At 63.3% G+C, this 57,671-nt stretch carries 49 protein-coding genes and 1 tRNA gene (2 of these 50 only partly in view); 31 read left to right on the top strand and 19 right to left on the bottom strand.

What is annotated here, in order from left to right; genetic code table 11:
* The 3 genes from F9K20_RS06380 to F9K20_RS06390 all read left to right on the top strand — a co-directional run.
* A protein-coding gene (locus F9K20_RS06380; RefSeq protein ID WP_290998763.1) for a Maf-like protein crosses the window boundary here: on the top strand, nt 1–446 show its 3' portion. Its footprint begins 298 nt before the window's first position; 446 of the gene's 744 nt are visible here — the last part of the coding sequence; its start codon lies off the left edge, out of view; the stop codon is at nt 444–446.
* A 20-nt stretch (nt 447–466) separates the two neighbouring features.
* Nucleotides 467–709, top strand: a complete 243-nt coding sequence (locus F9K20_RS06385; protein ID WP_290998766.1) for a DNA gyrase inhibitor YacG — start codon at nt 467–469, stop codon at nt 707–709.
* Between the two features lie 116 nt (nt 710–825).
* Nucleotides 826–901: transfer RNA gene (locus F9K20_RS06390), tRNA-Phe, on the top strand.
* Between the two features lie 550 nt (nt 902–1,451).
* On the opposite strand, the gene F9K20_RS06395 is transcribed toward F9K20_RS06390, so the two are convergent.
* Nucleotides 1,452–3,206, bottom strand: a complete 1,755-nt coding sequence (locus F9K20_RS06395) for an APC family permease (RefSeq protein ID WP_290998769.1) — start codon at nt 3,204–3,206, stop codon at nt 1,452–1,454.
* 233 nt (nt 3,207–3,439) lie between these two features.
* Between F9K20_RS06395 and F9K20_RS06400 the strand changes: the two genes are divergently transcribed.
* A complete protein-coding gene (locus F9K20_RS06400) occupies nt 3,440–4,111 on the top strand; it encodes a helix-turn-helix domain-containing protein (protein ID WP_290998771.1) in 672 nt (223 codons plus the stop codon).
* A gap of 55 nt (nt 4,112–4,166) precedes the next feature.
* Here F9K20_RS06400 and F9K20_RS06405 read toward each other — a convergent pair whose 3' ends face one another.
* From F9K20_RS06405 to glnT, 4 genes are read right to left on the bottom strand one after another with little or no spacing between them, the layout of a single operon-like run.
* Complete coding sequence (locus F9K20_RS06405; protein ID WP_290998774.1) at nt 4,167–5,504, bottom strand: FMN-binding glutamate synthase family protein; 1,338 nt, start codon at nt 5,502–5,504, stop codon at nt 4,167–4,169.
* Nucleotides 5,504–6,193: a protein glxC gene (locus tag F9K20_RS06410; protein WP_290998776.1), complete on the bottom strand. Its 690-nt coding sequence runs from the start codon at nt 6,191–6,193 to the stop codon at nt 5,504–5,506. Before F9K20_RS06410 ends, F9K20_RS06405 begins: the two co-directional genes overlap by 1 nt.
* Complete coding sequence (locus F9K20_RS06415) at nt 6,193–7,089, bottom strand: glutamine amidotransferase family protein (protein ID WP_290998779.1); 897 nt, start codon at nt 7,087–7,089, stop codon at nt 6,193–6,195. The genes F9K20_RS06410 and F9K20_RS06415 overlap by 1 nt, the downstream gene beginning before the upstream one ends.
* 31 nt (nt 7,090–7,120) lie before the next feature.
* The gene (gene glnT / locus F9K20_RS06420; protein ID WP_290998782.1) at nt 7,121–8,518 is read right to left on the bottom strand and encodes a type III glutamate--ammonia ligase; all 1,398 of its coding nucleotides are present in this window, start codon (nt 8,516–8,518) and stop codon (nt 7,121–7,123) included.
* 137 nt (nt 8,519–8,655) lie between these two features.
* On the opposite strand from glnT, the gene F9K20_RS06425 reads away from it, so the two are divergent.
* From F9K20_RS06425 to F9K20_RS06450, 6 genes are all read left to right on the top strand, one after another.
* Entirely contained in the window at nt 8,656–9,993 is a 1,338-nt protein-coding gene (locus tag F9K20_RS06425) for an FAD-binding oxidoreductase (protein WP_290998785.1), read from the top strand.
* Between the two features lie 22 nt (nt 9,994–10,015).
* Nucleotides 10,016–10,402, top strand: a complete 387-nt coding sequence (locus tag F9K20_RS06430; RefSeq protein ID WP_290998788.1) for a Rid family hydrolase — start codon at nt 10,016–10,018, stop codon at nt 10,400–10,402.
* 1,019 nt (nt 10,403–11,421) lie between these two features.
* Nucleotides 11,422–14,970: a S8 family serine peptidase gene (locus F9K20_RS06435; protein WP_290998791.1), complete on the top strand. Its 3,549-nt coding sequence runs from the start codon at nt 11,422–11,424 to the stop codon at nt 14,968–14,970.
* Nucleotides 14,971–14,991: 21 nt separating this feature from the next.
* The gene (locus F9K20_RS06440; protein ID WP_290998794.1) at nt 14,992–16,569 is read left to right on the top strand and encodes an MBL fold metallo-hydrolase; all 1,578 of its coding nucleotides are present in this window, start codon (nt 14,992–14,994) and stop codon (nt 16,567–16,569) included.
* Nucleotides 16,570–16,608: 39 nt separating this feature from the next.
* Entirely contained in the window at nt 16,609–17,424 is an 816-nt protein-coding gene (locus F9K20_RS06445; protein ID WP_290998797.1) for an SH3 domain-containing protein, read from the top strand.
* Entirely contained in the window at nt 17,417–18,316 is a 900-nt protein-coding gene (locus tag F9K20_RS06450) for a hypothetical protein (protein ID WP_290998800.1), read from the top strand. Before F9K20_RS06445 ends, F9K20_RS06450 begins: the two co-directional genes overlap by 8 nt.
* Before the next feature lie 234 nt (nt 18,317–18,550).
* On the opposite strand, the gene F9K20_RS06455 is transcribed toward F9K20_RS06450, so the two are convergent.
* The 6 genes from F9K20_RS06455 to nirK form a co-directional block, all read right to left on the bottom strand.
* Complete coding sequence (locus F9K20_RS06455; RefSeq protein ID WP_290998803.1) at nt 18,551–18,712, bottom strand: aa3-type cytochrome c oxidase subunit IV; 162 nt, start codon at nt 18,710–18,712, stop codon at nt 18,551–18,553.
* Nucleotides 18,713–18,851: 139 nt separating this feature from the next.
* Nucleotides 18,852–19,370 (bottom strand): hemerythrin domain-containing protein, encoded by a 519-nt coding sequence (locus F9K20_RS06460; protein ID WP_290998805.1) that lies wholly within the window; start codon nt 19,368–19,370, stop codon nt 18,852–18,854.
* Nucleotides 19,360–20,430: a 4Fe-4S binding protein gene (locus F9K20_RS06465; protein WP_290998808.1), complete on the bottom strand. Its 1,071-nt coding sequence runs from the start codon at nt 20,428–20,430 to the stop codon at nt 19,360–19,362. The genes F9K20_RS06460 and F9K20_RS06465 overlap by 11 nt, the downstream gene beginning before the upstream one ends.
* 580 nt (nt 20,431–21,010) lie before the next feature.
* The gene (locus F9K20_RS21250) at nt 21,011–21,286 is read right to left on the bottom strand and encodes a DUF6455 family protein (protein WP_367115787.1); all 276 of its coding nucleotides are present in this window, start codon (nt 21,284–21,286) and stop codon (nt 21,011–21,013) included.
* A 191-nt stretch (nt 21,287–21,477) separates the two neighbouring features.
* Entirely contained in the window at nt 21,478–22,374 is an 897-nt protein-coding gene (locus F9K20_RS06470) for an SUMF1/EgtB/PvdO family nonheme iron enzyme (protein ID WP_290998811.1), read from the bottom strand.
* Between the two features lie 74 nt (nt 22,375–22,448).
* Nucleotides 22,449–23,543 (bottom strand): copper-containing nitrite reductase, encoded by a 1,095-nt coding sequence (gene nirK / locus F9K20_RS06475; protein WP_290998814.1) that lies wholly within the window; start codon nt 23,541–23,543, stop codon nt 22,449–22,451.
* Nucleotides 23,544–24,181: 638 nt separating this feature from the next.
* Between nirK and F9K20_RS06480 the strand changes: the two genes are divergently transcribed.
* The 8 genes from F9K20_RS06480 to F9K20_RS06515 all read left to right on the top strand — a co-directional run bounded on the left by F9K20_RS06480 (nt 24,182) and on the right by F9K20_RS06515 (nt 32,277).
* Nucleotides 24,182–25,114, top strand: a complete 933-nt coding sequence (locus tag F9K20_RS06480) for a heme o synthase (RefSeq protein WP_290998818.1) — start codon at nt 24,182–24,184, stop codon at nt 25,112–25,114.
* Between the two features lie 58 nt (nt 25,115–25,172).
* Nucleotides 25,173–26,618, top strand: coding sequence for a cbb3-type cytochrome c oxidase subunit I (locus F9K20_RS06485; RefSeq protein WP_290998821.1), 1,446 nt, complete (start codon nt 25,173–25,175; stop codon nt 26,616–26,618).
* A gap of 226 nt (nt 26,619–26,844) precedes the next feature.
* Nucleotides 26,845–27,018 (top strand): hypothetical protein, encoded by a 174-nt coding sequence (locus F9K20_RS06490; RefSeq protein WP_290998824.1) that lies wholly within the window; start codon nt 26,845–26,847, stop codon nt 27,016–27,018.
* Nucleotides 27,019–27,028: 10 nt separating this feature from the next.
* Nucleotides 27,029–27,610, top strand: coding sequence for a hypothetical protein (locus F9K20_RS06495; RefSeq protein WP_290998825.1), 582 nt, complete (start codon nt 27,029–27,031; stop codon nt 27,608–27,610).
* Between the two features lie 12 nt (nt 27,611–27,622).
* The gene (locus F9K20_RS06500; RefSeq protein ID WP_290998829.1) at nt 27,623–29,359 is read left to right on the top strand and encodes a cbb3-type cytochrome c oxidase subunit I; all 1,737 of its coding nucleotides are present in this window, start codon (nt 27,623–27,625) and stop codon (nt 29,357–29,359) included.
* A gap of 35 nt (nt 29,360–29,394) precedes the next feature.
* Nucleotides 29,395–30,192 (top strand): SCO family protein, encoded by a 798-nt coding sequence (locus tag F9K20_RS06505; RefSeq protein ID WP_290998832.1) that lies wholly within the window; start codon nt 29,395–29,397, stop codon nt 30,190–30,192.
* The gene (locus F9K20_RS06510; protein ID WP_290998835.1) at nt 30,189–31,781 is read left to right on the top strand and encodes a cytochrome b N-terminal domain-containing protein; all 1,593 of its coding nucleotides are present in this window, start codon (nt 30,189–30,191) and stop codon (nt 31,779–31,781) included. Before F9K20_RS06505 ends, F9K20_RS06510 begins: the two co-directional genes overlap by 4 nt.
* Entirely contained in the window at nt 31,774–32,277 is a 504-nt protein-coding gene (locus F9K20_RS06515; RefSeq protein WP_290998839.1) for a hypothetical protein, read from the top strand. The genes F9K20_RS06510 and F9K20_RS06515 overlap by 8 nt, the downstream gene beginning before the upstream one ends.
* 89 nt (nt 32,278–32,366) lie before the next feature.
* On the opposite strand, the gene F9K20_RS06520 is transcribed toward F9K20_RS06515, so the two are convergent.
* Nucleotides 32,367–33,794, bottom strand: a complete 1,428-nt coding sequence (locus tag F9K20_RS06520) for a phenylacetate--CoA ligase family protein (RefSeq protein ID WP_290998842.1) — start codon at nt 33,792–33,794, stop codon at nt 32,367–32,369.
* Between the two features lie 333 nt (nt 33,795–34,127).
* On the opposite strand from F9K20_RS06520, the gene F9K20_RS06525 reads away from it, so the two are divergent.
* The 7 genes from F9K20_RS06525 (at nt 34,128) to F9K20_RS06555 (ending at nt 41,286) form a co-directional block, all read left to right on the top strand.
* Nucleotides 34,128–34,481, top strand: a complete 354-nt coding sequence (locus F9K20_RS06525; protein WP_290998845.1) for a hypothetical protein — start codon at nt 34,128–34,130, stop codon at nt 34,479–34,481.
* Between the two features lie 41 nt (nt 34,482–34,522).
* Nucleotides 34,523–35,479, top strand: a complete 957-nt coding sequence (locus F9K20_RS06530; protein ID WP_290998848.1) for a calcium/sodium antiporter — start codon at nt 34,523–34,525, stop codon at nt 35,477–35,479.
* A gap of 136 nt (nt 35,480–35,615) precedes the next feature.
* Nucleotides 35,616–38,171, top strand: coding sequence for an EAL domain-containing protein (locus tag F9K20_RS06535; RefSeq protein WP_290998851.1), 2,556 nt, complete (start codon nt 35,616–35,618; stop codon nt 38,169–38,171).
* A 118-nt stretch (nt 38,172–38,289) separates the two neighbouring features.
* Nucleotides 38,290–39,348, top strand: a complete 1,059-nt coding sequence (gene cobT, locus F9K20_RS06540; RefSeq protein WP_290998854.1) for a nicotinate-nucleotide--dimethylbenzimidazole phosphoribosyltransferase — start codon at nt 38,290–38,292, stop codon at nt 39,346–39,348.
* Nucleotides 39,345–39,944, top strand: a complete 600-nt coding sequence (locus tag F9K20_RS06545; RefSeq protein WP_290998857.1) for a histidine phosphatase family protein — start codon at nt 39,345–39,347, stop codon at nt 39,942–39,944. Before cobT ends, F9K20_RS06545 begins: the two co-directional genes overlap by 4 nt.
* On the top strand, nt 39,941–40,678 hold the full coding sequence (gene cobS, locus F9K20_RS06550; protein WP_290998860.1) for an adenosylcobinamide-GDP ribazoletransferase: 738 nt from the start codon (nt 39,941–39,943) through the stop codon (nt 40,676–40,678). Before F9K20_RS06545 ends, cobS begins: the two co-directional genes overlap by 4 nt.
* Before the next feature lie 59 nt (nt 40,679–40,737).
* Nucleotides 40,738–41,286 (top strand): hypothetical protein, encoded by a 549-nt coding sequence (locus tag F9K20_RS06555; RefSeq protein ID WP_290998863.1) that lies wholly within the window; start codon nt 40,738–40,740, stop codon nt 41,284–41,286.
* A gap of 9 nt (nt 41,287–41,295) precedes the next feature.
* Here the strand turns inward: F9K20_RS06555 and cobU are convergent, their stop codons facing one another.
* Entirely contained in the window at nt 41,296–41,811 is a 516-nt protein-coding gene (gene cobU, locus F9K20_RS06560; protein WP_290998866.1) for a bifunctional adenosylcobinamide kinase/adenosylcobinamide-phosphate guanylyltransferase, read from the bottom strand.
* 136 nt (nt 41,812–41,947) lie between these two features.
* Here cobU and F9K20_RS06565 point away from each other — a divergent pair, with 136 nt between their 5' ends.
* The 3 genes from F9K20_RS06565 to mgtA all read left to right on the top strand — a co-directional run bounded on the left by F9K20_RS06565 (nt 41,948) and on the right by mgtA (nt 46,540).
* Nucleotides 41,948–43,255, top strand: coding sequence for a cobyrinate a,c-diamide synthase (locus F9K20_RS06565; protein WP_290998869.1), 1,308 nt, complete (start codon nt 41,948–41,950; stop codon nt 43,253–43,255).
* A complete protein-coding gene (bluB, locus tag F9K20_RS06570; RefSeq protein ID WP_290998872.1) occupies nt 43,252–43,908 on the top strand; it encodes a 5,6-dimethylbenzimidazole synthase in 657 nt (218 codons plus the stop codon). Before F9K20_RS06565 ends, bluB begins: the two co-directional genes overlap by 4 nt.
* 73 nt (nt 43,909–43,981) lie before the next feature.
* The gene (gene mgtA, locus F9K20_RS06575; protein WP_290998874.1) at nt 43,982–46,540 is read left to right on the top strand and encodes a magnesium-translocating P-type ATPase; all 2,559 of its coding nucleotides are present in this window, start codon (nt 43,982–43,984) and stop codon (nt 46,538–46,540) included.
* A 4-nt stretch (nt 46,541–46,544) separates the two neighbouring features.
* Here the strand turns inward: mgtA and F9K20_RS06580 are convergent, their stop codons facing one another.
* The 5 genes from F9K20_RS06580 to F9K20_RS06600 form a co-directional block, all read right to left on the bottom strand.
* Nucleotides 46,545–49,703 carry an efflux RND transporter permease subunit gene (locus tag F9K20_RS06580; RefSeq protein ID WP_290998877.1) on the bottom strand — a complete coding sequence of 1,053 codons (3,159 nt, stop codon included), beginning with the start codon at nt 49,701–49,703 and terminating at the stop codon, nt 46,545–46,547.
* 15 nt (nt 49,704–49,718) lie between these two features.
* Nucleotides 49,719–50,996, bottom strand: coding sequence for an efflux RND transporter periplasmic adaptor subunit (locus F9K20_RS06585; protein WP_290998879.1), 1,278 nt, complete (start codon nt 50,994–50,996; stop codon nt 49,719–49,721).
* A gap of 216 nt (nt 50,997–51,212) precedes the next feature.
* Nucleotides 51,213–51,620 (bottom strand): DoxX family protein, encoded by a 408-nt coding sequence (locus tag F9K20_RS06590; RefSeq protein WP_290998882.1) that lies wholly within the window; start codon nt 51,618–51,620, stop codon nt 51,213–51,215.
* A gap of 89 nt (nt 51,621–51,709) precedes the next feature.
* On the bottom strand, nt 51,710–52,348 hold the full coding sequence (locus tag F9K20_RS06595; RefSeq protein WP_290998884.1) for a DUF1109 domain-containing protein: 639 nt from the start codon (nt 52,346–52,348) through the stop codon (nt 51,710–51,712).
* Nucleotides 52,345–52,905 carry a sigma-70 family RNA polymerase sigma factor gene (locus tag F9K20_RS06600; RefSeq protein WP_290998887.1) on the bottom strand — a complete coding sequence of 187 codons (561 nt, stop codon included), beginning with the start codon at nt 52,903–52,905 and terminating at the stop codon, nt 52,345–52,347. Before F9K20_RS06600 ends, F9K20_RS06595 begins: the two co-directional genes overlap by 4 nt.
* 249 nt (nt 52,906–53,154) lie before the next feature.
* On the opposite strand from F9K20_RS06600, the gene F9K20_RS06605 reads away from it, so the two are divergent.
* From F9K20_RS06605 to F9K20_RS06615, 3 genes are read left to right on the top strand one after another with little or no spacing between them, the layout of a single operon-like run.
* Nucleotides 53,155–53,427: a hypothetical protein gene (locus tag F9K20_RS06605; protein WP_290998890.1), complete on the top strand. Its 273-nt coding sequence runs from the start codon at nt 53,155–53,157 to the stop codon at nt 53,425–53,427.
* Between the two features lie 45 nt (nt 53,428–53,472).
* Entirely contained in the window at nt 53,473–54,375 is a 903-nt protein-coding gene (locus tag F9K20_RS06610; protein WP_290998893.1) for a DUF692 domain-containing protein, read from the top strand.
* 26 nt (nt 54,376–54,401) lie between these two features.
* Nucleotides 54,402–55,187, top strand: a complete 786-nt coding sequence (locus F9K20_RS06615; protein ID WP_290998896.1) for a DNA-binding domain-containing protein — start codon at nt 54,402–54,404, stop codon at nt 55,185–55,187.
* Nucleotides 55,188–55,192: 5 nt separating this feature from the next.
* Here the strand turns inward: F9K20_RS06615 and F9K20_RS06620 are convergent, their stop codons facing one another.
* Nucleotides 55,193–57,671: the 3' portion of an efflux RND transporter permease subunit gene (locus F9K20_RS06620; RefSeq protein WP_290998899.1), read on the bottom strand. It continues 662 nt past the right edge of the window; 2,479 of the gene's 3,141 nt are visible here — the last part of the coding sequence; its start codon lies off the right edge, out of view — the gene reads right to left on this strand; its stop codon occupies nt 55,193–55,195.

Raw genomic sequence — 57,671 nt, forward strand, 5'->3', positions numbered from 1 at the left:
CCAACGACAAGGACATTGCCTCGGCCTATGTGCTCGCCGCCGACACAGTGGTCGCCGTTGGCCGCCGCATTCTGATGAAGCCGTCCAACATCGAGGAGGCGGCCAACTGTCTGCAGCTCCTGTCGGGGCGGGCGCATCGCGTGCTGACCAGCATCTGCCTGATCACGCCCGACGACCGCGTGCGGCACAAGATCGTCGACACGCGCGTGCGCTTCAAGCACCTTACACGCGAGGAGATCGAAGCCTATATCGCCTCCAGGGAGTGGCGCGGGAAGGCCGGCGGCTACGCCATCCAAGGCCTCGCCGGATGCTTCGTGCAGAAGATTGTCGGCTCCTACACCAGCGTCGTCGGCCTGCCGCTCACCGAGGTGGTGACGCTGCTGGTCGGCGAGGGCTTCCCGATCCACTTCGCCTGGGTGCGTGCCGCCGAGCTCGACCCGACCTGATCGTCAAGCGTTGAACTTCGATGGCGACAAAAGATCCATCAGCTGCGGGATATGGCCGCTGCCCCATTTGCGGCGCCAAGGCGGAGATGGCCTACCGGCCGTTCTGCTCGGCGCGGTGCCGCGACGTCGATCTGGCGCGCTGGCTGGGGGGCGGCTACGCCATCCCCGGCGGGCAGGCGGCGGCGGACGAGGACGGTGAGGAGGCGGCACATCGCACGCGCGGCGAGGATCGGCGCCAAGACGATGACGATGAACTCGCCTAGGCACGGATTTGCCATGCCTCTGCAGGTTCTTCCTGCGACGGGCGAAGCGCTGGACAGGCGGCCGGACGCTCACTATAACGGCCGGGCTTTGGCGCCCGGGACTGTCGCCGAAGTAAGCCCAGGTAGCTCAGTTGGTAGAGCACGTGACTGAAAATCACGGTGTCGGTGGTTCAATTCCGCCCCTGGGCACCAGTCTCAAAATGTCATTGTAGATCAGATGCTTATGTAGTTGGGTGGAATATCTTTGTGATCCCCACGGCACACTCACTCTTTTCGGCGCCAAGCGCAAAGTCCTATAACGACGCGACTTTCGGCAGACATCATCACCGCTGGCGCGCTGTCCAGAACCGGAATCACACCACCAGCTGGCAGAAACTTCGCTGATGAGCCGACACCGAATGTTCGGCCTGACTCCCGGGCCGCGCATCGGCGCCTTGCGATCATGCTTGACACCGACCGCACGTCGGCGCCCACGCTGGCGGATCAATGTCGATAGCGCGGTGACCCTTGCGGGTGCACGCAAAGCATCGGACGAACTCGCCATCGCTTTCGTCCCGGCAGGGACGTCTTGTTCCCGCCGTCGGGCAGCCGGTCCATCCCATTGGGAGGAGTTTCGCCTAGGGAAGCTCAAGGAAGGTAAGCGAACGGCCGCCACGGCTTTGCCGGCACAATTCCCTGCTGTTGCGCGCATCGCTAATCGGGGCGGCCCCGGGAAATGGGACCGCCCATTTCCGGCTCCATACTAGGTCGGCGGGAGCTGGAAGTAATAGTTCGAGGCGATTACGACCGCGGCTGCGAGAAGCAGCGTGAGGTAGGGCAGGAATCCTGCCTTTCGCGCTCCGAGGTCCTGGCTCTTCAGATTGAGGTCGAGCAGCATGTGGTCGGGGAACCTGCCGCGATCCTGCACATAATGGCGGAACAGGAATACGGGGATGATCAGCGCCGCGAAGGCGAGGCCATACCAGAGCGCGTTCGGGTTGCCCCATACCTTGGCGCCGGCGCCCATGAGCACGAGGTTCACGAAGCCAAGGAACACGTTGAAGGCAACGAGCCAGTTTGGCGCCTTGTAGGGGCGCGGAATCTGCGGGCTGTCGATGCGGTGTATCCAAGTCGCCTGCAGATTGAGGAAGATGAAGATCATGTAGCCGACGTTGGAGATCGACAAGATCAGGTAGTAGGCAGTCGCATCCGAAGCGGCAAAGGTCAGCAGCCCGAGATTGAAGACCAGGTCGGTCCACATCGCCCGCGTCGGCGCGCCGTGCTCGTTGACGTGGCCAAGGTACTTCGGCAGCCAGCCGTCTACGCCGCCCTGGTAGAGCGTGCGCGAAGAGCCCGCCATGGCCATCATGATGGCGAGGATGAGGGCGAGGATCATCATCATCTCCAACAGATGGAGGATGACGCTGTTGCCGCCGCCGACCATGTCGCCCATGGCAGCCGCAACGCCCGTTCCGTCGACGATGCCCGGCTGGGTCATGCCCTCGAGGCCGAGGTGGCCCTGGAAGGCAGTCGCGACCAGCGCATAGAGGACGACGCACAGAGCGCCGGCGGCGATGATCGATTTCTTCGTATCGGTGCTTGGGTTGGGGAACTCGCGCGTGTAGCAGACGGCCGTCTCGAAGGCGTAAGTCGACCAGCCGGCGATGAAGAGCGCGCCGAGGAAGTACGTCCAGCCGTAGTTGTTCCATTCGCCGTTGGGCGGGACGAGCGGCGTGAAGTTCTGATAGTTCACGCCGCCGTTGAAGAACGGCACGACGCCGACGATGAGCATCGGAACGACGACGAGCAGGCCGATCCACATTTGGATGCGCGCCGTACCAAGGATGCCGCGGTGCTGGATCGCGAAGGCCGCCAGCATGAGAATGGCGCCGATAAAGAATGTTGCGCCGACTTCGATTTTCGCCAGCCCGAACAGGTTAAACTCCACAAGCTTGAAGGAGCGAATTGCAGGCGTTGCTGCATCGGTCGCTGACGCTAGTGCGATCTTCAAAGCTTCTTCGCTTGATTTGCCAGCTAGGGCAGCAGCGTTTGCTGCGTCATGCAGCCAAGCAACGACCTGAGGCGAGTCGGTGGTGAATACCGGCAGCGGCGCAATGGCATTCAGGATGTAGCCCGCTGCGATGGCGCAGCCGAGAGAAAGAACGGGCGTCCAGGCGAACCAATTGCACCACACGGACAGGGGGGCGATAATCTTGCTGTACCGCAGCCAAGCCGCGGCTCCGTAGACAGCCGCGCCACCCGATTTGTTGGAGAAGAGACCGGCGATCTCCGCGTAGCTGTAGGCTTGAAAGAAGCCCATGACGACGGAGATGGTCCATACCAGGAACGCGAGCTTGCCTGCAGTCGCGCCCATGCCACCGATCGAGATGAGCACCAATGCCGGAACGCCGCTGGCGATCCAAAAAGCGCCCTTCCAATCGATGGCCCGGTGCAGGCATCCTGGTTCACTCTGCGCTGCCGCGCCGTCTATTCCACGTTGATCAACTGCTAACGTCATAAGGCGTTCTCCCATCCCGTTGGGCACCTATACGTGCCTCTAGCCACGGTAGGCATCTTCCCTCGGCGTTGCATTAGACGCAACTTATTTGCATGTGATGCATTGCAACAAATTTGCATTTAGCGCAATAGACTTTCGTATGGGTTGCGTCTGAGAATGTCGCGCCGACAACCCCATTTGCGATCCGCCGGATGAGCCGGTAATCAGTTACGTGAGAAAGCGGGGGCGACCAGATGACGAAGCCAGGAAGGAAATCCGCAGGGCGCGTTAAGTCGGCGCCTTCCGAGCGGCGCAGAGCGGCCACTGTCGAGCGCCAGGTCAAGAACGAGCTGGCCAATCTGCCCCTCGAGGCGCGCATCGGTGCTGCCATCAAGCGCCGCCGCCTCGAAGCCAACCTCACCCTTTCAGACCTGAGTACCGGTGCCGGCCTATCGAGCGCGATGCTCAGCCGCATCGAGAACGGCATGGCAACGGCAAGCCTCGACGCGCTGGAACGCATTGCCGGCGCCGTAGGCGTCAATCTCTCCGATCTGTTCCGCGAATCAGAATCCCGCCAGGGGAGCGCTCAGCTCGTGAGGAAGACCGAGCAGATGGAAGTGGTTCGCGTCGGGACGAAGTACGGCCACACCTATCGCCTGCTTTCATACGACCGAGGGCCGCGCAAGCTCTTTGAGCCGTTCTTTATCGAAATGGACAAGAAAAGTGAGTCCTATCCGCGCTTTGCGCATCCAGGTACTGAGTTTATCTACATGCTGCAAGGCCGCATGGAGTATCGGTTCGGCGATCAGACCTATCTCATCGAACCCGGCGATGCCTTCACCTTTTCCGGTAATGTGACTCACGGGCCGGAGAGGCTGCTCGATGAGCGTATCCGGTTCTTGGCGATCATCATCTATGCGGAATGACGCTCCCAAAAAAAGGGGCCGGAGGACCCAACCTCCGGCCAGTTAGGGGATCACGTCAGAAGGTATTCGCGCCTGGAACCCAGTTTGTTCCCGCCAATGGCACTCTCGCCATTGCCGCAGCTTCTATCGTCAGGGCTGTGAGGTCCTCGGGCTCGAGATTGTGCAGATGGTTCTTGCCGCAGGCGCGCGCCAGCGTCTGCGCCTCGAGGGTCATGACCTTGAGGAAGTTAGCGAGGCGCCGCCCAGCGGTGACCGGATCGAGGCGCCGGGTGAGCTCGGTCGTCTGCGTCGTGATGCCGGCAGGGTCCCTGCCCTCGTGCCAGTCGTCATAGGCGCCGGTCGTCGAGCCCAGCTTCTGATACTCGGCTTCCCATTTCGGATCGTTGTCACCGAGGGCGACGAGCGCGGCGGTACCGATCGCCACCGCATCGGCGCCGAGCGCCAGCGCCTTGGCGACGTCGGCACCGTTGCGGATGCCGCCCGAAACAATGAGCTGCACCTTCCGATGCATGCCGAGATCCTGTAGCGCCTCGACCGCCGGGCGGATCGCCGAGAGCAGCGGAATCCCGACGTGCTCGATGAACACCTCCTGCGTTGCTGCGGTACCTCCTTGCATGCCGTCGAGCACGACCACGTCGGCGCCAGACTTCACGGAAAGCGCAACGTCGTAATAGGGACGGCTGGCGCCCACCTTGAGGTAGATTGGCTTCTCCCAGTCGGTCATCTCGCGCAGCTCGTTGATCTTGATCTCGAGGTCGTCGGCGCCGGTCCAGTCCGGATGCCGGCAGGCGGAGCGCTGATCGATGCCCTTGGGGAGCTGGCGCATCTCGGCCACGCGATCGGAGATCTTCTGGCCGAGCAGCATGCCGCCACCGCCGGGCTTGGCGCCCTGGCCGACGACGATTTCGATCGCGTCGGCCTTGCGCAGGTCGTCCGGATTCATGCCGTAGCGCGACGGCAGGTATTGGTAGACGAGAAACTTCGATTGGCCGCGCTCTTCGGGCGTCATGCCGCCATCGCCGGTGGTGGTGGACGTTCCGGCGAGAGAGGCGCCGCGTCCCAATGCCTCTTTGGCATTGGCCGACAGCGAGCCGAAGCTCATGCCGGCGATGGTGATGGGAATGGACAGCTTCAGCGGCTTCTTGGCGAAGCGCGTGCCGAGTGTCACGTCGGTTCCGCACCTCTCGCGATAGCCCTCGAGCGGATAGCGCGACATCGAGGCGCCGAGCAGCAACAGATCGTCGAAGTTCGGCAGACGCCGCTTCGAGCCGCCGCCGCGAATGTCGTAGATGCCGGTCGTCGCTGCGCGGCGGATCTCCGAAAGGCTGTAGTCGTCGAACGTCGCGGATTTGCGTGGGGCAGTCGGGAGCCAGCCCTTCTCATGCTGTGTCATTAGTATGCTCCCGCGTTGTCGATGTTGAAATTATAGAGTTTGCGCGCCGAGCCGTAGCGGCGGAACTCGGACACATCCACTTTGCCGGCTTCGCCGGCAGCTTTGAGCAGCTCGATGAGCTCGGCTTTGTGCTCGTCGCTAAGCTCCTTCTCGATGCAGTCGGCGCCGAGCGAGGCAACGGGGCCGCGCACATAGAGGTGTGCCTCATACAGCGAATCCCCGAGCGCATCGCCGGCCTCTCCGAACACGACAAGGCGGCCGTTCTGCCCCATGAAAGCAGAGAGGTGGCCGATATCGCCTTTGACGACGATATCGATGCCTTTCATCGAGATGCCACAACGTGCGGAGGCATTGCCCTCGACAATCAACAGGCCGCCGCGGCCAGTGGCGCCGGCGCTCTGGCTCGCATCGCCTTTGACGTGGATGCGGCCGGACATCATGTTCTCGCCGACGCCCTGGCCGGCGCTGCCATCGATGACGATGTTGGCCTGCTTGTTCATGCCGCCGCAGAAGTAACCGACGTTACCATCAATGCTGATAGTGACGGGTGCGTCGACACCGACGGCGATCGAGTGCTCACCGTTGGGATTGGCGATGCTCCACAGCGTCTCGTTGGTGTCGGGCTGCAGCTTGTGCAGTGCTGCGTTGAGTTCGCGCACAGGAGTGCTTACGAGGTCGAAGGCGGGCATTATACGTGCTCCCAGAAATAGACGGTGGCGGGCTTCGGCTCCCAAACGCGGGCGCTCTTGATGTCGGGGAGGCACGTGAGGCTCTTGTATTCGGAGGAGAACGCGACGTAGCGGTCCGTCTCAGCCATCACCGCCGGTTTGCAGGCGATCGGATCGCGGAGCACGCCGAACCCTGATTCTGTCCCGACGACGAAGGTGAAGAAGCCGTCGAGATCATCGAGACTCGACTTGAGTGCCTGGCCGAGAGTCTGCCCCTGCCGCATGCGGTGCGTCAGGTAGCCCGCGGCAACCTCGGAATCGTTCTCAGTCCTTATTTTCGCGCCTTCGCGCGTCAGCTCCCGGCGCAGCGAGGCGTGATTGGAGAGCGAGCCGTTGTGGACGAGGCACTGGTCAGCACCGGTCGAGAACGGGTGCGCTCCGTTGGTCGTCACCGCCGACTCCGTCGCCATGCGGGTGTGCGAGATGCCATGTGTGCCGGACATTGTGGCGATGCCGAACGCTTTCGCCACGTCGTCCGGATAGCCGACCTCCTTATAGATCTCAAGCCGCTGTCCTTCGCTGACGACGCCGGTCTCGGGAAAGTTTGCCGAGAGCCACTCGATGGCGCGCGCAACGTCGTCGGGCTTCAACGTGATGACGGCGTGCGATAGTCGTACCGCTGAGGACGCTTTGGGGTCGATCGCCGCGACAAGCCTTTCAGCGACGTTCCTGATGAAGGCTTCCGAAGGCCCGGCGATGGTGAGCTTCGATTTGCCCTCCTCGCCGGCGCCATAGATTGCGAAGCCCGCCGAATCCGGTCCGCGGCTGCAGAGCGTAGAGGTCATCTTCGCCAACAACTCGCCGAGCTGGGGCTGCAATGTGGGGTCCTTGATGAAGAGACCCGCAATTCCGCACATCTTTGTTGTTCTCCCCTTTGGGTGCTTTTTTCTAGAAGAAGGCCAGGTAGCGCTTGGTCTCCCAATCTGAAACGTGCCGGTGGTAGTCCAGCCACTCCTCCCGCTTCAGCGTCACGAACTCGTCGATGAAGTCCTCGCCGAGCGCCGACTTGAAGAGATCGCTGCGTTCCAGGTGCGAGATCGCCTCGCTGAGCGACTGCGGAAGGATGTCGACGTTGTGGGTGGCGATCTCAGCCGAACTGAGAGCGTAGAAGTTGACGTTCTGGGGCGGGCCCGGATCGAGCTTGCGGTCGATGCCATCGAGACCGGCGGCGATGAGCGCGGCTTGTCCGAGGTAGGGATTCATGCCGGAATCGCCGACGCGCAACTCGATGCGTCCGTATGGGATGCGCACCATGGCGGTGCGGTTGTTGTCGCCGTAGGCAATGAACACCGGCGCCCACGTCGTGCCGGACGCGGTGCGTCCGATGACGAGGCGCTTGTAGGAGTTTACCGACGGCGCCAGCAGCGCGGTGAGCGCCTTGGCGTGAGCGAGGATGCCTGCGGTGAAGTGGTACGCGAGCTGCGACAGGCCCATGCCGCGGCGGTCGCTCGCATCATAGAAGAGGTTCTTGCCGGCGCTGTCGGCAATCGAGCAGTGGATGTGCATGCCGTTACCGGTCATCGAGCTCTTCGGCTTCGGCATGAACGAGCAGATCGCGCCCAGCTCGTGGGCGATCTCGGCGGCGGCCATCTTGAAGAGGATGACATTGTCCGCGGACGTCATTGCATCGGCGTACTTGAAGTTGATCTCGTATTGGCCGTTCGCGTCCTCGTGGTCGATCTGGTAGACGTCGATGCCGAGCGCCTGCAAAGACTCCGTCAGTCGTTCGAGGAACGTGCGTGCGCGGGAAAGGCCGCGGTAGTCGTATGCCGGCTTCTGCAGGCAGTCGCTGTCGTCGAGCGGGCAGACAGAGCCATCGGTCGTGCGCTGAAGCAGGCTGAACTCGGGCTCGATGCCGGTATTGAGGGTCCAGCCCCGCGCCGCAAGACGCTCGACCTGGGCCATTAGGATGTTGCGCGTATCGATTGGGTGCGCCTTGCCGTTGACGGTGCCGGTGCCCATGACGCGCGCGTATCCCGGCGTCCAAGGCAGTAGCTTGAGCGTTTCGAGATCGCCGACCAGCATGTACTCGGCTTCATGTGGCGCCAAGCGCAGGCCGAACACGCCACCGCCCGCAAACCCGGCACCGTCGGTCAGGACATCCTCGAGATGATCCACGGGTACGGACTTGCTTTTTGCTACGCCGTAGATGTCCACGAATTGCGCCAGCACATAGCGAACGTGGTTTTGGGCGAGAAACTGCTTTGCCTTCGGGAGGTCGAGCGCCTCCGGTGTCGCGAGCTGGCCTGGCGATTTTCGCCACGACCAATGGTCGGTGTGGATCATGGGGCTTCCTCATCGAAGAGCGTCGGCGTCTTTGGTGCGCCGTGTGTTGCATGCTGTACATCAAGCTTGCACAGGATGCAAATAATTTGTATCTTGTGCAATAGACCAAGAGAACTGCCGAGGCAGCGAAGGCGCAAATGGGGGAAACGATCAGTGCATCTCAGCTCGCTGCGGGCGGCTTCCGCGGCGACACGGGCCTCAAATTTCATCCCTATTGGTGGGAGGCGGCATCGCGTCCCGTCGACAGCACCCCGGTGCCGAAGAAGTGCGACGTGGCAATCGTCGGCTCGGGCTTCACGGGGCTCTCAGCGGCCAACACGCTGCTCGACAGCGGTAGCGGCGCCGTCGTTTTCGACCGCGATGTGCCTGGCTTCGGCGCTAGCACGCGCAACGGAGGTCAGATCGGCAGCGGCAATCAGAAGTTCCGCGTCAAGACGCTGATCGCGCTGCGCGGCGAGAAGAAAGCTATCGCGCTGATCCGCGAAGGCACGCAGATGCTCGCGCACATCGACGAGCTCGTCGCCGCGGAGAAGATCGACTGCGATTTCCGCCGCTGCGGCCGGTTCCGCGGCGCCATCCGGCCGGAGCACTACGAGGCCATGGCGCGCGACATGGAGGACCTCAAGGCCATCGCCGGCGTGGAGAGTTTCATGGTTCCGCGCTCCGAGCAGGCTTCCGAGATCGGCTCGGAGATCTTCCACGGGGGCTCGGTCCTGCCGCAGGATGCTTCGCTCCACCCCGGCCGGTATCACGCAGGGCTGTTGGCGTGCGTCAATGCGAAGGGCGGTCGCGTTATCGGCAATGCCGCTGTGCTGGAGATCACGCCCGAGTCCAAGGGCTTCCGGGTGCGCACGGCCCGCGGCGAGACGCACGCGCTAAATGTCATCATCGCCACCAACGGTTATACGGACGGCCTCGTCCCGGAACTCAATCGCAGGATCGTCTCGATCGGTTCCGGGCTCATAGCCACCGGCGAGATCCCGGAGGCGACGCTTGACCGGCTGCTCCCGAAGCGGCGCGTCTACGGCAACACCAACCGCGTCTTCTACTATTTCCGCGCCGCGCCCGGCGCGCGCCGCATCATCTGGGGCGGCCGGGTCGGCCGTGTTGCTGCCGCGAACTCGCCGCGCGCCTACTGCCATCTCGCCGACGACATGCTGCGCGTGTTCCCGGATATCGCCGATGTTCCCGTCACGCACGCGTGGAGCGGCCTCATCGGCTACACTTACGACGAGGTCCCGCACCTGGGGCGCTCGGCGGCAGGCCTTTATTACGCGCTCGGCTATTGCGGCACCGGCGTGTCGCGGGCCACGTACTTCGGACACAAGATCGCGCTGCAGCTCCTCGGCAAGAAGGAAGGACGCACGGCGTTCGACGATCTGACGTTCCCCGCCTTTCCTGCGCATACGATCGCCAAGCGCGCCGTACCGGCCGTCGAGACCTGGTACCGCTTCCGCGACGCCACGAACCTCTGAAAAGAAACGGGAGAATGAGGAAATGTCGAAGACAATCACGCGCAAGAATATCTCGTCGTGCGGCGTTTACGAGGACATCTTCGGCTACTCCCGCGCAGTGCGAGTGGGCGACGATATTCACGTGTCGGGAACGTGCGCGCCCGCCACGCATGACAAGAGCGATGCTTACGAGCAGGCGCGGGCGGCTTTGTCGATCATCGAGAAGGCGATCGCCGATGCCGGCGGCGCACTGCGCAACGTCGTGCGCACGGTCGTCTACCTCCGCGAAATATCTGACGCAGATCTCGTGGCGCGCGCGCATCGCGAGGTCTTTCACGATGTGCGGCCCGCGAGCACACTCGTCCAGGTGACATCGATGCTCCGGCCTTGGCAAAAGGTCGAGATCGAAGCCTACGTAAAGCTTCCATAGCCAATCGCCCGGACCCTCAATTGTGCCGGCTCGCCTTGCCCCGACAGAAACAGTCGCCTCTGTGCCGGAGGATGAAGATTTCATCGGATTGTTTGCCGACTATTATGCAAGCCATCATGTATTTGCGGCTGACGGGGAGGGTGCCGTCGCGATAGAGCGGTTGCTCCGCGGGGGCGGTCCCCTCAACGGTCGAAAGACGATTCTTTACGCCGATACGGGCAACCCCATGCATCAACACAGGTTGCGCCTAACGGCCCTTCGAGGCACAGAACTGATTGTCTTCACTTCCATCGCAATGCTGTTGCATTGGATGAACTCGTTCGACCTGCGATCGAGCGGCCCCGTCCGGCTCTATGCCGCTGGATCAAGGACCCTCATCAGGTTGAGTGTGGAGCTTGCCGCTAACGCAGGCCTCCTCCAAGAAAGCATCTTGACGGAGCTCTGCAATCCGATTGAGCGCGTCGAATGCAGCACGTGCGGGACCGTGACTACGACGGTCTATCCTGCCCTGCTTCTGTGCTCCTGCTGCGGTATCGAACTGCGCATCTCATCCTATTATTCCGTTCCTTCTGGCACGTATCTGGGACTGCCTTATCACACAAACGAGCGGTCATAGCAGGGCAACCTTTTATCCAACCCTGCCGTCCATGCTCTGCCGACGGTCTGCTCCAATTTTCCGTTCCGGGCGTCGAGCACATTTGCCTCGCTCACGTTGCGCTCGCGGGCGCTTTGAGCGCCAAGGTTGGACATCAATCGCTAGAGGCGCCACCGGCTTATCGGCGCACGTGCTTGATCGAAACGGTGCGGTTGTGAGTTGGCAAACGAAGTGAGTCCGTTCGCTCATATTCTCTTGGTTTTAGTTCCGCAATTGCGTAGCATGCCCACGGCATTTCCTATTCCTACTTATTGCCATGACTTCTTCGCGTCGCTTTCTTGTCAAGGTCAGGGGGAGCGCTGAGCGTCCTCCTAGCGATCGTTGGGCTATCGCCGCTGCACCAGCATCATCGCGCAGATACATCATGGATGCGCCGACCCTGGATGTTCCAGGATTGGCCGCGCACGCCCGTACGGTCGACCGCTGGTACGCCATCGAGCTCAAGGATGACGCAACTCACGAGAACGCGTGGGACGATGCGCATGTCTTTTTTCGGCGTGCCGCGCAGGGTATGGCTGACGAACGTTTGCTGACAATCGAGCCTGATATCGAGCAGCGTTGGTACCCGCAGCGGCCAAGCAGCCCCACGGACCGAGAGCTCGCGGCGGCCGAGAAGCCGGCATGCACGTTCGAGCCCGCTGACCCATCTCTGCCGGGCGGCAAGACGTTCGCATGGCACCTCGATAAGGACTTCACCCGCCTCGCAGAGGCACGCGGCAAGGTCACAGCCGCTGAGGCGAGGCGGATCAAGATTGCCCATCTCGATACCGGCTTCGATCCCGATCACGTCACGTGTCCGGAGCACATGCTCGCCGCAGAGCAGCGGAATTTTGTCCCCGATGATGGTCAGGCGCCGTCAGATGCCCGCGATCCCGGAAGCCGCGGAATACTGCGCAATCCCGGCCACGGACCCGCGACCCTGGCCCTCCTCGCCGGCAACAAGGTTTCGTCTGACCCCCACTACGTGGGATGGCAGACGAACAACCTCGGGGGGGCGCCGCTGGCACAGGTTGTTCCAATCCGCGTTGCTACCTCGGTCGTGCATTTCTGGACGAGTACCGTGGCCGAAGGCTTCGCATATGCACACGCCATCGGCGCAGACGTGCTCTCCATGAGCATGGGTGGCCTTCCATCCGCGCTCTGGGCCGATGCCGTCAACAAAGCCTACGAGTCCGGCATGGTCATGGTCTGCGCTGCCGGCAATAACTACTCCGGATTTCCAACGCGTGAGATCGTCTGGCCTGCGCGTTTCGAGCGCGTCATCGCCGCTTGCGGTGTCATGGCCAACATGCGCCCCTACTACAATCTTCCACTCGGCGTGATGCAGGGCAACTACGGCCCACCGGGGAAGATGCATACCGCAATGGCCGCATTTACCCCCAACACCACATGGGCCAGGCTCGGCTGCAAGAAGCTTATCGATATGGATGGCGCCGGAACCTCCTCGGCAACACCGCAGATCGCGGCCGCGGCCGCCCTCTGGCTCGCCAAGAACGGTGACCAGTTTCCCGGTCGGACTTGGCAGCGCGCCGAAGCCGCCCGCGTAGCTCTGTTTGCCAGCGCCCGAAAGAGCATGCCGCATGTCTCGAGCCACGATGTGGAGGAGATGCTTGGACGCGGGATTCTGGATGCCGCAGAGGCGCTGGAGCAGGTCCCGAAGGCGACGGACCTCAAGCGCGTGCCGCCGGACAGCGCAGACTTCACTCTCCTCAGGGCATTGCCAGGCTTCGGTGCCGCGAGGCCGTCTCCGGCCGAGCGGCTTCTTGAAATCGAGCTTGGCCAACTTGTCAGCCGATCGCGCACGCTGCAAGAACTTGTCGCCGAGATCCGCGGCGGCACGAATGCCGACGACCGGAGCCTGCGCCAGATTGCTGAAGCGCTTGTCGACGGGCAGATGGCGAGCGCTGCCCTGCGCCGAGCAATCACCCACCGCTATGCGATCGGCCATACGCCCGCCGTCAGCCTGGACAAGGCAGGGCCGAAGCCCCGCGCCGAGACCCCCTCGGGGTCTCGCATGATGCGCCGTAACCTGCGCGCTTTACCGGCCTATCGCCGGCTGCGCATGTTCGCGATCGACCCAAGCTACAGCACCAGGCTCGATACTGCCTTCCTCAATGAGGTCGTTGCAAAGGTGCCCTGGGAGGCGAGCGCGGCGCTGAGCAGCTCCCTCAAGCCTGGACCCGTCGGGGAATACGTCGAGGTGGTTGACATCGATCCCCCAAGTGCATGCGTGTACGAGCCCATCGATCTCGACGATCCACTGCTCTTGGCATCGGACGGCTTGGCTCCCTCAGAAGGGAATCCGCAATTCCATCAGCAGATGGTGTACGCGGTCGCGATGACCACGATCTCGCATTTCGAGCGCGCCCTCGGGCGGCGTGCACTCTGGGCGCCGCGCCAAATTCCATATGGTGAGGGCAATGGAGGCTACGAGCGAGTCTACGTCCCGAGGCTCCGCATCTATCCGCATGCGCTGAGACAGGACAACGCATACTACAGCCCCGACAAGATCGCTCTGCTTTTCGGCTATTTTCCCGCAACCGTCGGCGATGCCGGCTCGAGCCTGCCGGGCGGGATGGTGTTCACCTGCCTGTCGCACGACATCATCGCCCACGAGACCACGCATGCGCTGCTTGATGGCCTGCATCGGCGATTCGCCGAGCGCACCAATCCGGACATGCCGGCCTTTCACGAGGCGTTTTCAGATATCGTCGCCCTCTTCCAGCATTTCACCTTCCCCGAGATCGTGCGCTACGCTGTGATCCGGCATCGCGGGGACTTGGCGATCAGCGACATCCTGGCGGAGATTGGTAAGCAGTTCGGAGACGCATCGGGACGCTATGGCGCCCTGCGGAACGCCATCGGACCGCGCACTCAGGAGTTCAGCTACTCAGAGACGATGGAGGCTCATGACCGCGGTGCCATTCTGGTAGCCGCCGTCTTCGACGCTTTCGTCGCCATCTATAAACGCCGGACCGACAAGCTGCTGCGGGTCGCAGGCTACACGTCCTGGTCGGCCGGGGACACCTCGATCCGTACCGACAGGCCTTTCCCCTCGGAACTCGTCGACCTCCTGGCCGAGGAGGCTTCGAAAACCGCAAGCCATGTCTTACGGATCTGCATCCGCGCGCTTGACTACTGTCCGCCCGTGGACCTCGATTTCGGCGACTATCTGCGCGCGCTCGTAACGTGCGATGCCGACCTCGTCCCCGATGATCCACTTGGCTACCGGCTCGCCTTCCTGGAGGCGTTCCGCAATCGCGGTATCTTCCCGAGGAAAATCCGTACTCTCTCTCTCGAAAGCCTGAACTGGCGCGAACCGGAGCAGCAGATCCGGGGTCTTGGAGAGATCGTGCGGCGCCTAGATCTCGACTGGAACCTCGATCAGGACCGCAGGCTGGCTTACGAAGCCTCCCGCAACAACGCCGTGCGCTTGCATCGCTGGCTGACCGACAGGTGGCTCAGCAAGGAGCTAACGGACGACGATCTGAGGACGCTCGGCATCGATCCCGAGCATACACGGCCGGATAAGAGGACCGGGCGGCCGAGCCCGCGGTTCGAGGTCCATTCTATCCGTCCGGCACACCGCGCGACGCCGGATGGCCGCTTCCGGACCGAGGTGGTTGCTGTGCTCACACAGAGTCGCGTCGAGCCGCTGTACCGCCAGGGCGAGGGTACCGCCGACGCTGACCAGAGGTTCCGCTTCCGCGGTGGCGCGACGCTGATCATCGACGCCGAGCCCGGCAACGAGCGCATTCGCTACAGCATCTTGAAGCCGCTCTGGAACAAAGATCGCCTCGCCAAAACGCGGGCCTACCTCGCAGGAGAGCCGGAGTTTGGTCTGAGAGCCACCTACGGGCTCGCGGACCGCGCCCTCGTCGAGCCGTTTGCTCTGCTGCACAGCCGGATATGAAAAGGCAGAAAAGGGGGAGGCATGGCCGCACGCATACGCAAAGCGCCCCGCAAGACGCCGAGGCCGAAGAATCCCGATGCGCGCAGCGCGATGCCCCACAACCGGCGAAGGACGCGGCGGGGTGCGGCCGAGCGCGGAGTCCGCATACGCATGTACCGGCAGGGTCTCGGCGACTGCTTCCTCCTCAGGTTTCCGAAACGCGACGGCTCCGATTTCAAGATGCTGATCGACTGTGGCGTCATCCTCGGTAGTGATGTCCAGCGCCTCCGGGCGTGCGTCACCGATCTCGCCAAGACGACGAACGGCGAAATCGACCTGCTCGTCATCACGCACGAGCACTGGGATCACCTCTCCGCGTTCCTGGACGCAAAAAACGAAATGGCCGGCATCGTCTTCCGTGACGTCTGGCTGGCATGGACCGAGGACCCTGCAGATCCAGTGGCCCGCGAGATCAGAGCGGAATTCGAGGCCCATAAGCGGCTCTTGTTTGGCCTCAACGATGCAACATCGGAGCGTCTCGCGTCGCTGAGCCCAGGCGCGCGAGCCATCCATCCGCTTGCGCCGCTCTCAGACCTTCTCGGGTTCTTCGGCGCGGCTTCGGGCAAGACGCGCGATGCACTCTCGGAAGCCCGCAGCCGTGGCAGCGTGACGTACCGGAAACCGGGCGACCCGCCGTGGACTACTCCGGATCTCCCCGGCATCAGGATCTACACGCTGGGTCCGCCGCGTGACCCGAAGGCAATCAAAAAGACGAATGCCGCAAAGGAGCAGTACGAGATCGCACCCGGTGCAGAGATGATCCGCTCCTTCTTCGCAGCGGCTAGTGTCAATGACGCCACAGCTGACCCGAGCGGCGGTATTGCCGGCCTCTTTCGCGCTGCCAGCATGCGCGCCGATGAGGGAGGCAGGCTGGCTGACGTCCAGGCACTGGATCAGCCCTTTGACCTTACCTATCAGCGTGCCTTGGACGAAATCGAGGCCGAGCGCAAAACGGATCGCAGTAGGTGGTCTTCGACACTCCGCTTTCTCGATCGCTATTACTGGGGCCCGGATCCCGACAGCGGTCGGCCTGATCAGGACTGGCGGCGCATTGACGATGACTGGCTGGGTCTCGGCACCGAGTTGGCGCTTGCGCTCGATAACGCAACCAACAACACCAGCCTTGTGCTCGCTATCGAGCTTGTCGAGAGCGGGCGGGTGCTGCTGTTTCCCGCCGACGCCCAAGCCGGCAATTGGCTTTCATGGAATGACCTCGCATGGAGCGTGGACGGCAAATCCGTTACCGCCACTGATCTGCTGCGGCGCACGGTCTTCTACAAGGTCGGGCACCATGGAAGTCACAACGCGACCATGAAGTCCCAGGGCCTCGAGCTGATGGAGAGCACGGATCTGGTCGCCTTCATTCCCGTCGACGAGGTGATGGCCAAAAAACGGGGCTGGAACAGGATGCCTTTGCCAGCGCTCGTTGATGTCCTCCGCGAAAAGACAGCGAACAGAGTGCTGAGGTCGGACGACCCGAAACAGACGAGCTACGCCGCATTCCGCGGACGACTCGAGGTCGACGACCTCTTCTACGAGTACGCGGTTCCCGAGCAATGAGATTAACCGACCACGGATAGCGCTGGGGAGGAGTGCAAAATGCCGAATGCCGACGCCATCAGATGGTTCAAAGGGGAATTTCAGCGCCGCATCGAAAGCGCCATTGCCGGTACTCCCTTCAGTCTTGATATGCTGACGGCTGTCGCCTGCCAGGAAACCGGCTACATCTGGGATGTGCTCCGTAAGCAGAACCTGAGCAAGAACCGCTTGCTTGGGCTCTGCGTCGGCGACACGTTGGACGAGGACAGGGGCCGCAGGGCCTTTCCTAGGACGAAGGCTGCCTTGCTGGCCAAGCCCCGCGGACTGGAGATGTTCAACATCGCGCGTCAGGCCTTGATCGACATGGCGCAGTACATCCCAAGCTACAGGGCCGCGGCACGGCAATCCAACAAGTTCTGCCACGGCTTCGGCATCTTTCAGTACGACCTGCAGTTCTTCCTCAACGAGCCGGACTACTTCCTTGAGAAGCGCTATGCGGATTTCGACGCCTGCGCTGCAAAGGCGGTGGAAGAACTCAGTGCGGCGATGAAGCACATCGGATGGCAGAACAAGGCGTCATTGACCGACATGGAGATGGTCGGCGTCGCCATTGCTTACAACACCGGCACCTACCGTCCGAGCAGAGGCCTAAAGCAAGGACACTTCGACGGCCGTAAGTACTACGGCGAAAACTTTTTCGAGTTCCTCCGCCTCTCGAAGACGGTGCCCTCGCCGGGGGCGGCGCCCGCGATTGCGGCGGCAGGGCGAGGATTTGCCGCACTACCACCCCCCGCTGCCGGTGTCCTCGAAAGGGCACCTCTACAGGGTCGACGTGCGAGAGAGCACGCTACGCGTGCGCTCGGAGCCGTTGATTGACCCGAAGGACACAAGCGCGAACGTCATTGGCGAGCTGCCCGATGGACACGTGCTGCGAGCAGTGAGCCCGAAGAAGGTCAAGGGCTTCCTTGAAATCGAGACAAGCTTGCTCGGAGCCCACTATCGCGGCTTCGTGCTCAGCAAGTATGTAAAACCAGCGGGGCGCGGCGCCATGGCGACCGCCGCGCCTGGCGTAAAAGCGCCGACGCCGCAGATTCCGGCCGTGTACATGCCGCGGCGCCCCGGCACGGTCACGAAGCGCACGCAGATCGCAGGCGCACATTCGCTCAACGAGCCGCAGCAGCCCAGCCGGAAGGGCGAAACGCCGGACGAACTCCGCGCCGAGCTCGCCAACATCATCAGCTACCTTGCCGTCGATAACCCTCGGCACGAGCGCTACACGCCTCGAAGCGACCTGACTTTCTGCAACATCTATGCGCACGACTATTGCTACCTTGCAGGCGTCTACTTGCCGCGCGTCTGGTGGACGCCACGAGCCATCGAAGCCCTCGCTCGCGGCGAGAATATTGCGCCGCTCTACGGCGACACTATCGACGAGCAGCGAGCCAACGATCTCTTTCGGTGGCTGCGCGACTTCGGGCTACGTTTCGGATGGCGCCGGTCCGCGACGCTGAGCGAGCTGCAAACCGAAGCTAATCAGGGCGCTATCGGTCTTATCGTGGCGCGCAGAAAACAGGATGGCCGGTCGGGCCACATCGTGGCAGTTGTGCCCGAGACGGAAGAGCACCGCGCCAAGCGCGACCGCTCAGGCGAGGTGGTGGCGCCGCTGCAAAGCCAGGCTGGTGCCGTCAACTTCCGCTATGGCGCGTCGCGTCGCGAATGGTGGAGGGGAGCCCAATTCGCTGACAACGCCTTCTGGCTGCACGCTTAGGAGCGTCCAAGCCACTCTCGCGTCCCATCTTTCCGGCCAGATGTTCGCGACAGCAATTGCCGAAATGCTGAGCCAAACCGCATTCCGTGTCGACCAAGATCCTGCAACACGGCATTTGCATGAGAATGTCGAGCTAGCCGTTGCCGCTGATTGCAGTGAGTCCTTCGTCGGCTCGCGGTGCGCGCGGTCCTACGGTCTCTGAGACGAGTTGAGGATGACTACTCGGTGCTCGCCCTACAAAAGGAAGAAAGCGAGGAGCAGCAGGACGGTAGCCACCCCTGCGATTACGAGCTGTACGCCGCGAACGAACTTACGGTAATCCCGCAGGTGTTCTGCATAGTCGTCCTCGGCTGCAATTTCTCCTTCCGCGAGCCGCACGCGCTGCACTTTGGCCATTGAACCTCCGTCGATCCGATGCTTGGTGCGATGGTGGCAAAGATCAATCGGTGTGCTTTGATTTTGGTCGATAGCGTCGCTGTCTATTAGTTCACGACCCAGGGCGCCATCGCGACGAACGCGGCCGACGTCGCGGAGATCATCGCACAGCGTCCACCTTAATTTTGACGAATGGGCGCTTGCGCACCTGGGTTGCCCACTGTACTAGGCCAAGGCCTTCACGCTTGCACACATCGCGCCGATCCAGGATTCTCTGCAGCTGCCTGTCGGGGAGCAGTTCCGTCATAATTGACAGGCCTTCGCAGTCGCTTACGTGGGGCAGGATGGTGCGGGCGGCTTCAGTTGCCCCACGCGTTTCCGCTTCGCTTAATTTCCCTTTGTCCGCCAATTCGACCAGTGCGTTTACCGTGCCGATGGCACAGTCATGGTCGAGTAGCATTTTCTCGATGTAGTCCTCGCCCAAGACTTCAACCAGTGACGGGTAGAGAGCTTCCTCCTCGTAACGAAAATGCGGGCCAGTCAATCGCGCCGCCTTGCCGATCATCGCCGTAATCCGTGCCTTGTTGTGGGCCCTGAACGCTTCGATAAGCGCGAGCAGAGCGTCGCGAATCTCACGGTGCTCCTCGCGGAAGGCTATGGCGAATTCGTCAGTCAACATCCGACGGCCCTCTCAGCATTGGCTGGTTTCCACCCTTCTGCCACTGAGACAGAGGAGGTTGAAATAGCCGCCCTTGTTTCTGCTCGCGTCTCCTGATCAGCGGAGGGCAGACATGGTCGTCCCAATAGTTCAGCTGGCATCGCAGGCAATCAATGCACTCATTGGCGTTGATCGCACCGAGCGGATCGATAGCCTCAACCGTGCAACTCTCAGCACAGAGCTGGCATTCACGTCCGCACTGCTTTCGCCGCCGTTGCCAGTCGAACATGCGGGAGCGCGTTGGGATCGCGAGCGCGGCCCCCAGGACGCACAGATAGCGACAATAGAAGCGCCCGATGAAGAGGCTAGCGCCAAGAAGAACAGCAGCGAAAAGTACAAACGGCCATTCACGTACGAAGCGCAATAGAACGACGGTCTTGAACGGTTCGACCTCCAAGAGCTGCTCTGCAAGAACCATGTTGCCAAGCGATACTCCAAGAATCCCGAGAAATAGGACGTACTTCAAGCCTGAGAGACGCTCGTGCCACCCATAGGGCGGGCTGATCTGACGGATGCCGATCCGTCGAGCCGCTCTGTTGAGAAGCTCCTGGGCCGCGCCGAAGGGGCAGAGCCAACCACAATAGGCGCCGCGTCCCCACAGCAAGACCAACACCACCGTCGCACTCCAAAGTATGAAGATAAGTGGTTCTTCGAGGAAGAACACCCAGCTGAACCCGGTGGTCAGGGCATGGGTGAAAGTGAAAACGTGAACGGCCGAAAGTTGAGCTTTCGCGTAGAGGCCGAGCCAACCAATGCTAAAGAGGAGAAATCCCGTGCGCAGCCAGGTCAGCTGTGTGCGCCGCCTCACGAACCAATTCTGGCAAAAGAAAATAGAGAGGAGCAGGACGAGAGACAGCGTAAGGATTGCGACATCGAGCTTGCCCGACTTCCAGGTTTCTACCCACGACTGCTCGCCACCCAGACTCATGCCGGTTGGATCAATGCGGCCCCCATAGCCAGCCCAAGCGTAAGCGACGGCGAGCACTAGGCCCGCGGTCGCAACAATGGTGCGCAGCGACAACCTCAACCCACGCGTAGTTCTGCGAGGCCCTGCGCGCTTACATCCAGCAGTAGACAATTTCCCTCGGCCCTTCCGCACCGACGGGGTTGTGAAGCGGACGTGTGGTCTCCGATTTACCATGCTGCTGGAGAGCGGTCCTTAGGCTGTCGCTCCGAAGTTGCAGTCGTACCGCTGGGCCGGTTCTGGATTCCGCTGCGGGGGATGCGCAGCCCCCGACGCGGAAGCTGGTTCGGGGCAACTGGACCAGCATTCACGATAGACCCCGCCATTCGGCGCGAAGCCCATCAATGTTAGTATGGCGACAAAATACGATGTTGAGCTCATTACTGTGCTCTGCTGCTTAGCGTGGGCGTTGAACTTGGAACACGCGTCACAGCTAGCTGATGTGACCGCGGGGGTTCCATGGCCGGTTCATTTGACCGTCTTGTCGTCCTGCGGAGGGCGTCGCAATTATCATCCAAAGGTCGGCACTCGCGCATGCGCCCTTGCGGGCAGGCCTCCGCGAAATCATCCAGGTCGCCCTCAAACCGGGCCTCGTGCGACACCAAACTGATCCAAGAGATCCCGCGTGCCGGCATCATCAGTGTCGCGCAGCTGTGAATTCCTGAAAAAGGGTGGCGTTGGGGCAAAAGCGGGGCGGACACACCACTCGTCTTGCCGCACCCAACCACACATCGCATTCGCGGCTAGCGGTGCAATTCAGACATACGGTGCGGGCCCTGGCAAAAGCTTCGCCGCGGTCTCTGCGTGCCGCTGCTGCTTCGTCTACTCCCAGGACCCGCATCATGCGCTCCATGAGCTCGGCCTGACGCTCAACTTGCGCAACCATTGGCCAGCGCTCAGCGGGAGCATGCATTGAACACCTAGTATATCAGGGGCACAAAAAGCTTATTGAGAGCGCACTCGACCGTCATTGATTTTGGTTAAGCGAGCTCTCCCAGCGGCGGGCCCCAGAGCGAACACCGCAGTTGGCCGGCGCCCATTCGCCCAATCGCATCGGCCCGAGCACGCCAGGCACAGCCACTGACGGAGATTGGCGACGTCCGCTCATTGCGTGCCGGCGCGCCACCACGTCTTCAACGCGGCAAAGCTGAACCGGCGGGGATCATCGCGCACGAGACGGAAACCGAGACTGTCCGGCGGCGTGCCGACCGAACAGCCCCCGCCTTTCGCGTCCCTGACGAAAGATATCATGTAAGCCCGATGACGCCCTTCAACGACACGAACGCCGCAGTTCTCTGTTTTCTCCTTCTCAACGGCACCGGTCTCCGTAATCCTTGCGCGAACATGGCAGCTGCTCGTCCATTCCCAGACATTGCCCGACAGGTCCGATATCCCGTGTTCATTCTCACCATAAAACCCCGGCGGTTTTGGTTCGGGGTCCGCCTCGACACCACGCTCAGTGTTGCGCCGGTATTCCGCGATCCACCGCTTTGACGGATCATTTCCATCGCTACCGATGCCGAGCGCATCATCATAAAAACGGCTTCCCGCCGCATACGCCCATTCCTCGTCGCTCGGCAGCCTCCAGACCTGACCTGTCTTTTTGGAGAGCCAGCTCGCGTAGCTCTGGGCATCTTCAAAACTCATTCCCGTTACGGCCACGCGGTTATCGGTCGCTTGGCCTGTGTCTCCTGGCTCGCAGGCTCCGGCATCGACGCAGCGCGCATAATCCGCAACGCTGACCTGGTACTTCATTACGTGGAGCGGGTCTGTGAAGCCGATATCGATCAGTGGCGCATCAACGGGAATACCATTTCTCAGATATTCGCCGGACGCACGATAGCCCATTGATCCGGGCGCGATCGCCATCGTCTCAGGCGCGGCGACCTTGGGACCCGCTGCGCCTTGTCGCGCCATCCAGCCAATCAGCCCAAAGGAAAAAAGAGCGACAGCAATTGCTGAGGCCGAATGAAGAACGGAACTCTTGTGTCCGCAGAGCATTACAGTGTCCGCTGAGACCAGAGCGGCCTATGTGCCGACGGGGCGCAGCATGCTTCGATGAACCAGCGCGCCCGTCAGTCGGTAGCAATCGGTGCTGGCGGGGCGACCTGTTTAATCAAGTCGTCGTTCCACTTGCCTTCCACCTGAATATGTGCCGCTGCTCCCAGGTTTACGGCCTCAATGAGGTTGTGGTTGAGATAGGCATAGAGGCCAGGCTGCCGGAATGTGTAGAGCGCCGCTCCCGCAGAGCCACCGCGAATGAACCATGTCTCGAGATCTACCGCAGGAGGATTCGCGAAACTGCCTTCTTCCCAGACATAGTCGCCGTGCCCGCCGATGAGGTGGGGCCGGCTATCGCGGTTCGCTTGAGAGTGCACGATCAGCACGGTCTCTCCGACCCTGGCCTTCAACGCGTTTTTCCCTGTCAGAGATCCGACTCGGCCATTGAACACTACGTGCGTCGGGATCAGTCCGTTCATGACCTTCACCATGTCCTGATAGGCGTCACCGGCGGACGGATAAGTTCTGTATTTGCCGTTTGCGTCGCGTGGAATGTAGAAGTCGTTCTCACCGACGTAGAAGACCTTGTCATATTTCAAGGACTTGCCATTTGCGTCGCGCAGGCCGTCGCGGGGAAGCACCATGATCGCGCCGCTCATGCCAGAAACGACATGCCAGGGTGTCATCGGTCCGCCAGGCGCGCAGTGATAGACAAATGTTCCGGCGCGAGTTGCTTTGAAGCGCAGCTTCGTCTGTTCGCCGGGGCTGACTAGTGTGAGCGCCGCGCCGCCCAGCGCGCCCGTCGCAGCATGAAAATCCGTGCTATGCGCCATGGAGTTTGTGGCGGGATTGATGAGCGTCAGTTCGACATAGTCATCCTGATGCACAACCATGAGCGGGGCGGGAATCGAGCCATCGTAGGTCATGGCGTGAAGCATCGTTCCCTCGTCGTCAATGACGATGGGTTCTTCCTTTATCGTCAGAGTGAATTCCATCACCTTCGGACCAGAGGTCGTCGCCTGTTCATGCGCATGCACGAACGGTGGGGCGACTAGCGTCACCTTTTCGCGTGAAAGGGCATCGACGTTTTCATCCGCCGCTGACGCAGGGCCGGCAATCAGAAAAGCGGAAATTGCTGCACCCGCTAGTGCTTTGAATGCCGTCGGCATGCATTTCTCTCCCTCGGCCAGCTGTTCTCATTCTTGGTTATCCGTCTCGGCTCAGCGTGCGATCGACGCGCCGGGTGGACCGAATACGTGCAGGGATGCGGGCGGTATCGCACCGGGTGCCGGCTAGGCGGGCTGCGTCGCCAGCTGCATCGTCGTTGTTCGAAATTGGCAGCGACGAGCTCCACCGAGCTTCATAGTGCTCAGCCAACCGGGCGACAGGTGCGAAGGACTCCGTCGACTTCACGGCCGCCTCCTCGAGCGGGTATCGCTCGAGAAACTCGTCTCATGTGCCCAATCGAGAAACAGCGCTTATGTGCGAAAGGCAATGGCGCATTTAGACCCACCGTATTTGATTTGGCGCAAGCGGCGAGGTTCTGGTCGAAGTCACACACTTAACCGTGGTTAGGGAGAATCCCGCCCTTTCGAAGTACTGAGAGGGCGGCAACCGAGAGCCCATTTGAGGAAGCGCGATAAGGAGGAGGGAGGCTCCCATTGCTGATTTTGGTGCGGGAGCCCAGGGGCTGAGGCGCCAAGCGCATTCGGCAGCCAGTCTTCGACAACGACCTGCGCCTGCTTAGTGGAACGAGCCGATTGCGCATATCAGCTCGTCAGGATCTGGTTCGCCTTCGGAGGATGCGATGGCGTGGATCGGTTCCCGCTTTGGTGGCGTCGAACGGGAGAGGAGCGTCGACACCTGTCCCCACCGGACGGGCATTAGCGATTATCTGGTCCTGCTCAAGCCGCGGGTGATGACCCTCGTCGTGTTCACGGGCGCTGCGGGGCTGGCTGCAGCTCCGGGCGCTGCGGACCCGGCGACCGTGCTGGTGGTCTTACTTGCCATGGCTGCCGGATCCGGCGGCTGCGGCGCCCTCAACATGTGGTACGACGCGGATATCGACGCGCTCATGGGGCGCACGCTGGACCGGCCCATACCGAGCGGCCGTGTGTCGGGCGGAGAAGCCCTGTTCATCGGTACCGTGCTGTCAGCCGGCTCGATCATCGCGCTCTACGTCCTGATCAACAGCCTTTCGGCTGCTCTCCTCGCCTTCACCATCGGCTTCTATGTCCTCGTCTACACGATGGGCCTTAAGCGGCGCACGCCGCAGAACATCGTGATCGGAGGGCTCGCCGGTGGGCTGCCCCCCGTGATCGGCTGGGCGGCCGCCGCTGGTTCGATTGACCATCGGGCGCTCGTCCTTTGCCTCATCATCCTGTTGTGGACACCGCCCCACTTCTGGGCGCTCGCGATCGCCCGCGCGTCCGACTACGAGAAAGCCCGGGTTCCCATGATGCCCGTGGTCGCAGGCGCCGCAGCGACCGCGCGGCAGATCTTCGCCTACGCCATCCTCCTGGTCGCTGTGTCCTTCCTACCTGCAGTCCTGGGCATGGCTGGGCCGATCTATGCCATTGCGGTTTCCGGTCTCAACGGCGTGCTTGTGTGGCGTGTCGCTGATCTGTGGCGGGTCACGAGCGCCAGTGCGCCAGCCTCACGCGCGGCGCTGCGCCTGTTCGCATTTTCGATCCTCTATCTCTTCGCGCTCTTCGCGGCCGTCATCGTGGATGCGCGATGAGGGACGACGCATGAGCAAATTGCGCGTGACCCAATCAGCACATCAAGCGGATCTATCCTTGGGCCACGCGCCCCATGCCGGGCTGGGGCACGTCTCCTACGGCGGGAGCACCGAACGCCGCGAGCTGGCCGCGCTTCATGCAGAACTGCGCTTTTGGGCGCTGTTGGCCGCGGGCTCGCTCGCCATTGCCGGAGCGTTCGGGTTTCTGCTTGCCGTCTCCCGCGTTCCGGGCAGCGAGACGATTGTCCACTGGCCGATGGAATTCTTCTCCAAAGGTCTCGTCATCCACGTGATCTTCTCGCTCGTCGTCTGGTTCCTGGCGATGTTCGCGTTGCTAACGTCGTTTGCCACGATCGAGATCGCGCCCGGCATGCCGCGTTGGGCGCCGGCCGGGCGCCTGGGCCTCGTCTTAGTTGCAATGTCCTTCCCCATGCTCTTCGTCCCGGCCTTCGGGGAAGAGACCGTGGCCACGCTCAATAACTATGTTCCAGCGATCATCCATCCGAGCTACTACCTCGGCCTCGTATCCCTCGCTGTCGGCATTCTGCTTCCGGTTCTTCGCCTTTTCGCCAACGTCGCTTTCTTCACGGGCCGGCTCGAGGGGCTCGTGGCATCGATGACCGCCGCCGGCGTCGTCTACTGCGTGGCGCTCGGCGCGTTCATCGCAAGCCTCTACGTCTCGTGGGGCGAGGACCCCTCGCGCATAATGCACGAGCACTTGTTTTGGGGCGGTGGTCACCTCCTTCAATTCCTAAACTGCCTGTTGATGCTGACGGGCTGGTACGTGCTTGCGCGCGACCTGTTCGGGCGGGATGTTATAGACCCAGATGCGTTCCGCCTCTCCGTGGCGCTGGTCGGGCTCTTCGCGCTGCTCGCAGTACCGTTCTATTTCGTGTTCGACCCGTTCTCTGCCGAGCAAACGGAGGCCTTCCGCCGGCTGCAGTTCCTACTCGCGTTTCCAAGTCTGCTTATTGCGGTCCACGGACTGCTGGGCGTAGTCCGCCATGCCCAAGTGAGATCACTTCCATGGCGTGATCCGGGCTTCATGGCCCTCGTTCTGTCACCGGTCGCCTTTGGTGTCGGAGGGATCATGGGGCTGCTGATCACCGGCTCCGACACGCGCACACCGGCGCATTATCACGGCGTGATCGCCGGGGTGAACCTTGCTTGCATGGGCTTGATGCTCACCTACTGTCTGCCGAGATTGGATCGCCCCGTTTCTAGTGGCACAGGGCTCAGGCTCCAAATCACCCTGTTTGGACTGGGACAGCTCTTGGGCTCGATTGGATTATTCCTGGCGGGGGGCTACGGAGCACCGCGCAAGACGCCGAGCGGCGTGGTCGAGCTCGCCAACGGCGCCGTGATTGGCATGACCCTGCATGGGATAGGTGCGCTCCTGGCCATCATCGGCGGCGTGATGTTCGTGGCCACGGTGCTCACGGCGCTACTACTGCGCGGTGCCGCAACAAGACGTGGCCTATCCGGATCGCGCCCGGTGCAATGAGCTTAATCACGGGATTGCAATGCGTTACCCGAGTGCGCTGTTGCACCTTGTGCCGCTCGGTCCACCGCATCATGCGCGCTTCCGACTTCTCGGGCCCGATCTGTCGATGAGCGGTGGAGAGCCCTGATGCCAACTGCGGCGGTTAACATCGATCAAGTCGAGTGAGCGTCCAACGTGGGATACTAAGTCCGAAACGAAAAAAAGATGAGGGATAAGGGAGGAGTCTGTGGCTGAGACACATCCCGCCGGTGACACGGGCGCCGGGCCGGAGCGCATACCTATCATGCAACAGATCCTCGACAACCCGTTCCTCCTGTTGTTCATCGGCGTGACAATTCCCACGGTGCTCTATCTGGTCTGGGGAGTGATCGAGCTCACGCAGATTCCCATCGCACGGTAGAGGGGCCGTCATGGCTATTCATCCGCCCGAGGCAAAGGTGTGGTGGAAGGAGCACGTCGCACTCAGCGAGCTCCTCTGGATCTGGCTGGCTTTCCTCTGGGGCGTCATCATGTTCTTCATGATGGTGTACTGGCACCTCGAGGGACGACAGAACATTTCGACTGAGGCGTATCGTATTGACCCGCAAGTCTATGAGAAGCGTGTCGATGAGTTCGTAAAGGAGTTCAAGGTACGCGATGAGGGCGATACGGGAATTCCGGTCGTTCGCCCGCTGCCCGGTAATGACGCCTATATGCTGGCGCGGATTTGGAGTTGGTGGCCGATCCTCGAGCTGGTGAAGGGGCAAACGTATCGGCTGCATCTATCGTCGATCGATCTTCAGCATGGCTTTTCGGTGCAGCCGGTCAACATCAACATTCAAGTCCATCCGGGCATCGAGCACGTCATTACGCTTACGCCGACCGAGGCTGGGGAGTTCACCGTCGTCTGCAACGAGTTCTGTGGGCTTGGCCATCACACGATGGTCGGCCGCATCTACGTCGTAGAGCCGGGGCAAGCAACTCCAGAGCCGGGAGCGGCCCAGACCAGGTAGCGAGGTTCGACCATGGCATTGGCTGCTACAGAAACCGGCATCATCGGCGGGATCGCTGCGAAGTTCCGCACATGTCCCGTCACCGGTCTGAAGATTGATCTCGCCGCCCAGCGGCTGATCAAGGCCAATGCTGTTGCCGCCGTCATCTTCCTCGCTATCGGGGGGCTACTCGGTCTTCTCGTCGCGCTGACGCGCTGGCCCGCAGTTCACCTGCTATCAGCCGACTGGTTCTATCTGGTGCTGACGGCGCACGGAATCAACGTGCTCTTTCTTTGGATCATCTTCTTCGAGATTGCCGTCCTTTATTTCGCTTCGGCCGTCTTGCTGAATTGCCGCCTGGCGACGCCGCGCCTCGCTTGGCTCGCCTTCGTAATGATGATTGTAGGCGGATTGCTAACGGACGTGGCGGTCTTTCAGGGTGACTCGACCGTCATGATGACAAGCTATCCGCCGATGGAAGCCGACCCCAACTTCTATCTCGGCCTGATCCTTTTCGCGGTTGGCGCTCTCGTTGCATGCTTCATCTTTCTCGGCACGCTAGTCGTCGCGAAGGACGAGCGCACCTACGAAGGCTCGATTCCCCTCGTCACCTTTGGTGCACTCACCGCATGCATCATTGCCATCTTCACGCTCGCCAGCGGTGCAATCATTCTGGTCCCGACCTGGCTCTGGTCGCTCGGCTACATCACCCACATCGATACAGTGATGTACCGGGTTGTCTGGTGGTCCATGGGGCACGCGTCCCAACAGATCAACGTCTCGGCCCAAGTGGCTGTCTGGTATGCTGTTGCAGCGATCACCGTCGGCGCTCTGCCGCTGTCGGAGAAGGTCAGCCGCACGGCCTTTTTCCTCTACATCCTTTTTCTACAGCTCGCGGCCGCGCACCACATGCTGGTTGACCCGGGCTTGAGCCCGGAATGGAAGATCTTCAACACGTCGTATGCGATGTACCTCGCGGTGCTTGGCAGTCTGATCCACGGCATGACGGTGCCGGGCGCGATCGAGGCCGCGCAGCGCAAGAATGGCTACACCAAGGGCGTATTCGAATGGCTGCGCAAGGCCCCGTGGGGAAATCCTGCTTTCGCGGGCATGTTCTTGTCGCTCGTGATGTTCGGCGTTCTTGGCGGCATTACGGGTGTGGTGATGGGCACGCTGCAGCTCAACATCATGATGCACAATACGCTTTATGTTCCAGGCCACTTCCACGGAACGGTCGTCGCGGGCACGACGCTGGCCTTTATGGCGATCACGTACCTGCTGCTTCCGCTCATTTTCCAGCGCGAGGTGATCTGGCCGCGACTCGCCAAGCTCCAGCCCTATCTCTTTGGCATCGGCGTCCTCGGCATCTGTCTTTTCATGATGGGCGCAGGGACGCTCGGTGTCGCCCGTCGCCATTGGGACATCACTTTCACCGACGCGCCGCTCCACTTCGACTATCCAGGCGCGGCGTTCCTGATGATGGGTCTTAACGGCATCTCGGCCATTCTGGCGACGATCGGCGGCATGCTGTTCGTCCTAATCGTCGTGGGCAGCGTGCTGTTTGGTAAGAGGGTCGACGCGCAAAACGCGGTCTCCGCCCTGGGCCCAGTCACCACGCGGCAAGTGGGGGATGAGATCGCCACCTATGGCAGCGCCGGCACATGGCGCCTGCCGGGGACCTTCGTCTTGATCGCGGTCTTCTTTGCGGCGTTCGCCCTCTACTACTTCGTCAACTGGAAGTACCTCTCAGAGCTGTGGCTGCTGCGGTAAAGGCCGAAGCCGGCCCCAAGCAAGGGGTGAGGCTCATGAGCCGATGCCTGACATTCCTGGTCGCCGTGCTGCTGATCTCGCCCGTTGCCGCCGGTGAGCGGGTGAGCCAGGCTGACGCGCTCACACTGTCACAGGCTGCGGTGGGAGTGCGGCTGCCCGATTTGAGTTTCGTCGACACGGAAGGGCGGCGCGTGCGCCTCTCCGATTATCAAGGGCGTCCTTTGTTGATCAGCATGCTCTATACGGGCTGCACGAGCATCTGCCCGACCCTGATCGATAGTCTCCGCCCATCGGTGGCGGCCGCCCAAGAAGCGTTGGGGGAGGACAGCTTCCACGTCGTGACCATTGGGTTCGATAGCGGAAACGATACGCCCGCCCGGTTGAGGTCGTTTGCCCGGCTGCATGAGGCGGAATTGCCCAACTGGTCGTTTCTTGCTGGCGACCAGGAAACACTTGATCGGCTGGCAGAAGCGGTGGGATTCACGTTCTTTGCTGCTGCGGGAACCTTCGAGCACATGGCCCAAGTCAGCGTCGTCGATCAGCAGGGCCAGCTCTATCAGCAGGTCTACGGCGGCACATTTCCGCCGCCCGCCATCGTCGAGCCGCTCAAGGACTTGGTTCTCGGCCGGCGCCATCCGCTGGCTTCGCTCGAGGGAATCGCGGATCGCATTCGGCTGTTCTGCACCATCTATAACCCGCGGACCGGCCGCTACTACTTCAACTACTCACTCATAATAGGCCTCGTCATCGGAGCGGGGTCTCTGGTTCTCATCTTGACAGTGCTCTTGCGCGAGCAGCGCCGCACCTTGGCGCAGGCGAGGCGAGAGCCATGATCAATACGCTGCGCCGCTCCGTTCGGGCGGTCTTCGACGGGGGCGAAGCACTCCTCGCCAAGGTTTTTCCGTCCCAGTGGAACCCGCTTCTGAACCTCAGCGCGCTCAGCTTTCTGTTCTACTGGGTGATCACTGCGAGCGGGATATACCTCTACATCTTCTTCGACACCGGCGTGGAACAAGCTTATCGGTCAGTCGAGTACATCACCCAAGAGCAGTGGTATGCGGCCGGCATAATGCGGAGCATGCACAGGTATGCGTCGGATGGCCTCGTTCTCACCATGCTGTTGCATGTGTTGCGCGAGTTCGGTCTTGACCGGTATCGCGGGGTGCGATGGTTCAGTTGGGTGACGGGTATCCCGGTCGCGATGCTCGTCTTCGTGGCTGGCATCAGCGGCTACTGGCTAGTCTGGGACAAGCTGGCCCAGTACGTGGCGATCGTTTCGACCGAGTGGCTCGACCAGCTTCGCATCTTCGGGGCGCCCATTGCCAGGAACTTCCTGTCGCCCGAAATGCTGGACAGTCGCTTCTTCACGCTGATGATGTTCATCCACATCGCGGTGCCGCTGATTGCGTTGCTGATCCTGTGGCTTCATCTGCAGCGCATAGCCAAGCCGCGGATCAATCCTCCGCGTGGTCTCGCCTTCGGAACCTTCGCCTCGCTCCTCGTCCTTTGCCTTGTGCACCCGGCCGTGAGCCAAGGCCCTGCCAATCTCTCCGAGGTGCCCAGTCCCGTCGGGCTCGATTGGTTCTACCTCCCTGCCTTTCCCCTGCTCGAGACGATGCCTGGTCCGGTGACCTGGGGCGCCGCCGCGGCCATATTGATCATGGTGGTTGCCCTACCCTGGCTGCCGCCCTTGAGGAAGCCGAAGGCGGCCGTCGTCGATCCTGCCAACTGCAATGGCTGCCGCCGCTGTTACAATGACTGTCCCTACACTGCCATTGCGATGGGTCAGCGGAGCGATGACATGCCATTCGCAGCCCAAGCGGTCGTCGACCCGAGCCTGTGCGTGGCGTGCGGAATCTGTGCCGGTGCCTGCCCGAGAGCAACGCCCTTCCGCAAGCGCACTGAGCTCCGTCCCGGAATCGATCTGCCAGAATTGACGACGGCCGGCGTCCGCAGCGCCGTCGAACGGGCGGCTGCCACGCTCCAGGGCAAGGGGCGCATCATCGTGTTCGGCTGCACATCAGGGGTGCCGCTCGACGGGCTACCCCCGGGTACTGCCGCGTCGGTGCCGCTCAACTGCATCGGCCAACTGGCGCCGTCGTTCATCGACTATGTGCTGAGCATGGGCTTGGCAGACGGCGTTGTGCTAACCGGGTGCACGGAATGTGGCTGCCGCGCGCGGTTCGGTATCGAGTGGACGGAACGCCGACTTGCACGGGAGCGGCACCCATATTTGCGCAACGGGGTGCCGCTCGAGCGAACCCGCACGGCATGGGTGGGACGGCGCGGACGCAAGAAGCTCTTGGCCCTCATCGGCCGGTTCTCCGATGAGCTTGCTGCGATGCCGCCCAGCGAGCCGGCATACGAGCCGATACGTCGGCCCCCGCGCACGGTGCAGGAGAAAGACACAGTCGATGCTTAAGGCGCAGCAATTCATTGGCCAGGCGCTTTTCTACGCCCTCGTAGCGTGCACCATCGGCTACCTCTCGAGCCGGCCGTTCTATGCAGGGTTCCCGCAGGATGCGGCCCAGATCAAGCTGAGCTTCAGTCATGGCGCGGCCCACCGGGAGGCGTGCCGCAAACTGAGCTATCAGGAGATCATCAAGCTGAAGGGGAGTGAGCGCCGTCCCAGTACGTGTGCGCGTCAGCGCATGTCGGTCCGCGCGCAGCTCCTGCTTGATGGGCGCACGATCTATGACGCCGTCCTGCAGCCGACCGGACTTTGGGGCGACGGCCCTGCGCGCACGTATCAAAAGTTCGTTGTGCCCGCCGGCCGCCACACGGTCGAAGCGCGCATGCGCGACAGTGGCCGCGAGCAAGGCTTCGATTATGAGAATCGGACGATGCCCGATCTCAGGCCCGGGCAGAGTCTCGCCATTGATTTCAGAGCCGACAGCGGCGGGTTCACCTTTCGATGAGATCAACGCCCTCGGCCGCAGTGCACAAAGCAGTTGCCGCAGCAGCGTCCTGAGCACCGCCGCGCGTCTTAACCAGTATAGAGCTGTTATCACATTGGCTGCGTGTCCAGTGCGACCGGCGGCGCGCCGAATAAATTTCTCACCCTGGCAACCTTGCCCGAAGGTCCTTTCGCAATTTGCGGGACAATCTCGATGTCCACGCGAACGACGTCCGCCAGGCCTTCGGACTTGAGCGAACGGAACACGAGCTCACGCATCCTGTCGGCGGACAGGACCTTGCTGGGCTGGGGCGCAGCCCGCAGCACGAACGTGTTAAATCCGGTCTGCAGGACTTGGTGCTCGGCGACCTCTAGGTAGTGGTGCATCGCTACGAGGAAGATGTAGGATGGCAGCTCGCGATAGCGGCCGCCAACCTCAATCCAGAGTTTGTCCTTGCTTCGACCTTCGACCGACTTTATGTGCGGCAGGCAGCTGCCGCAGGCGCATGGCGTCGGGCTCATCGTCACTATGTCGTCGACTTCGTAGCGAATGAAAGGCTGCACGCGGTTATAGAGGTTCGTCAGGAGCACCTTGCTGCCCGCCACCCCATCGGGCACGGGACGCATCTTCTCATCGACAACCTCCAAGATCGCCAGGTCGGCATTCAGGTGCGAGCCGGAATAGTGGGGACAGCCAGAGCTTAAGGCCAGGCATTCACCCATTGCGTATTCGTCCGTGACGTGCACGCCGAACACCGTCTCGAGCCATGCTGCTGACGATGCGGGCAACGGTTCGCTGATGTTGGTGATCTGCTTCAGACATCCGGTCTGGCGCAGGCGCAGTCGCCCCGCACTCTCTTCCCGTGCGAGAGCTTCGAGCGAGCTCGTGTAGCCGGTAATGAACTCAGGTTGAAAGGCATTGAGCCGGACAACGTTCTCTTCCATCGGATCGAATACCGACAGGTGTAGGACCTTGAAGAAGGGTTTGGCTGCGGCCGGCAGGTAGCCGAACGCCGCTCCGCTCGGGTAGAACCCCGGCTGCTGAGTGATTACGGCCATGCGTGCGGGATTCCACAGACGATCGACATGGGGCAGCCAACGGCTTTGCACGGCTGTACCACGCGCGAACTGCACGGCAAACGTGAGCATCAAAGCCTTCTTATCCTGCACGATCAATGCCGGCTGGCCCTGGCTGCCCGAGGTGTGACAGATGCCGTACCGGCCGAGGTACAGCCTGCCGAGATTGCCGGGCTCAGCGATGAGGTGCTCCACGTCGCACCGCTGGATCCGCCGGTCCGTCACCACGTCATCGAAACTCGCCATCATGTCGGACTTGCTCAACGTCGGCAGGTCCGACAGGCGGCACTGCGTGACGTCGATGCCCGCAAAGCGTCGCCTGTAGAATGGGGAGTGCTGCTTGGCGTGCAGGAGAAGCTGCCGCAAGCGCCTTGTTTGCTGCGCCCGCACGCTGGCCAGGTCGCCGCGCCACTGCGGCCTCAACCGGTAGAGCATGATGACCAGTCGAAGAAGATCCCTCATGAGTCACCACTCATGGAAATCATGCGGAATCGTCGAGCAATTGGGGTTACCCGCTTTCCTCGTGTGGGACCGCGAAATCGCCGATCCGCAAATCATGAAATGCGCCGCAGTATCAGCCTTGCATCTCGCGCAAGTCGCCACTCACTCCGTCGACGACCGCGTCCCTGATCAGGCACAGTCCTGTCACGAGGCGATTGACCTCGGTTAACCGAGCGGCCGTCTTGGACTGCCCAAACGTTTCTGGCGGCGAGGAATGAGGTTCGCGTGGGGGATATCAGCATGGCCCGCGCCATCCATGTGCCCGCGATCATCCACTAGGTCGGCGGGCTCACCATGGTGACGCTGGTGGTGCTTCCCGGCATAGTACGCAGTGCACCGGCGGCGGACAGACTGCATCTGTTTCAGACCATCGAGGGACGCTTCGCTTTTCAGGCCCGCGCTTCAACGCCGATTGCGGCAGCGAGCGGCCTCTACATGACCCACCGTCTCGCAGCCTGGGACCGCTTCACCGATCCAGCATTCTGGTGGATGTACACGATGGTGCTGGTCTGGGCGATCTTCACCATAGTCCCGTTCATCGCCGAGCCATTATTCCTTCACAGATGGTCCCTTCTGTCGAGAAGCTGGTCCAACCTGGATGCGGTCTGGGCGCGAGTCTCATATTGGTTGGCCTTGTGGGCCTTTTGACGGCACTTTGATGCGCCTGCGAAGGCCTCATGCCTTATGGCATGACTTGGACATTGGGGGACGAGGTGAACGACTATCTAGCGCTGCTTGTTGGTGTGATCTGTGCCGGGGGTGGCGGCGAGCTGTTCGTGCGCGGCACGGTCGGCATCGCCAGCTCGCTGCGCATCTCCCCCGGCATCATCGCAGCCACCATTGCAGCCTTCGCGACCTCGAGCCCCGAGCTGACGGTGTCGTTGACGGCGGCCCTGGCCGGTACGCCGCAGATCGCCCTCGGCGATGCGCTCGGCAGCAACGTCGTCAATGTGGCCCTGATCGTGGCCGTGGCCGTTTTGATCGTGCCGATCGCCGCGCCGCGCGACGCGATCCGGCGCGACTTTCCGGTGGCGCTCATCGTCCCGGTGATTATCGCGGTGCTGCTTCTCGACGGCGTGCTGTCGCGCCTCGATGGGCTGGTGCTGCTCGCCCTTTTTGCCGGCTGGCTCGTCGCTGTCGTGCGCGAGGCGCGGCGGCAGCGTAGCAGCGCACCGGAGGTGCTGGGCGAGCGCAAGCCGACGCGTGCGGTCATCGAGGGCATTGCCGGTCTGGCACTGCTGGTGCTTGCAGGACGGCTGATCGTTTCGGGCGCCACGGGGATCGCAGTGGCTCAGGGCGTCGATGCGTTCTTGATCGGCGCCACGGTCGTCGCGCTGGGGACGTCGGTGCCCGAGCTCGCCACGGCGATCATCTCCGGCCTGCGTGGGCACGAGGAGATCGGGCTGGGGACGATTCTCGGCAGCAACATCTTCAACGGGCTGCTGATCGTCGGGACGGCGGCGAGCATTGCCCCCATCACCATAGGCATTCAGGAAGTCGCGCCGGCGATCGTTCTCGGTCTTGCGGCCTTGGCGCTCACCTTCCCGCCGGCTTCGGGCATCATCGGGAGATGGAGAGGCGCGATCTTGCTCGGCGTCTACGCCGCTTATCTCGCTGCCATGCTGCAGTGGGGCGGGGTGAGCTGAGCGGCTCGGCGGAATGGACGTGCCGTTGACGCTTGACGCAGTAGCGCGTTCGCCGGGTGTCTGTCCTCGGCATAGATAAGATCAGGTTAAGGATTGCGGGCTCTAATTGTCACACAATTGGGCCCGGAGCGTCAGCGTGCTGTCCAAAATAGTCGGTGACTGGCGTACGCTGTTGCGCCCTCTGACAGAAGACCGACCTCCAAGCACCGCGCCGACGGCGGGGGCTGCGGGTGTTGCGCGCCTCACGTCCGATGCCACAGCCACTCCCACCTCCGATCGCCTCGATGGCTATCGGCAGGCCCTGGAGGAGCACTTCTGCATCACGGTCACCGACCCGAATGGACGCTTGCTCGAGGTGAATGACCGCTTCTGCAAGGTGGTTGGCTACGAGGCATCCGAACTCATCGGGCAGCACTACGAGCTCCTGAGCTCCGGCATGCGGATGAGTGAGACCCTCGAAGAGATGTGGGAGACCGTGCACGCAGGTAAGACCTGGCGCGGGGAGCTCTGTGATCGCGCCAAGAACGGGGCTGACGTGTGCTTCGAGTCGATCGTCATTCCGCGCTTCAATCGGCAGGGCGAGATCGAGCAATTCATAACGATCAGCACTGACATCACAGCGATCCGCGAGCAGGCCCAGTCGCTGCAGGCGATGATCGACAATTTTCCTGGTGGCATCGCGCTCATCGATCGTGAGCTGAAGCTGATTGCCAGCAACAGGCTCTATCGGACGCTCCTCGACCTTCCCGACACCCTGTTCGCCGGCTCGGCGCCGAAGCTTGAAACCTTGGTCCGCTTCCGCGCCGAGCGCGGCGACTACGGTCCGCTTCCGGTCGAGGATGCGGTGACGACCCGGCTCAAGACGCTGCTCAGTCCGGTGCCCATAACGACGGAGCGCAACGAGTTTTCGGGGCGGACGCTGGAGATAACCTGTGTCCCGGTCCACGGCGGCGGGCACCTCAATACCTATCTCGACGTGACCGATCGACGGCGCGCCGAGAACGAGCTCAAGCGGGCGCACTCGACCTTGCAGGCCTTCATTAAGCATGCGCCGGCGGCCGTGGCCATGTTCGATACGAACATGCGCTACATCGCCTATACCGACCGCTGGCTGCACGACTACAATTTGCCCGATAAGCCCCTCATCGGCCGCAGCCACTACGAGGTCTTTCCGGAGATCCCCGATCACTGGAAGGCGAAGCATCAGCGCATTCTGCGCGGCGCGACCGAGAGCTCCCCCGAGGAGGTCTTCAAGCGCGCCGACGGCTCGATCAACATCATCCGCTGGGAGGTGCGCCCCTGGCATCTGGAGGATAACAGCATCGGCGGCATGATGATGCTGACCGAGGAGATCACCGAGCGCAAACGGCTCGAGCAGCAGCTGTGGAAGCTCGCCAAGCAGGACAGCCTCACGGGATTGCCCAATCGCCTGCTCTTCAACGAGCAGCTCGAGGCTCTGCTCGTTTCGGCGGCGGAGAACCATCAGCGCTTTGCCGTCGGGCTGATCGACGTCGACCGTTTCAAGGAAACCAACGATATTCTCGGCCACGCTGCAGGCGACGAGCTGTTGAAGGAGGTCGGCGCGCGCCTGCAGGGAGCACTGGCGCCGTATGGCGGTGTGGCGCGACTCGGCGGTGACGAGTTCGCTGTCCTCATTTCCATGCACAGCGATCCGTCGGCGCTGAGCTGCGCCATCGACGCCATGTTCGCCGCGCTGAAGCCCCCCATTACACTCGGCGGCGTTCAGCATAGATGCACCATAAGCCTAGGCCTTAGTCTGTTCCCTTCCGACGCCAAGGGAGTGAGCGAGCTGCTCAAGAATGCCGATCTGGCACTCTATCGCGCCAAGGATCTGGGGCGTGACCGCTACCAGTTCTACGTTCCCGAGATGCGCGCCTCATTCGAGACTGCGTACCAGCTGCATCGTGACATCCAAAGGGCGCTGAATGGCGGCGAGCTGGGGCTGCTCTACCAGCCGATCGTCTCGCTCGAGGGGTCGCAGCCGGTCTGCTTCGAGGCACTGCTGCGCTGGAACGATCCGCGGCGGGGCCTGCTTGCTCCGTCGGACTTCGAGGAGATCTTCGACGATCCCAAGTCGGCGGCCGACGTCGGCAAGTGGGTCATTGATCAGGCGGTGCGGCAGGCGGCAGCATGGGAGCGCAGCGGTCTTGAGTTTGGCCGCATTGCCATCAATGTCACGTCGGCCGACTTTGCCTTGGGCACCTTTTCCGACCTCGTGCGCAGCAAGCTGCGCGAAATCGGCGTGCGCCCAGAGCGCCTGTGTATCGAGGTCACCGAACGCGTGTTCCTGGGGCGCAGCGCGGTCGGCGTGGCGGTTGCGCTGCAGGAGCTGCACGATTTGGGCGTCGAAATCGCTCTCGACGACTTTGGTACCGGCTTTGCTTCGCTCTCCCACCTCAAGAAGTTGCCCATCGACCGGCTGAAGGTGGACCGCTCCTTCGTGCGCGACATGGAGACCAATCCGGACAACATGGCGATCGTGCGCACCATCGCGCACCTGGGCCAGAGCCTCGGGATCAAGGTCACCGTCGAAGGCGTCGAGACGCGGTCGCAGTTGACGCTGCTGCGGGCGATGGGGTGCGACACCATGCAGGGCTATCTGTTTGCGCGGCCGATGGACGGCTCGCAGGTGCGCGCCTTCATCCATAGAGAGCGTGCGCTGAGCGCCTAGGTCGGCGCGAGTCGCCGGCGCCAGCCCCGCCCCGAAGCGTTTGCCCGGCAAATCACCTTGACGCGCCCGTCCCGGTCATCATGCTGCGCCGCGGTCGAACGGTGGGAGTGACGGCAGCTTGGACATGGATTGGATCAAAACCGCTTGCCCCGAGGCTTCGGCGGCGCACCGCATGGCCGCCGAGGCGCGCCAGAATGCGTTGACCAAGCCGGCGGGCTCGCTGGGGGTGCTGGAGTCGCTGGCGATCCGCCTCGCGGCGCTGCAGGCAACCGGCCGCCCGCGTGCCACGACGGCGCCCATCGTCCTGTTCGCCGGCGATCACGGCATCACCGCGCAGGGTGTCTCCGCCTACCCTGCAGATGTGACGGTGCAGATGCTGCACAACTTCGCCAGCGGCGGAGCGGCGATAGCGGTGCTGGCGCGCGAGCTCGGCGTTTCGCTCACTGTCGTTGACGCCGGCACCCTGGCCGCGTCCGATATCTCCGGTGTGACGACTGACAAGCCACGCCGGGGCACGCGCGATTTTTCGCGCGAGCCGGCGATGACGAGCGAAGAGGTGGGTTTCGCGCTCGCAGCCGGGCGGCGCGCGGTGCAGCGAGCCATCGGAGAGGGCGCCGACCTCGTCGTACTCGGCGAGATGGGGATCGGCAACACGACCGCTGCCGCCGCCATCGCCACCGCGCTGCTCGGCGCCCGCGCCCAGGATCTGGTCGGTGCCGGCACCGGGCTCGACAGCGAGGGTATGAGCCGCAAGGCGCGCGTCATAGACGTGGCGCTGAGCAAGCATGGCCTCGATGCCGGTGCGCCGTCCGCGCTCAGCGTGCTCACGTGCGTCGGCGGCCTGGAGATCGCTGCACTGGTCGGCGCCATGATCGCCGCGGCGCAGACCCGCGTGCCGGTGCTGGTCGACGGGTTCATCGTCTCCGCGGCGGCGCTTGCAGCCGTGGGGGTCAACCCGTCGTGCGCGCCGTGGCTGATCTACTCGCACCGCTCGCTGGAACGCGGCCACCGCCTCGTGCTCGACGCGCTCGCTGCCGAGCCGATCCTCGATCTCAAGCTGCGGCTCGGCGAGGGCTCCGGCGCCGCGCTGGCGCTCCCGATCCTGCGGCTCGCTTGCGCGCTGCACGCACAAATGGCGACGTTTGCCGAGGCGCGCATCTCCGGCCCGGCGCCATGACGCTCATCGATCTCATTCGACACGGCGAAACGGAAACGCCTGCGCGGCTGCTCGGCCGCACCGATCCCCCACTGTCGGAAGCCGGATGGGGGCAATTCGAGCGGCAGACGGCGGAGCGAGCCTGGGACGCCATCGTTTCATCGCCGCTCCAGCGCGCGCGCATGCCGGCGGCGCAACTGGCATCTGCGCGCGGCGTGGCGCTGCGTGTCGATAACGACTGGGCGGAGCTCGACTTTGGCGCGTGGGACGGTCGCGCACTGGACGAGCTGCAGGCCGACGCTGCCACGGCCGATGCTGTCGCCGCGCTCTACCAGCGGGCCGACGCCTCTGGCGCGCCGGGCGGCGAAAGCTGGAGTTGCCTGCAGGCGCGTGTCGCCCGCGCCATCGACCGTCTTCTCGGCGAGCCACTGGTCGCCAGCCTGCTCGTCGTCACGCACGCGGGGCCGATGCGCGCGGCCATCGCGCTTATTTGCGCCATACCATTCGCCAATCTTTGGACGTTCAGGATCGATCCTGGCACCCGCATTACCCTGCGCGCCGGCCGCGATCCGCGCGCCGGTCTATGGGGCGAGATCGTCGAGGTCGAGCAGCCATGAGTGTCAACGCACAGATCCGCTCCTTTTCCCACGCGCTGCAGTTCCTCACGCGCTTGCCAGCGCCGCGCGTCGACGTATTCGACCCTGCCGATCTCTCGCGTTCGGCGCTGTGGTTTCCCGTTGTCGGCATCATCGTCGGTGCCATCCTCGCCGTCGCGCTGTGGCTCGGCGCCCTCGCCTCGCCCTGGATCGGCGCGCTGCTGGCACTCATCGCCTGGGTGTGGGTGACGGGCGGTCTGCACCTCGACGGCCTCGGAGATGTTGCCGACGCGCTCGCCGGCGCCCACCGCTCGCCGGAGCGCTTCCTGCAGATCCTGCGCGATCCGCACATCGGCGCCTTCGGCGCCATGGCCATCACCTTGCAGCTTATCGCCAAGCTGGTGCTGCTCGCACAGATCGCCAGCCCACCGGCACTTATCCCCCTAATACTCGTCGCTGCCTGGGCACGCTTGGGGGCGCCGGTGTGGAGTCTTGCGGTACCGCCGCTGGCAGCCGGGTCGGGCGAGCGCTTTTCCTGGCAGATCGACGCGCGCGTCGTGGCCGCCGAGGCGGCCGTCCTGACGCTGCTCAGCGCCTATTTCGCACCCGTCCTGCTCGGGGCCCTGGTCGTCATCCCGGCCATCGCCGCTTACTGGCGCTATCGCCTCGGCGGACTGACGGGCGATTGCCTCGGCGCCAGCGTCGAAGTGACCGAGACGATCTTGCTCCTTCTCATCGCCGCGCGAATGGCATAGCTTCCGCCCGAGAGCGCGTCGCGCGCCGCACATTCACGCCTGGGATAGGGGATCGGGACATGCAATTTTCCGCCAATGGCGCCGAGCGCCGCCTGTTGTGGATCGGGCTGCTGACGGTGGCGACCCTTTTGATGACGGGCGTTTTCGCCTGCGCCGTTCCTTTTGCTGCGCTGGCCGCCCTCGCCGCTTTCGACACCGACCGCCGCGACGGCCTTTTGCTCATTGGCGCCGTGTGGCTCGCCAATCAGGTCTATGGCTTCGCCGTTCTCGGCTACCCGATGGAGGCGCAGGCTTACTATTGGGGCCTCGCCATGGGTCTCGGCGCCGTTGCCGCCTACTACGCGGCCCGCGCAGCGGTCACCTACTTGGCTCCCATGGGTGCGCTCATCGCTATCATCGTGTCACTGCCCGTCGCCTTCCTTGCCTATGAAGCAGTCATCTATGCCGCAAGCCTTGTTCTCACCAACGGCGAGGGCGCATTCAACACCGACGTCGTCGCCTATGTGAGCCTCGTCGAGGTCGTCGCGTTCCTGGGGCTGCTGATTACACATCGCCTGGCGGTCGCCGTCGGCCTCGTCGCGCCGAACGCCATCGAGGGCAGCGCCTAGCCGGCGGACTTACTTCAAGCTGAGGGGTAGGCCGGCGGCCATAAAGACGACGCGGTCGGCCGCCGCGGCGACACGTTGATTGAGCCGGCCCTGCGCATCGCGAAAGGCGCGCCCGAGCGGCGTCTCGGGCACGATGCCGAGCCCAACCTCGTTCGACACGACGACGAGCGGGCCAGGGGCGCTCCCCAGCGCGGCCAGCAGCCGTTCACTTTCCACCTCGACGTCGCGCCCGGCGAACATCACATTGCTCAACCACAGCGTCAGGCAATCGATGAGCGCCGCCCCCGGGAGCCCGCCAATGGCGCCCAACAAGTCGAGCGGTGCGTCGAGCGTGTGCCAATCCGCGCCGCGGCGGTCGCGGTGATGGGCGATGCGCTCGCGCATTTCGTCGTCCAGAGCTTCCGCCGTCGCCACATAGGTCCACGGCGGGTCAGCGCGCAACACAAGCTCCTCGGCGTAGCGGCTTTTGCCCGAGCGCGCGCCGCCGAGCACCAGGGTCAGACGGGGCAACGGCGCGTCGGTCATGGGGGCAAATTCGGTTGACGGGGGAAGTGGCCAACTCTTATCAAACCGGCCACGCCTCCCCGCAAGGGGAATGAGCAGTTGCGCAACCGGCTCCGGGGCTTAGGCCTTTGGTGCCGCACCATCCGGGCCACAGCCGATGTCCGCCATCCCGCGCGGCCTGATCATCGCGGCGCCCGCATCGGGCGTCGGCAAGACGACGGTGACCCTCGGCCTATTGCGCGCCCTGCGCCGCCGCGGCGTCGCCGTGCAGCCCTATAAGTGCGGCCCCGACTATATCGATACGGGCTTCCACAGCGCCGCCGCCGGGCGCACGAGCTTCAATCTCGACACCTGGGCCATGCGCCGGCACTTCATTGCGCACCTGCTGCACAGCACGGCGGTCGGGGCTGAAGTCTGCCTCGCCGAAGGCGTGATGGGCCTGTTCGACGGCGCCGGCACGCGCGGAGCGTGCGGCGATGGCTCTACCGGCGATCTGGCAGCGCTCACCGGCTGGCCGGTCGTGTTGGTGCTCGACGTCGGCGCGCAGGCGGAAACCGCCGCGGCCGTGGCTCTCGGTCTGAAGACCTACCGCCGCGACGTCGCGTTCGCCGGCGTCATACTCAACATGGTCGGCGGTCCGGGGCATGCGGCGCTGATCGCCGCGCCGATGGCCCGCATCGGCATGCCGGTCCTCGGGGCGGTGCAGCGGCGCTCCGGCGTGGTGATGCCCGAGCGCCATCTCGGCCTGGTGCAGGCTGACGAGACGTTGACACTCGATCAGCGTCTCGACGTTATCGCCGATACGATAAGCCAGGGTATCGACCTCGAAGCGCTGCTTGCCTCCGCGCGCCCGCTGCGCCTCGCACCAACCGCTGAGCCAACGGGGCTGCCCCCGCCGGGTCAGCGTATTGCACTCGCTCAGGACCGCGCCTTCTCCTTCACGTACGCGCATATCCTCGCCGGCTGGCGCCGAGCGGGGGCCGAGATCGTCCCGTTCTCGCCGCTCGCCGATGAAACGCCGGCAGCCGATTGCGACGCGGTCTGGCTCCCCGGCGGCTACCCTGAGCTGCATGCGGAAGCCATCGCCCAAGCGCAGCGCTTTCGCACCGGCATGCACGCTGCCGCCGCGCGCGGGGTGGCGATCCACGGCGAATGCGGCGGCTACATGGTGCTGGGGACTGGCTTGGAGGATTCGAAGGGCGCACGCCACGAAATGCTTGGGCTGCTCGGCGCCGAAACCTCGTTCGCCTCGCCGCGCATGCATCTCGGCTACCGGCGCGCACGCCTGCACGCATCGGGCGCCGAACTCGTCGGGCACGAGTTCCACTTCGCAAGCCTGCTGGCCAACCCGGACGAGCCGCTCGCCGAAATTTGCGATGGCGCGGGGACGCCCGTGGCCGAGCAAGGCTCGCGCCGCGGCGCCGTCACCGGCACCTTCTTTCACGTCATCGACGCCGCGTCATGACCGGCGATCGCACAGGCACGCCGCCGCGTTTCGATGAGGCCTTCCGCGCCTGCTTGCGCGATCTCATCCACTGGCGGCGCGACGTGCGCCGCTTCAGGCCCGACCCCGTCGATCCGGCCCTCGTCCTATCGCTGATCGAGCTGGCGGCGCGCTCGCCTTCGGTCGGTTTCAGCCAGCCATGGCGTTTCGTGTTGGTGGAAAACGCAGAGCGGCGGGACGCCGTGCGCGCCTCTTTCGCCCGCGCCAATGCCGAGGCGCTGACAGCTTATGCCGGAGAGCGGCGCGGCCTCTATGCCAAGCTGAAGCTGGAAGGCCTGGAAGCCGCGCCCGTGCATCTCGCCGTATTGGCCGACGAGGATACGGCAGCGGGTGCCGGCCTCGGCAGCCGCACCATGCCGGAGACGCTGCGCTATTCCGTCGTCGGCGCCATTCAGACGCTGTGGCTCGCCGCGCGCGCGCATGGGCTCGGGGTCGGCTGGGTGTCGATCATCGAGCCGGATGCCATCACTGCCATGCTCGACGTGCCGGAAGCCTGGAAGCTCGTCGCCTATCTGTGCATCGGCTGGCCCGCCGAGGAGCATCTCGACCCCGAGCTCGAGCGCCACGGCTGGCAGCAGCGCATCGACATGGGGACGCTGATCCTGCGCCGTTGACCTCGGACAAAGGGGCTGGGGCGTGAGTGGCTATTTTCAGCCTTGATTGCGAGGCTGCTCCGGGTGCCGACCAATGACATCTCGCCGTCCCACGAAGCCCTATTGGTCGCAGAGCCAGGCGGAGCTGTTCGCGGAGCTCGCCACCTCCGGTTCCGGGCTGGCACAGGAAGATGCAATACGGCGTGTTGTCCGGTTCGGCGAGAACCGCGTAGCTGAGCAAAGGAGCGCCGGCGTGGCCGCCCTCCTTTTCCGCCAATACCAGAGCCCGCTGGTCCTCATCCTCATCTTTGGCGCGTTGGTCTCCCTGGCCCTCGGCGATTGGACGGATGCGTTGCTCATCCTTGCCATCGTCTTTGGCAGCACGCTGCTCGGATTTGCGCAGGAATACCGCGCCTCCGAAGCGCTGAAGCGATTGCGCGACAGGCTGGCGCTGCGCGTCAAGGTGCTGCGTGGTGGCCGAACGTGCACGATCGAGTCGCGCAAGGTCGTGCCGGGTGACGTGCTCCTGCTGTCGGCCGGCAATATCGTTCCGGCCGACGGTGTCGTTATCGCCGCGCGCGATTTTCTTGTCTCCCAGGCAGCGCTGACGGGCGAATCGTTCCCAGTCGAAAAGGCACCTGGTCTCAGCGTTCCGAATTCGGCGCTGCAGCAGCGCAGCAACGCGGTCTTTCTCGGCTCTTCGGTGCGCAGTGGAACCGCCCGGGTGTTGGTGACGCGCACCGGGCGAAACACCGAGTTCGCTGCCATCGCGGGGCGCCTCGCCGATGCCGAGCCGGTGACGGACTTCGAACGGGGCGTACGCCGCTTCGGCTACATGCTGACGCGCATCATGACTGGCATCGTTATTTTCGTCATCACTGTGAACCTACTGCTCGACCGCCCCCTGGTTGCCTCGCTGCTGTTCGCCGTGGCGCTTGCGGTCGGACTCACCCCGGAACTTCTGCCGGCAATCGTCAGCGTGACGTTGTCGGCCGGAGCCCGGCGCATGAGCAAGCGCGGTGTCATCGTGCGCCGGCTGGAGGCAATCGAGAATCTCGGCAGCATCGACGTACTTTGCACCGACAAGACGGGGACGCTGACGCGCGGAGTGGTCGAGTTGACCTCGAGCCTCGATCCGGGGGGCTCGCCATCCGACCTCGTCTTCCGCTACGCCGCTATCAACTCTTGCCTGGAGACTGGCATCGAGAACCCGCTCGATGCGGCCATCGTCGAAAAAGCGCGGCGGCGTGGGGTCGGAACGAGCGATGTGCGCAAGGTCGACGAGATACCCTACGACTTCCTACGCAAGCGTCTCACCATCGTCGTCGACGACGGCAAGCCCGACGGCACGCATTTGATGCTCACCAAGGGTGCTTTCGACAACGTGATTTCCTGTTGCAAGGAAGTGGCAGGCCGCCCTGTCGGCCGCGAATTCGATGCGGCGCTGCTCGCTGGGCTGCAAGCCCTTTACGAGGCGCGAGGCGCCGAGGGCTACCGCGTGCTCGGCCTGGCCAGCCGGCGCATACAGGCACAGCCCGCCTACACCCGGGCCGATGAGAGCGACATGACGTTTGAAGGCTTTCTGCTCTTCTTCGACCCCCTGAAAGAGGACATTCAGGACGCGCTCACCGACCTTTCGCGGCTGGGCATAGGCGTCAAGATCATCACCGGCGATAACCGTCATGTCGCGGAGCACGTCGCCAAGTCGATCGGGCTCGGCGGCGCACGCATACTGACGGGACGACAACTCACCGAGACGAACGACGAAGCGTTGTGGCACCTTGCCGAGACGACGGATGTATTCGCCGAGCTCGACCCGCAGCAGAAAGAACGGATCGTGCGCGCTCTTCAGCACCGCGGCCATGCCGTCGGGTACATGGGGGATGGCATCAACGATGCGCCCGCCATGCACGTTGCCGATGTCGCCATCTCCGTCGATCAGGCCGTGGACGTGGCGCGTGAAAGCGCCGACATCGTTCTTCTGCAGCGCGACCTGAATGTTCTGAGAGTCGGCGTGCTCGATGGCCGGCGCACCTTCGCCAATACCTTCAAGTACGTCGCCATTACTACCAGCGCCAACTTCGGCAACATGATCAGCATGGCGTTGGGGACGCTGATCGTGCCGTTCCTGCCGTTGCTGGCCAAGCAGATACTCATGAACAACTTTTTGTCGGACATCCCCGCGGTGGCGCTTTCGACGGACAACGTCGACCGCGGAGCAACTCAGCATGCGCAGCGCTGGGACATCGGCAGCATTCGGAGGTTCATGCTGGTATTCGGCCTCATGAGCACGGCGTTCGATCTGCTCACTTTCGCGTTGCTGCTCGAGGTGTTCGACGCATCAGAGCCGCTGTTTCAGACAACCTGGTTCGTCGTTTCGCTGCTGACCGAGCTCGCCGCGCTGCTCGTGTTGCGGACCCATCTGCCGGTCTGGCAGAGCCGTCCCAGCCGCCTGCTGGTGGCTTCGGCGGCGACCATCTCGGTGATCGCTGTCTGCCTACCGTTCGTGGACTTCGCCGCGCGCGGCTTCGGCTTCGTTCCTCTTCCCGCACATCTGCTGTTGTCGGCTCTTGCCATCGTCGCGCTGTATGCTGCGGTGACCGAGATCGCGAAGCGGCTGTTCTATGCCGAGCCATCGCGACGCCTGGGTTGAGCCGTCACTCCGCTGGCGCGGTGACACCGGTGGTGCCGCGGCGGCGCGTCGAAAGGCGCCGGATCACCACGTAGAAGACCGGCGTGAAGACGAGGCCGAACAGCGTCACGCCGATCATGCCCCAGAACACGCCGGTGCCGAGCGCGATGCGCATCTCGGCGCCGGCGCCGGTCGCGATATAGAGCGGCACGACACCGAGCGTGAAAGCGAGCGAGGTCATGAGTATGGGTCGCAGGCGGAGCTTGGCGGCCTCGACCGCCGCCGACACGGTATCGCGCCCGCGGTCCTCGAGCTGGCGCGCAAACTCGACGATCAGGATCGCATTCTTGGCCGCCAACCCGATGAGCACGATGAAGCCGATCTGGGTGAGGATGTTGATATCCTGCCCGTGCAAGCTGACGCCGAACAGCGCGCTCAAGAGGCACATCGGCACAATGAGGATGATGGCGAGCGGCAGCGACCAGCTCTCGAACTGCGCCGCCAACGCCAAAAAGACGAACACGACCGACAAAGCGAAGATGTAGTAGCCGGTGCTGCCGGCCTTCGCCTCCTGATAGGACAAGTCGGTCCATTCGTAGGTCACGCCGTCGGGCAGCTCGCGCTTGGCGAGATCGGCGATGAGCTGCAGTGCCTGACCGGTGCTGATGCCCGGCTCCATGGCGCCGTTCACCTCGATGGTGGGGAACAGATTGTAGCGCGGCATGCGGTCGGGGCCGGCAATGTTGCGGAAGGTGACGAGATTGCCCAGCGGCACCATCTGCCCCATCTCGTTGCGCACGCGGATGCGCGCCACGTTGTCGGGCTGCACGCGAAATGCGGAGTCTGCCTGTGCCGTCACGCGGTAGGTGCGGCCGAACATGTTGAAGTCGTTGACGTAGGCCGAGCCGAGATAGACGCGCAGCGCCTCGAAGATGGATTCCAGCGGCACCTTCAGCATCTGCGCTTTGTCGCGGTCGACATCTACGTACAGCTGTGGCGTCCCCGTGGAGAAGGTGGTGAACACGTTCTTGATGCCGGGCGTTTCGTTGGCGGCGGCGATGAAGTCGTTGGCGATCTTCTCGAACTCTCTCGGGCTGAGGTTGGCGCGGTTCTGCAGCCGCATCGAGAAGCCGGTCTGGCCGCCCATGCCGCGCACCGGCGGCGGGATGAACACCGCGGTCTTCGATTCCTCGATGCCGTTGAGGCGCGCCGTAACGAGCTCGGAGATCTTTTCTACCGTCAGCCCCTTCGGGAGCCGTTTGGCCGGCTCGTCGACAACGACAAAGATCGCGCCCGCGTTTGCCGCGTTGGAGAAGGTCGACCCGGAGCGCCCTGTGTAGGCGGATGTATGGGCGACGCCGGGGACCTCCATGATCATGGCGTTGGCGCGCCGGACGACCTCATCGGTGCGCGCCAGCGAGGCCCCCTGCGGGAGTTGCAACGAAACGATGAGCAGGCCGCGATCCATCTTTGGGATGAAGCCGGCCGGCGTGTGCATCAAGAGCCAGCCGGCTGCGCCGAGCAGCAGAGCGTAGGCCGCCAGCATGAGCGGTGCCACCGCGATCACCCGTTGCACGAGTGCACCGTACCCGAGCGCCAGCTTGTCGAAGCCGCGGTTGAACAGCCGGAAGCCGGTGTGCACCGGCCGCATCAGCAGACTTTCATTGCGGTGCGCATCGTGCGGCTTCAACAGGGTCGCGCACAGAGCCGGGCTCAAGGTGAGCGAGTTGAAGGCCGAGATGATCGTCGCCGTCGCCACCGTGACGGCGAACTGTCGGTAGAACTGTCCGGTGATGCCGCCGATGAAGGCCGTCGGCACGAACACGGCCGTGAGCACCAGGGCAATGGCGATCAACGCCGTGCCGACCTCGTCCATCGTCACGCGCGCCGCCTCGACCGGCCGCAGGCCATCGCGCAGCTTGCGCTCGACATTCTCGACCACGACGATGGCGTCGTCGACGACGATGCCGACAGCGAGCACCAGGCCGAACAGCGTCAGCATGTTGATGGAGAAGCCGAGTGCCTGCATCACCGCGAAAGTGCCGATCAGCGATACGGGGATCGTGACAAGGGGGATGATCGTCGCCCGCCACGTTTGCAGAAACAGCAGCACGACGATGACGACCAAGGCCACCGCCTCGAGGATGGTGATGTACAGCTCGGCGATGGAGTACTCGATGAAATCCGTCGGGTTATAGATGATGCGGTATTCGAGGTCCTTGGGGAATCGCTGCGAGATGCGCTGCATCTCGGCTTTGATGGCGTTTGCCGTGTCGATGGCGTTGGAGCCGGGCTGCTGCGTGACGATCAGCACCGTTGCCGGGTAAGCGTCCTGATAGCCGTAGGTCGTGTAGTTCAAGGCGCCGAGCTCGACGCGGCCGACGTCCTTCACGCGCACGACGCGGCCATCCTGGCCGGTCTTCAACACGATGTTCTCGAACTCGCTTGGCTGCAGAAGTCGCCCTTTTAGCTGCAGAGAGAGCTGGAAGGCACCCATGTCGGGCTGCGGCGGCTGGCCGAGCGCGCCGCCGGCGACCTGCAGATTCTGCGCGCGCAGGGCGGCGAGCACCTCGTCAGCGGTCATGCCGCGCAGTGCGATACGTTCCGGATCGAGCCAGATGCGCATCGAATATTCGCGCGCGCCGAACAGGGAGACCTCCCCGACGCCGGGAATGCGCGCCAGCTCGTCGCGCACGTTGAGCAGCGCGTAATTGGAGGTATAGACCTGGTCATAGGTTCCGTTGGGGGAGACGAGGTGCACGACCAATAGAAGGTCGGGCGTTCGCTTGTTGACGGTGATGCCGTTGCGGCGCACTTCCTCCGGCAGGCGCGGCTCTGCCGCCGAGACGCGGTTCTGCACCAGCACCTGAGCCTTATCGATGTCGGTGCCGATATCGAAGGTAACGCTGAGCTGCATGTTCCCGTCGTCGGTCGACTGGGAATACATGTAGATCATGTCCTCGACGCCGTTCACCTCCTGCTCGATGACCGAGGCAACGGTATCAGCGACCGTGACGGCGTTGGCGCCGGGATAGGAGGCGTTGACCGATATCGTGGGCGGAACGATCTCGGGGAACTGCGCAACGGGCAGCGTCAGATAGGCGATCGAGCCGACGATCAGAATGACCAACGAGATGACCGAAGCAAAGATCGGGCGGGCGATGAAGAAATGGCTAAAGCGCATGGTGTGCCCGCTGCCTCAAGGCTTGGTCTGCGCGCCGGCGTCGCTTGCTGCATCCGATACCGTGAGCGGGGCGCGGCGCGGCACGATCTTATGCCCCTCCTTCACGCGCTGCTGGCCGCGCAGAATTACCCAGTCGCCGGGGTCGAGGCCCTTGCGGATCACGCGCAGGCCGCCATCGATCGGCCCGAGCTCGACCGTGCGCCGGACCGGAATGTTGTCGTCGCCGACGACGTAGACGAAGCGGTTGGCCTGGTCGGTGCCGATCGCCTCGTCGGGCAGCAGCAGCGCGGTATATTCCGGCGAACCCTGCAGGCGCACACGCGCGAACATGCCCGGCGAGAAGAAGCGGTCATGGTTGGGCAGGATGGCTCTGGCGCGCAGCGTTCCGGTGTCCTGGTCGAGCCGGTTCTCGAGGAAGTCGAGCTTGGCATCGTGCGGAAAGCCGCTCTCGTCGGGCAGCCCGATGCCGACGGCGGCGCCGATGATGCCGCTGGCGCCCTTGCCGCTCGATTGCGAGATGCGCTGGTATTTCAGCGCATTGTTCTCGCTGACGTCGAAGTAGATGTAGATCGGGTCCTGCTTGACGATGGTGGTGAGGATGGTGGAGGCGCGGTCGGTTCCCCCGCCGCTGACGAAGTTACCGGGTGTCACCAGCGTGCGGCTGATGCGCCCCGAGATCGGCGCCGTGATACGGCAGAAGCTCAACTCCAGCTCCGCCGCCTTGACGCGTGCTTCGGCAATCTTCACCAGCGCCTCGGCGTCGCGTAGCAGGTTCTCGCGATCATCGAATGCCTTCTTGGAGATGTGCTCGCTCTTCAAGAGTGGCCGGCCGCGCTCCACGTCCAGCTTGGCATTGCTGACGCTCACTTTGGCCTGGTTGAGTTGCGCCTTGGCCTGATCGAGTGCGCGCTCAAAGGGACGCGGGTCGATCGTGAATAGAAGGTCGCCGGCCTTCACGTCTTCGCCGTCGGTGAACTTCACTTCGGTTAGGTAGCCGGAAACGCGCGCGCGCACATCGACCGCCTCCACAGCGTCGAAGCGGCCGGTGTACTCGTCCCATTCGATGACGTTGCGGCTGGCGGGGCGGCTGACCGTTAGCTCGGGAGGTTGCATCGCTGGCGGCGAGCCTGTCGATCTTGCGGCCCCGCCGCCGAGGCGAGCCAAGGTCGATTTGAAAGCGCCGCGCAGATCCTCGATACCGGCTTCGATGCTGCGCCCGCGCATCGGCCCGAGTGCCGCCACGATCGCTGCGGCGGCCACAACGAGGGCCAGAACGATATAGCTCGGACGCATTACAGCTCTCGAACTTGCGCTGCGCGCCGCATCGCGCAGCCACGGTGAACCGCGTGTAGCGGTTAAGGCCCGGCCAGCTTACCCGGTCAAAGGTAAATCGGCATGCATATCGCTGTCTTTCAAGCGAGTTTGCGAGCGCCCCAAGTTTGGATTGGAGTGCCCGGAGACGCTGGTTTCGCCCCGCCAATACGGACGCCTGGGCGCGCTATTGAACGTTCAGGCTACGGCTTTTCCGTCGCGGGCGGCATCAATGCTGAAGGCGCCGGGGCCCGCTGCCACCAGGTAAAGGAAGATGAAGCAAAAGAGGATCGCCGCATCGCCGCCGTTGAGGGCCGGAAAGGGGCTCTGCGGGGCGTGCGCCATCCAATAGGCAACGGCCATTTGGCCGCTCAGGACGAAGGCGACCGGGCGGGTGAACAGACCGAGCAAGACGAGCAGCCCGCCGACCAGCTCGAGGAAGCCGGCGAACCATAGCAGCGTGAACAGCTCCGGCATGGGGCGCTCGGAGGGCGGGAAGCCCAGCAGCTTCTGCGTGCCGTGCTCAATGAAAAGGATGGCCGCCACGATGCGCAGCACGCCCAGCAGGCGCTGCGCCCACACCGTCTCGAGTTCTGCTCGCGTCATATGGCGTTCCCCGGTCCCGTCGGTCTTCCTTTACGGAAGCGAGCCTAGCGGGCTCCGCTAACTGGCTCAATCGGGAATGGCGACTGCCGTTACCAGCGCAGCAGCCGCGCGCCGAGCAGGGATCCGGCGGTTACCACTATGGCCGTGGCCAATACGTACCAGGCAGCGAGGAACAGTGGGCTGTCGTTCTGGCAGTGCATCGCATAGAAGGTCGCCGCCATGCCGGCCGCGGCGAGGCCAGCCACGGCACCGGTGAGCGCCGGGCGTGCCGGTGCGCCTTGCCGCAGGGCAATGATCAGTACCACAAGCGGCACGGCCGACAGGATTGGGATGAAGATCATGCAGCCCCAAGCGTTCGTTCCGACCATCGTCGGCATCCACTCGGATGAGGGCAGTGCAAGCAACTCGCTGGCGACCCCCAGGGCGAGCACCAGGGGTGCCGCAAGCAGTATGAGCAATTGAAGCCCGGGTACCTTCTCTGGGCGCGCCAGTCGCATGATCAGCGCCATGGCCGTCAACAGCAAGGTCAGTGTGAACGCCCACTTGAAGAGAAAGTGCGCATCACCGAGCGCTACTGCCATATCCGGACGCATCGGCAGCAGAGCGGCAAACACGATGGCCGCAGTGACAACCGCCAGCCCGGCACCGAGGCATACGGTTCGGCCGATGGGCGCACGTGGCGCCGCGGCATCGGCTGCAATGGCAGAGATCAGGTCGTCGGTCTTCATTCGTCTTCGTCTTTCCGGTGTAGGGCGCCGAGCGCCTTGAGGCCGCGATGCAGCGCAACGCGCACCGCGACTTCCTTCATCTGTAAGCGTTGGGCCACCTCGCGGATCGACTGCCCCTCGAGACTGATGGCGCGCACGACGTCACGCTGGCGCCCGCGCAACCCCGCGACGAGCCGTTCGGCATCATGTCGGTCCACACCACTGTTGTCCTCCTCGACGGCCAAGGTATCGAGAACGCTTTCGATGGGAACCTGGATGCGACGTCCGCGCCGACGCAGTGCGTCAATCAGCTTGTGACGGGCAATCGCGCGGACCCACGGGCCGAGCGGCTGGGACGGATCCCACGTATTGCGCTTGAGATGCAGTGCCAGCAAGGTCTCCTGGACGACATCTTCGACATCGCCGAGCGGGGCGCCGGCTTGGGAGAAACCCCGGCGCACCGCCGAACGCAGGCTGTGGGACAGCGAAAGAAGCAGCGTCCGATAGGCCGCTCCGTCGCCCTCCATCGCCGCCCGCATCAGGGCAGCCCACTCCTCCTCACGTTGCGCTTGAGCCACTAAGCTCCTCGTAAGCTGTTCGCCCTTCGATGCCGTGGCGTTACACGGGAGGCGGATTTTCGGTCTTCAAGGCCTGTTCACTTGCCAAGTCAACACAAGATCGTGATCTCGAAACTCTCCCGCCTGAACTTCCGTATCAGGCAGCGGCGGCTTGGGCAACGATGTGGGGATTCGAAGCATTATCGGCTCCGCACACCGGTCGCTTTTTGACCGCATAGTGCAACTTCTCGTCAGGATCGGAGAACCAACATGAAGATCGATATCAACTCAGGTGCAGCTATTGCCGCCGCTGCCGCTGCCCTGCTGATCGCCGGCACGGCGGTTAGCGCCCCGATGCAGATGGCCGCCGGCGAAAAGGGACACTGCATGGGAGCCAATGCCTGCAAGGGGCAGAGTGCCTGCAAGACTGCAGCTAATGCCTGCGCCGGACAGAACGCCTGCAAGGGCAAAGGCTTCACCGAGATGACCAAGGAAGAATGCGAGAAGGTTGAAGGCGCCAAGTTCGAGCCGATGAAGAGCTAATCCCGGCAGCAGGAAACAGGGAGCTGGGCCGCCATGGGCATTCGCATGACAGAGGGTTCAACGTCGGCAACGGCGGGCTGCCCAGCTCAACCTTCGGCCGCTGCCAAGCCGCCATACCTCGGCTTCGGTCTCGGTCTGCGCACGCAGCACTATGCCGACATTCTCGATGGCGACCCGGAGATCGACTGGTTCGAGGTCATCTCCGAAAACTTCATGGTTCGCGGCGGCCAGCCGCTTGCCATTCTCGACCGCATCGCCGCGCGCTACCCCGTCGTCATGCACGGCGTGTCGATGTCAATAGCCTCCACGGCGCCGTTCGATGAGGATTATCTCGATGGTCTCGTAGCGTTGGCCAAGCGCGTCGAGCCAAAATGGATTTCCGACCACCTGTGCTGGACCGGCGTGCACGGTGTCAATCTGCACGATCTGCTTCCCATCCCTTACACGCGTGAAGCGCTCGATCATGTCGTCGCGCGCGTCCACCACGTTCAGGAGCGCATCGGCCGCGCCCTGTGCCTGGAGAACGTATCCACCTACGTGCAATTCAACCGCTCGGAGATGTCGGAGTGGGAGTTCATCTCCGAATTGGCGCGCCGCACGGGCTGCTGGCTCTTGTTCGATGTCAACAACGTCTACGTAAGCGCCTTCAACCACGGCTATGACGCGATGGATTTCCTCAACGGCATCCCAGCCGACAGAGTCATCCAGTTTCATCTCGCCGGGCACAGCGACATGGTGAACTATGTCGTCGACACGCATGATCATCCGGTGCGCGGCGAGGTATGGGATCTTTACGCGGCGGCGCTGCGCCGTTTCGGCCCGGTGTCGACGATGATCGAGCGTGACGATCATATCCCGCCGCTCCCAGAGCTGATGCAGGAGCTGGGGCACGCGCGCTCGATCGCCGGCGCGGTTCTCGGGCCAGCTGTTGCGCACCCTGCCGCCTGAGCGCCGGCGCCCAGCTGGAGATACCATTGAAGCTCAAAGACTTTCAGGACCGGTTCCAGCGCGCCATCCTCGAGGACAACGACGCCATCCTCGAGAATCTCACTGACGGTGCACGCGAGTCGAAAGACAATCTTCTCAAGGTCTACCGCGACGCCTACGTGCTGCGCTTGATCGACGTGGTCGGCAACGATCACGAGCATTTGCGCCGCTATTTGGGAGAGCTCGAATTTGCCGCCATGGCGCGCGGCTACATCGCTGCCAATCCCTCGCATAACCCCAATGCGCGCTGGTTCTCGCACCGGCTGCCGGAGTTCCTGCGCACGACGGCGCCCTTTGCGCAACAGCCCGTGCTGGCCGAGCTTGCTGCGCTCGAGCGGGCGCTCAACGATGCATTCGACGCGGACGATGCGGTGGCGCTCGGCGTCTGCGATCTCGCCGCCATTCCCGTCGGCGCCTGGTCGGAGCTCGCCTTTGTCGTGCACCCGTCGGCGATCTGTCTCGAAGCCTCGACCAATGCCGGCGCCATATGGATGGCGCTGAAGGCAGATGCCGAGCCGCCGGTGCCTGTAGTGCTTCCCGCCCCGGTGCGAATCCTAGTCTGGCGGCAGGGCGCCACGGCGATGTTCCGCGAGCTCTCCGCCGAGGAGGCAATGATGTGGCAGCTGACCGCGGAAGGCACCAATTTCGGCGACGTCTGCCAGATGATGGCGGTGTTCGACATGGCCGAGACGGCGCCGGCGCGGGCAGCGGGCATTCTGAAAACGTGGCTGGAGACGGGACTGCTCAGCCGCGTGATTGCCCCGGCCGCCTGAGCCGATCAGCGTGGCTGCACGGAAGGCTCGCCCGTCGCGATGGCATCCGCCTCTGGACGAGCGGCGCCGCCGAGACGGCGGTGCAACCGGTCGAGCAGCAGGTAGATCACCGGTGTCGTATACAAGGTGAGCATCTGGGAGACGATCAGGCCGCCGATGATGGTGATGCCGAGCGGCCGGCGGATCTCCGAGCCGGGGCCTACGGCGATCGCCAAGGGGATGGCACCGAGCAGCGCCGCGAGCGTGGTCATGAGGATGGGACGGAAGCGCACCAGGCACGCCTCGTAGATGGCGACCGCGGGTTTCAGTCCGCGTTGGCGCTCGCCGTCGAGGGCGAAGTCCACCAACATGATGCCGTTCTTCTTCACGATGCCGATGAGCAGGATGACGCCGATCAGGGCCGTCATCGACAGCTCCATGCCGGCCCCGTAGAGCGCCAGAAGCGCCCCGAGCCCCGCCGAGGGCAGCGTCGAGATGATCGTCAGCGGATGCGCCAAGCTCTCATACAGAACGCCGAGCACGATGTAGACGGCGATCAGGGCGGCGAGGATCAGCAGCGGCTGTTGCGAGGCCTGCTCGGCGAAGGCGCGGGCATCGCCGGCCGTCTCGCCACGCAGCCCGGCGGGGACGTGCATTTCGGCCATCGCCTGATCGATGTCCCGCAATGCCTGATCGAGCGTGTTCCCCGGAGCGAGGTTATAGCTCAAGGTGACGGCGGGGAACGGTCCCTGGTGGTTGACCACCAGCGGCGACGTGCCGTGTGCAATGCGTATGATGCCGGTCAGCGGTACCTGTGCGCCGCCGTTGACGCTCGGCACATAGATGTTCTGCAGGTCGGAGGGGTCGCGCTGCAGGCGCGGGTCGACCTCGAGAATGACGCGATACTGATTGCGCTGCGCGTAGATGGTCGATATCTGCCGTTGCGAAAAGGCGTTGTTCAGCGCGCTATCGATATCGGTAATGCGCACGCCGAGGCGCGCCGCCGCATCGCGGTCGATCTTGACGTCGAGCTGCAAGCCGCCCGCTTGCCGGTCGGTCGACACGTCGACGATGCCGGGGATCTGCTTCATGCGCTCGAGCACCTTCGGGGCCCATTCGTTGAGCTCGTCGAGGTCCGGGTCCCACAGCGTGTACTGGTACTGCGAATTGCCCTGGCGCGCGCCGACGCGGATGTCGCGCGAGGCGAACATGCGCACTTCCAGTCCATTGATGTTGGCGAGCTTGTCCCGCATGCGGTTGATCACCCGCGTCGTCGACATGCTGGAGCGTTCATCGAGCGGCTTCAGATTGATGAACATGCGCCCGCGGTTGGACCCGCTGCCGCCCGGGCCGCGGCCGGAGCCACCGATCGACGAGCCGACGTGCTCCACGGCCGGGTCGCTTAGGATGATGTCGAGCGCCTGCGTATGCAGCTTCAACATCGCCTCGAAGGAGATGTCCGCTGAGGCCTCGGTCGATCCGATGATGAGGCCGGTATCGTCCTCCGGGAACAGGCCTTTGGGGATCTGCACGTAGAGGTGGGCCGTGAGCACAATAACGCAGACGAGCGAGAACAGCGTCACGGCCTGGTGGCGCAAGGCGACGCGCAGGGTGCGCGCATAGATCGACACCATCGCGCCGAGGATGCCTTCGACCATGCGGTCGAAGCGCGTGCGTATGCCGTCCTTCTCGGCTTTGAGATAATGCGCGCAGAGCATCGGTGTGACCGACAGCGAAACGACGACCGACACTGCGATGGCGACGACCAGCGTCACCGAGAACTCGCGCAGCATGCGCCCGGCGACGCCGCCCATGAACAGCACCGGGATGAAGGCGGCGATCAGCGACACGCTTATGGAGATGACCGTGAACCCGATCTGGCGCGCGCCGATGAGCGCCGCCCGCATCGGCGCCATGCCCTTCTCGATGTTGCGGTGGATGTTCTCCAGCATGACGATGGCGTCGTCGACGACGAAGCCGACGGCGATGGCGAAGGCCATCAGCGTCAGGTTGTTGATCGAGAACCCGAGCAGCCACATTGCCGCACAGGTGCCGGCAAGCGACAACGGCACGGTGACGCCGGCGGCAACGGTCGGGGTCATGCGCCGGAGGAAGACGAACACCACCATCATGACGAGTGCGATGGCGAGCAGGAGCGTGAACTGCATGTCGTGCACGCTGGCGCGAATCGTCTTCGTACGGTCGGTGAGCTCCTGAATCTCGATGCCCGCCGGTATCCAGCGCTGCAGGTTTGGGAGCAGCGCCTTTACCCCGTCGACCGTATCGAGAACGTTCGCCTCGGGCTGCTTGCGGATGATGAGCAGCACCGCCGGCTGCCGATCGAACAGGGCGATCGAGCGCGTGTTGCGTGACCCGTGCTCGACGCTCGCGACGCTCGATAGACGCACGACGTTGCCGGCGCTGGTTTTCAGGACGATGGCGCCGTAGTCCTTTGGATCACGCAGCTGCGTGTTGGTGTCGATGGTCATCGTCTGCCTGTCGCCA

Origin of the sequence: Hyphomicrobium sp. (assembly GCF_009026145.1) — a bacterium.
Classification (GTDB): Bacteria; Pseudomonadota; Alphaproteobacteria; order Rhizobiales; family Hyphomicrobiaceae; genus Hyphomicrobium_A.

Bases quoted from the DNA above. Each gene is read 5' to 3' on its own strand.
- F9K20_RS06385 (WP_290998766.1), top strand. From the start codon at position 467: ATGGCGACAAAAGATCCATCAGCTGCGGGATATGGCCGCTGCCCCATT.
- F9K20_RS06395 (WP_290998769.1), bottom strand. From the start codon at position 3,206: ATGACGTTAGCAGTTGATCAACGTGGAATAGACGGCGCGGCAGCGCAG.
- F9K20_RS06400 (WP_290998771.1), top strand. From the start codon at position 3,440: ATGACGAAGCCAGGAAGGAAATCCGCAGGGCGCGTTAAGTCGGCGCCT.
- F9K20_RS06405 (WP_290998774.1), bottom strand. From the start codon at position 5,504: ATGACACAGCATGAGAAGGGCTGGCTCCCGACTGCCCCACGCAAATCC.
- F9K20_RS06410 (WP_290998776.1), bottom strand. From the start codon at position 6,193: ATGCCCGCCTTCGACCTCGTAAGCACTCCTGTGCGCGAACTCAACGCA.
- F9K20_RS06415 (WP_290998779.1), bottom strand. From the start codon at position 7,089: ATGTGCGGAATTGCGGGTCTCTTCATCAAGGACCCCACATTGCAGCCC.
- glnT (WP_290998782.1), bottom strand. From the start codon at position 8,518: ATGATCCACACCGACCATTGGTCGTGGCGAAAATCGCCAGGCCAGCTC.
- F9K20_RS06425 (WP_290998785.1), top strand. From the start codon at position 8,656: ATGGGGGAAACGATCAGTGCATCTCAGCTCGCTGCGGGCGGCTTCCGC.
- F9K20_RS06430 (WP_290998788.1), top strand. From the start codon at position 10,016: ATGTCGAAGACAATCACGCGCAAGAATATCTCGTCGTGCGGCGTTTAC.
- F9K20_RS06435 (WP_290998791.1), top strand. From the start codon at position 11,422: ATGGATGCGCCGACCCTGGATGTTCCAGGATTGGCCGCGCACGCCCGT.
- F9K20_RS06440 (WP_290998794.1), top strand. From the start codon at position 14,992: ATGGCCGCACGCATACGCAAAGCGCCCCGCAAGACGCCGAGGCCGAAG.
- F9K20_RS06445 (WP_290998797.1), top strand. From the start codon at position 16,609: ATGCCGAATGCCGACGCCATCAGATGGTTCAAAGGGGAATTTCAGCGC.
- F9K20_RS06455 (WP_290998803.1), bottom strand. From the start codon at position 18,712: ATGGCCAAAGTGCAGCGCGTGCGGCTCGCGGAAGGAGAAATTGCAGCC.
- F9K20_RS06460 (WP_290998805.1), bottom strand. From the start codon at position 19,370: ATGTTGACTGACGAATTCGCCATAGCCTTCCGCGAGGAGCACCGTGAG.
- F9K20_RS21250 (WP_367115787.1), bottom strand. From the start codon at position 21,286: ATGCATGCTCCCGCTGAGCGCTGGCCAATGGTTGCGCAAGTTGAGCGT.
- F9K20_RS06470 (WP_290998811.1), bottom strand. From the start codon at position 22,374: ATGCTCTGCGGACACAAGAGTTCCGTTCTTCATTCGGCCTCAGCAATT.
- nirK (WP_290998814.1), bottom strand. From the start codon at position 23,543: ATGCCGACGGCATTCAAAGCACTAGCGGGTGCAGCAATTTCCGCTTTT.
- F9K20_RS06480 (WP_290998818.1), top strand. From the start codon at position 24,182: ATGGCGTGGATCGGTTCCCGCTTTGGTGGCGTCGAACGGGAGAGGAGC.
- F9K20_RS06495 (WP_290998825.1), top strand. From the start codon at position 27,029: ATGGCTATTCATCCGCCCGAGGCAAAGGTGTGGTGGAAGGAGCACGTC.
- F9K20_RS06500 (WP_290998829.1), top strand. From the start codon at position 27,623: ATGGCATTGGCTGCTACAGAAACCGGCATCATCGGCGGGATCGCTGCG.
- F9K20_RS06505 (WP_290998832.1), top strand. From the start codon at position 29,395: ATGAGCCGATGCCTGACATTCCTGGTCGCCGTGCTGCTGATCTCGCCC.
- F9K20_RS06510 (WP_290998835.1), top strand. From the start codon at position 30,189: ATGATCAATACGCTGCGCCGCTCCGTTCGGGCGGTCTTCGACGGGGGC.
- F9K20_RS06515 (WP_290998839.1), top strand. From the start codon at position 31,774: ATGCTTAAGGCGCAGCAATTCATTGGCCAGGCGCTTTTCTACGCCCTC.
- F9K20_RS06520 (WP_290998842.1), bottom strand. From the start codon at position 33,794: ATGAGGGATCTTCTTCGACTGGTCATCATGCTCTACCGGTTGAGGCCG.
- F9K20_RS06525 (WP_290998845.1), top strand. From the start codon at position 34,128: ATGGTGACGCTGGTGGTGCTTCCCGGCATAGTACGCAGTGCACCGGCG.
- F9K20_RS06530 (WP_290998848.1), top strand. From the start codon at position 34,523: ATGACTTGGACATTGGGGGACGAGGTGAACGACTATCTAGCGCTGCTT.
- F9K20_RS06545 (WP_290998857.1), top strand. From the start codon at position 39,345: ATGACGCTCATCGATCTCATTCGACACGGCGAAACGGAAACGCCTGCG.
- cobS (WP_290998860.1), top strand. From the start codon at position 39,941: ATGAGTGTCAACGCACAGATCCGCTCCTTTTCCCACGCGCTGCAGTTC.
- F9K20_RS06555 (WP_290998863.1), top strand. From the start codon at position 40,738: ATGCAATTTTCCGCCAATGGCGCCGAGCGCCGCCTGTTGTGGATCGGG.
- cobU (WP_290998866.1), bottom strand. From the start codon at position 41,811: ATGACCGACGCGCCGTTGCCCCGTCTGACCCTGGTGCTCGGCGGCGCG.
- F9K20_RS06565 (WP_290998869.1), top strand. From the start codon at position 41,948: ATGTCCGCCATCCCGCGCGGCCTGATCATCGCGGCGCCCGCATCGGGC.
- bluB (WP_290998872.1), top strand. From the start codon at position 43,252: ATGACCGGCGATCGCACAGGCACGCCGCCGCGTTTCGATGAGGCCTTC.
- mgtA (WP_290998874.1), top strand. From the start codon at position 43,982: ATGACATCTCGCCGTCCCACGAAGCCCTATTGGTCGCAGAGCCAGGCG.
- F9K20_RS06580 (WP_290998877.1), bottom strand. From the start codon at position 49,703: ATGCGCTTTAGCCATTTCTTCATCGCCCGCCCGATCTTTGCTTCGGTC.
- F9K20_RS06585 (WP_290998879.1), bottom strand. From the start codon at position 50,996: ATGCGTCCGAGCTATATCGTTCTGGCCCTCGTTGTGGCCGCCGCAGCG.
- F9K20_RS06590 (WP_290998882.1), bottom strand. From the start codon at position 51,620: ATGACGCGAGCAGAACTCGAGACGGTGTGGGCGCAGCGCCTGCTGGGC.
- F9K20_RS06595 (WP_290998884.1), bottom strand. From the start codon at position 52,348: ATGAAGACCGACGACCTGATCTCTGCCATTGCAGCCGATGCCGCGGCG.
- F9K20_RS06605 (WP_290998890.1), top strand. From the start codon at position 53,155: ATGAAGATCGATATCAACTCAGGTGCAGCTATTGCCGCCGCTGCCGCT.
- F9K20_RS06610 (WP_290998893.1), top strand. From the start codon at position 53,473: ATGACAGAGGGTTCAACGTCGGCAACGGCGGGCTGCCCAGCTCAACCT.